The sequence below is a fragment of the Pseudomonas sp. 21LCFQ02 genome, from assembly GCF_024129895.2.
GTDB lineage: Bacteria > Pseudomonadota > Gammaproteobacteria > Pseudomonadales > Pseudomonadaceae > Aquipseudomonas.
Genome location: NZ_CM178749.1, coordinates 6003084 through 6059193 on the forward strand (window position 1 = coordinate 6003084; position 56110 = coordinate 6059193).

At 60.1% G+C, this 56110-nt stretch carries 55 protein-coding genes, 5 tRNA genes and 1 pseudogene (2 of these 61 only partly in view); 23 read left to right on the top strand and 38 right to left on the bottom strand.

Annotated elements, in window-relative coordinates; translation table 11 throughout:
- The 10 genes from NJC40_RS27145 to NJC40_RS27190 form a co-directional block, all read right to left on the bottom strand.
- Positions 1-298: the beginning of a glycosyl hydrolase family 28 protein gene (locus NJC40_RS27145; RefSeq protein WP_253140718.1), read on the bottom strand. It extends 1520 nt beyond the left edge of the window; only the first 298 of its 1818 coding nucleotides appear in the window; it begins with the start codon at positions 296-298; its stop codon lies off the left edge, out of view.
- A gap of 55 nt (positions 299-353) precedes the next feature.
- Complete coding sequence (locus tag NJC40_RS27150) at positions 354-722, bottom strand: 5-carboxymethyl-2-hydroxymuconate Delta-isomerase (protein ID WP_253140717.1); 369 nt, start codon at positions 720-722, stop codon at positions 354-356.
- Positions 723-751: 29 nt separating this feature from the next.
- Positions 752-2365, bottom strand: a complete 1614-nt coding sequence (locus NJC40_RS27155) for a methyl-accepting chemotaxis protein (RefSeq protein WP_253140716.1) — start codon at positions 2363-2365, stop codon at positions 752-754.
- A 120-nt stretch (positions 2366-2485) separates the two neighbouring features.
- The gene (locus NJC40_RS27160) at positions 2486-3262 is read right to left on the bottom strand and encodes an ABC transporter ATP-binding protein (RefSeq protein ID WP_045481854.1); all 777 of its coding nucleotides are present in this window, start codon (positions 3260-3262) and stop codon (positions 2486-2488) included.
- An 11-nt stretch (positions 3263-3273) separates the two neighbouring features.
- On the bottom strand, positions 3274-4113 hold the full coding sequence (locus NJC40_RS27165; RefSeq protein WP_045481856.1) for an ABC transporter ATP-binding protein: 840 nt from the start codon (positions 4111-4113) through the stop codon (positions 3274-3276).
- Positions 4114-4124: 11 nt separating this feature from the next.
- Positions 4125-5039 (bottom strand): ABC transporter permease, encoded by a 915-nt coding sequence (locus NJC40_RS27170; protein ID WP_045493676.1) that lies wholly within the window; start codon positions 5037-5039, stop codon positions 4125-4127.
- Positions 5040-5100: 61 nt separating this feature from the next.
- Positions 5101-6711, bottom strand: coding sequence for an ABC transporter substrate-binding protein (locus tag NJC40_RS27175; protein ID WP_045481858.1), 1611 nt, complete (start codon positions 6709-6711; stop codon positions 5101-5103).
- A gap of 53 nt (positions 6712-6764) precedes the next feature.
- Positions 6765-7802 carry an ABC transporter permease gene (locus NJC40_RS27180; protein ID WP_253115116.1) on the bottom strand — a complete coding sequence of 346 codons (1038 nt, stop codon included), beginning with the start codon at positions 7800-7802 and terminating at the stop codon, positions 6765-6767.
- A 65-nt stretch (positions 7803-7867) separates the two neighbouring features.
- Positions 7868-9478 carry an ABC transporter substrate-binding protein gene (locus NJC40_RS27185; protein ID WP_253115115.1) on the bottom strand — a complete coding sequence of 537 codons (1611 nt, stop codon included), beginning with the start codon at positions 9476-9478 and terminating at the stop codon, positions 7868-7870.
- Between the two features lie 81 nt (positions 9479-9559).
- Positions 9560-10714: a mandelate racemase family protein gene (locus NJC40_RS27190; RefSeq protein WP_045481867.1), complete on the bottom strand. Its 1155-nt coding sequence runs from the start codon at positions 10712-10714 to the stop codon at positions 9560-9562.
- 348 nt (positions 10715-11062) lie between these two features.
- Here NJC40_RS27190 and NJC40_RS27195 point away from each other — a divergent pair, with 348 nt between their 5' ends.
- Both NJC40_RS27195 and NJC40_RS27200 read left to right on the top strand, forming a co-directional pair.
- Positions 11063-11788 (top strand): oligogalacturonate-specific porin KdgM family protein, encoded by a 726-nt coding sequence (locus NJC40_RS27195; RefSeq protein WP_045481869.1) that lies wholly within the window; start codon positions 11063-11065, stop codon positions 11786-11788.
- Between the two features lie 102 nt (positions 11789-11890).
- Positions 11891-12718 carry an NAD-dependent epimerase/dehydratase family protein gene (locus NJC40_RS27200; protein ID WP_253140715.1) on the top strand — a complete coding sequence of 276 codons (828 nt, stop codon included), beginning with the start codon at positions 11891-11893 and terminating at the stop codon, positions 12716-12718.
- 9 nt (positions 12719-12727) lie between these two features.
- Here NJC40_RS27200 and NJC40_RS27205 read toward each other — a convergent pair whose 3' ends face one another.
- Both NJC40_RS27205 and NJC40_RS27210 read right to left on the bottom strand, forming a co-directional pair.
- Entirely contained in the window at positions 12728-13267 is a 540-nt protein-coding gene (locus NJC40_RS27205) for a thioesterase family protein (protein WP_253140714.1), read from the bottom strand.
- A gap of 128 nt (positions 13268-13395) precedes the next feature.
- Complete coding sequence (locus NJC40_RS27210; RefSeq protein ID WP_045481880.1) at positions 13396-13989, bottom strand: acyl-homoserine-lactone synthase; 594 nt, start codon at positions 13987-13989, stop codon at positions 13396-13398.
- Between the two features lie 131 nt (positions 13990-14120).
- On the opposite strand from NJC40_RS27210, the gene NJC40_RS27215 reads away from it, so the two are divergent.
- Positions 14121-14456 carry a hypothetical protein gene (locus NJC40_RS27215; protein ID WP_373568455.1) on the top strand — a complete coding sequence of 112 codons (336 nt, stop codon included), beginning with the start codon at positions 14121-14123 and terminating at the stop codon, positions 14454-14456.
- Here the strand turns inward: NJC40_RS27215 and NJC40_RS27220 are convergent.
- On the bottom strand, positions 14352-15062 hold the full coding sequence (locus NJC40_RS27220; RefSeq protein WP_253115111.1) for a LuxR family transcriptional regulator: 711 nt from the start codon (positions 15060-15062) through the stop codon (positions 14352-14354). The genes NJC40_RS27215 and NJC40_RS27220 overlap by 105 nt on opposite strands.
- A 417-nt stretch (positions 15063-15479) precedes the next feature.
- Here NJC40_RS27220 and NJC40_RS27225 point away from each other — a divergent pair, with 417 nt between their 5' ends.
- Complete coding sequence (locus NJC40_RS27225) at positions 15480-16928, top strand: class I adenylate-forming enzyme family protein (RefSeq protein ID WP_253140713.1); 1449 nt, start codon at positions 15480-15482, stop codon at positions 16926-16928.
- A 70-nt stretch (positions 16929-16998) separates the two neighbouring features.
- Here NJC40_RS27225 and NJC40_RS27230 read toward each other — a convergent pair whose 3' ends face one another.
- The 7 genes from NJC40_RS27230 to rutA are packed head-to-tail and all read right to left on the bottom strand — an operon-like array spanning position 16999 to position 22053.
- Positions 16999-17760, bottom strand: a complete 762-nt coding sequence (locus tag NJC40_RS27230; RefSeq protein WP_045481890.1) for an SDR family NAD(P)-dependent oxidoreductase — start codon at positions 17758-17760, stop codon at positions 16999-17001.
- A 23-nt stretch (positions 17761-17783) separates the two neighbouring features.
- Positions 17784-18320 carry an NADH-dependent FMN reductase RutF gene (gene rutF, locus NJC40_RS27235; protein WP_173426678.1) on the bottom strand — a complete coding sequence of 179 codons (537 nt, stop codon included), beginning with the start codon at positions 18318-18320 and terminating at the stop codon, positions 17784-17786.
- Positions 18321-18346: 26 nt separating this feature from the next.
- The gene (locus tag NJC40_RS27240; RefSeq protein ID WP_045481897.1) at positions 18347-18937 is read right to left on the bottom strand and encodes a malonic semialdehyde reductase; all 591 of its coding nucleotides are present in this window, start codon (positions 18935-18937) and stop codon (positions 18347-18349) included.
- On the bottom strand, positions 18934-19734 hold the full coding sequence (gene rutD / locus NJC40_RS27245) for a pyrimidine utilization protein D (RefSeq protein ID WP_045481900.1): 801 nt from the start codon (positions 19732-19734) through the stop codon (positions 18934-18936). Before rutD ends, NJC40_RS27240 begins: the two co-directional genes overlap by 4 nt.
- Positions 19731-20138, bottom strand: a complete 408-nt coding sequence (gene rutC / locus NJC40_RS27250; protein WP_045481903.1) for a pyrimidine utilization protein C — start codon at positions 20136-20138, stop codon at positions 19731-19733. Before rutC ends, rutD begins: the two co-directional genes overlap by 4 nt.
- Positions 20139-20182: 44 nt before the next feature.
- The gene (gene rutB / locus NJC40_RS27255; RefSeq protein ID WP_492180430.1) at positions 20183-20932 is read right to left on the bottom strand and encodes a pyrimidine utilization protein B; all 750 of its coding nucleotides are present in this window, start codon (positions 20930-20932) and stop codon (positions 20183-20185) included.
- The gene (rutA, locus tag NJC40_RS27260; RefSeq protein WP_253140712.1) at positions 20929-22053 is read right to left on the bottom strand and encodes a pyrimidine utilization protein A; all 1125 of its coding nucleotides are present in this window, start codon (positions 22051-22053) and stop codon (positions 20929-20931) included. The genes rutB and rutA overlap by 4 nt, the downstream gene beginning before the upstream one ends.
- Positions 22054-22507: 454 nt before the next feature.
- Between rutA and rutR the strand changes: the two genes are divergently transcribed.
- From rutR to NJC40_RS27295, 7 genes are all read left to right on the top strand, one after another.
- Entirely contained in the window at positions 22508-23152 is a 645-nt protein-coding gene (gene rutR / locus NJC40_RS27265; protein ID WP_084710191.1) for an HTH-type transcriptional regulator RutR, read from the top strand.
- Between the two features lie 344 nt (positions 23153-23496).
- Entirely contained in the window at positions 23497-24591 is a 1095-nt protein-coding gene (locus NJC40_RS27270) for a BMP family ABC transporter substrate-binding protein (RefSeq protein ID WP_045481909.1), read from the top strand.
- The gene (locus NJC40_RS27275; RefSeq protein ID WP_045481912.1) at positions 24588-26102 is read left to right on the top strand and encodes an ABC transporter ATP-binding protein; all 1515 of its coding nucleotides are present in this window, start codon (positions 24588-24590) and stop codon (positions 26100-26102) included. The genes NJC40_RS27270 and NJC40_RS27275 overlap by 4 nt, the downstream gene beginning before the upstream one ends.
- Positions 26095-27210, top strand: coding sequence for an ABC transporter permease (locus NJC40_RS27280; RefSeq protein ID WP_253140711.1), 1116 nt, complete (start codon positions 26095-26097; stop codon positions 27208-27210). Before NJC40_RS27275 ends, NJC40_RS27280 begins: the two co-directional genes overlap by 8 nt.
- Positions 27210-28136: an ABC transporter permease gene (locus tag NJC40_RS27285; RefSeq protein ID WP_253140710.1), complete on the top strand. Its 927-nt coding sequence runs from the start codon at positions 27210-27212 to the stop codon at positions 28134-28136. The genes NJC40_RS27280 and NJC40_RS27285 overlap by 1 nt, the downstream gene beginning before the upstream one ends.
- A gap of 6 nt (positions 28137-28142) precedes the next feature.
- On the top strand, positions 28143-28301 hold the full coding sequence (locus NJC40_RS27290) for a hypothetical protein (RefSeq protein ID WP_253115103.1): 159 nt from the start codon (positions 28143-28145) through the stop codon (positions 28299-28301).
- A gap of 24 nt (positions 28302-28325) precedes the next feature.
- On the top strand, positions 28326-29099 hold the full coding sequence (locus NJC40_RS27295; RefSeq protein ID WP_253140709.1) for an outer membrane protein OmpK: 774 nt from the start codon (positions 28326-28328) through the stop codon (positions 29097-29099).
- A gap of 336 nt (positions 29100-29435) precedes the next feature.
- Here the strand turns inward: NJC40_RS27295 and NJC40_RS27300 are convergent.
- The 5 genes from NJC40_RS27300 to NJC40_RS27320 all read right to left on the bottom strand — a co-directional run bounded on the left by NJC40_RS27300 (position 29436) and on the right by NJC40_RS27320 (position 30041).
- Positions 29436-29511: transfer RNA gene (locus NJC40_RS27300), tRNA-Gly, on the bottom strand.
- Positions 29512-29634: 123 nt separating this feature from the next.
- Positions 29635-29710, bottom strand: a tRNA-Gly gene (locus tag NJC40_RS27305).
- Positions 29711-29715: 5 nt separating this feature from the next.
- Positions 29716-29791: transfer RNA gene (locus tag NJC40_RS27310), tRNA-Glu, on the bottom strand.
- A 94-nt stretch (positions 29792-29885) separates the two neighbouring features.
- Positions 29886-29961 (bottom strand) — tRNA-Gly (locus NJC40_RS27315).
- Between the two features lie 4 nt (positions 29962-29965).
- A tRNA-Glu gene (locus NJC40_RS27320) sits at positions 29966-30041 on the bottom strand.
- A 271-nt stretch (positions 30042-30312) separates the two neighbouring features.
- Between NJC40_RS27320 and NJC40_RS27325 the strand changes: the two genes are divergently transcribed.
- The gene (locus NJC40_RS27325; protein WP_045481926.1) at positions 30313-31083 is read left to right on the top strand and encodes a hypothetical protein; all 771 of its coding nucleotides are present in this window, start codon (positions 30313-30315) and stop codon (positions 31081-31083) included.
- Positions 31084-31126: 43 nt separating this feature from the next.
- On the opposite strand, the gene NJC40_RS27330 is transcribed toward NJC40_RS27325, so the two are convergent.
- Together NJC40_RS27330 and NJC40_RS27335 are read right to left on the bottom strand one after the other, a co-directional pair.
- A complete protein-coding gene (locus NJC40_RS27330; protein ID WP_045481929.1) occupies positions 31127-31609 on the bottom strand; it encodes a free L-methionine (R)-S-oxide reductase MsrC in 483 nt (160 codons plus the stop codon).
- On the bottom strand, positions 31606-32496 hold the full coding sequence (locus NJC40_RS27335; protein ID WP_045481932.1) for an ATP-binding protein: 891 nt from the start codon (positions 32494-32496) through the stop codon (positions 31606-31608). The genes NJC40_RS27330 and NJC40_RS27335 overlap by 4 nt, the downstream gene beginning before the upstream one ends.
- A gap of 86 nt (positions 32497-32582) precedes the next feature.
- Here NJC40_RS27335 and NJC40_RS27340 point away from each other — a divergent pair, with 86 nt between their 5' ends.
- Positions 32583-34949 (top strand): hybrid sensor histidine kinase/response regulator, encoded by a 2367-nt coding sequence (locus tag NJC40_RS27340; RefSeq protein ID WP_253140708.1) that lies wholly within the window; start codon positions 32583-32585, stop codon positions 34947-34949.
- A gap of 3 nt (positions 34950-34952) precedes the next feature.
- Here NJC40_RS27340 and NJC40_RS27345 read toward each other — a convergent pair whose 3' ends face one another.
- Positions 34953-35438 carry a glutathione peroxidase gene (locus NJC40_RS27345; protein WP_045481939.1) on the bottom strand — a complete coding sequence of 162 codons (486 nt, stop codon included), beginning with the start codon at positions 35436-35438 and terminating at the stop codon, positions 34953-34955.
- A 42-nt stretch (positions 35439-35480) separates the two neighbouring features.
- Positions 35481-35876 carry a peptide-methionine (R)-S-oxide reductase MsrB gene (gene msrB, locus NJC40_RS27350; protein ID WP_045481942.1) on the bottom strand — a complete coding sequence of 132 codons (396 nt, stop codon included), beginning with the start codon at positions 35874-35876 and terminating at the stop codon, positions 35481-35483.
- A gap of 177 nt (positions 35877-36053) precedes the next feature.
- Between msrB and NJC40_RS27355 the strand changes: the two genes are divergently transcribed.
- Both NJC40_RS27355 and htpX read left to right on the top strand, forming a co-directional pair.
- The gene (locus tag NJC40_RS27355) at positions 36054-37265 is read left to right on the top strand and encodes a pyridoxal phosphate-dependent aminotransferase (protein ID WP_045481946.1); all 1212 of its coding nucleotides are present in this window, start codon (positions 36054-36056) and stop codon (positions 37263-37265) included.
- 222 nt (positions 37266-37487) lie between these two features.
- Positions 37488-38375: a protease HtpX gene (gene htpX / locus NJC40_RS27360; protein WP_045481949.1), complete on the top strand. Its 888-nt coding sequence runs from the start codon at positions 37488-37490 to the stop codon at positions 38373-38375.
- 51 nt (positions 38376-38426) lie between these two features.
- Here the strand turns inward: htpX and NJC40_RS27365 are convergent, their stop codons facing one another.
- The gene (locus tag NJC40_RS27365) at positions 38427-39080 is read right to left on the bottom strand and encodes a thiopurine S-methyltransferase (protein WP_253140707.1); all 654 of its coding nucleotides are present in this window, start codon (positions 39078-39080) and stop codon (positions 38427-38429) included.
- A gap of 101 nt (positions 39081-39181) precedes the next feature.
- Here NJC40_RS27365 and NJC40_RS27370 point away from each other — a divergent pair.
- A pseudogene (locus NJC40_RS27370) lies at positions 39182-39948 on the top strand (DODA-type extradiol aromatic ring-opening family dioxygenase).
- A gap of 188 nt (positions 39949-40136) precedes the next feature.
- Here the strand turns inward: NJC40_RS27370 and NJC40_RS27375 are convergent.
- Positions 40137-41807, bottom strand: coding sequence for a DEAD/DEAH box helicase (locus NJC40_RS27375; protein ID WP_045481958.1), 1671 nt, complete (start codon positions 41805-41807; stop codon positions 40137-40139).
- Positions 41808-42235: 428 nt separating this feature from the next.
- Positions 42236-42991, bottom strand: coding sequence for a spermidine synthase (locus NJC40_RS27380; protein ID WP_045481961.1), 756 nt, complete (start codon positions 42989-42991; stop codon positions 42236-42238).
- Positions 42992-43410: 419 nt separating this feature from the next.
- Here NJC40_RS27380 and NJC40_RS27385 point away from each other — a divergent pair, with 419 nt between their 5' ends.
- A complete protein-coding gene (locus NJC40_RS27385) occupies positions 43411-44757 on the top strand; it encodes a class II 3-deoxy-7-phosphoheptulonate synthase (RefSeq protein WP_045481964.1) in 1347 nt (448 codons plus the stop codon).
- Between the two features lie 12 nt (positions 44758-44769).
- Here NJC40_RS27385 and NJC40_RS27390 read toward each other — a convergent pair whose 3' ends face one another.
- Positions 44770-45516: a sulfite exporter TauE/SafE family protein gene (locus NJC40_RS27390; protein WP_045481967.1), complete on the bottom strand. Its 747-nt coding sequence runs from the start codon at positions 45514-45516 to the stop codon at positions 44770-44772.
- Between the two features lie 102 nt (positions 45517-45618).
- Here NJC40_RS27390 and NJC40_RS27395 point away from each other — a divergent pair, with 102 nt between their 5' ends.
- The 3 genes from NJC40_RS27395 to NJC40_RS27405 all read left to right on the top strand — a co-directional run bounded on the left by NJC40_RS27395 (position 45619) and on the right by NJC40_RS27405 (position 48966).
- Complete coding sequence (locus NJC40_RS27395) at positions 45619-46071, top strand: MarR family winged helix-turn-helix transcriptional regulator (RefSeq protein ID WP_045481970.1); 453 nt, start codon at positions 45619-45621, stop codon at positions 46069-46071.
- A gap of 180 nt (positions 46072-46251) precedes the next feature.
- Positions 46252-48336: a TonB-dependent receptor gene (locus NJC40_RS27400; RefSeq protein WP_253140706.1), complete on the top strand. Its 2085-nt coding sequence runs from the start codon at positions 46252-46254 to the stop codon at positions 48334-48336.
- A 210-nt stretch (positions 48337-48546) separates the two neighbouring features.
- Positions 48547-48966 (top strand): organic hydroperoxide resistance protein, encoded by a 420-nt coding sequence (locus NJC40_RS27405; protein WP_045481974.1) that lies wholly within the window; start codon positions 48547-48549, stop codon positions 48964-48966.
- A gap of 126 nt (positions 48967-49092) precedes the next feature.
- Here the strand turns inward: NJC40_RS27405 and NJC40_RS27410 are convergent, their stop codons facing one another.
- Positions 49093-49662 carry an elongation factor P gene (locus NJC40_RS27410; RefSeq protein WP_045481975.1) on the bottom strand — a complete coding sequence of 190 codons (570 nt, stop codon included), beginning with the start codon at positions 49660-49662 and terminating at the stop codon, positions 49093-49095.
- A 99-nt stretch (positions 49663-49761) separates the two neighbouring features.
- The gene (gene earP, locus NJC40_RS27415) at positions 49762-50895 is read right to left on the bottom strand and encodes an elongation factor P maturation arginine rhamnosyltransferase EarP (RefSeq protein ID WP_253140705.1); all 1134 of its coding nucleotides are present in this window, start codon (positions 50893-50895) and stop codon (positions 49762-49764) included.
- Between the two features lie 129 nt (positions 50896-51024).
- On the opposite strand from earP, the gene NJC40_RS27420 reads away from it, so the two are divergent.
- The 3 genes from NJC40_RS27420 to NJC40_RS27430 all read left to right on the top strand — a co-directional run bounded on the left by NJC40_RS27420 (position 51025) and on the right by NJC40_RS27430 (position 52223).
- Entirely contained in the window at positions 51025-51417 is a 393-nt protein-coding gene (locus NJC40_RS27420) for a hypothetical protein (RefSeq protein ID WP_045481978.1), read from the top strand.
- Positions 51418-51420: 3 nt separating this feature from the next.
- Positions 51421-51903 carry a GreA/GreB family elongation factor gene (locus tag NJC40_RS27425; protein WP_045481981.1) on the top strand — a complete coding sequence of 161 codons (483 nt, stop codon included), beginning with the start codon at positions 51421-51423 and terminating at the stop codon, positions 51901-51903.
- Between the two features lie 113 nt (positions 51904-52016).
- Complete coding sequence (locus NJC40_RS27430) at positions 52017-52223, top strand: hypothetical protein (RefSeq protein WP_045481983.1); 207 nt, start codon at positions 52017-52019, stop codon at positions 52221-52223.
- Between the two features lie 63 nt (positions 52224-52286).
- Here NJC40_RS27430 and NJC40_RS27435 read toward each other — a convergent pair whose 3' ends face one another.
- From NJC40_RS27435 to NJC40_RS27445, 3 genes are all read right to left on the bottom strand, one after another.
- Positions 52287-53564, bottom strand: a complete 1278-nt coding sequence (locus tag NJC40_RS27435; protein ID WP_045481985.1) for an aromatic amino acid transport family protein — start codon at positions 53562-53564, stop codon at positions 52287-52289.
- Positions 53565-53858: 294 nt separating this feature from the next.
- Complete coding sequence (locus NJC40_RS27440) at positions 53859-54179, bottom strand: ComEA family DNA-binding protein (protein ID WP_253140704.1); 321 nt, start codon at positions 54177-54179, stop codon at positions 53859-53861.
- 160 nt (positions 54180-54339) lie between these two features.
- Positions 54340-56110 carry the 3' portion of a polysaccharide biosynthesis protein gene (locus tag NJC40_RS27445; protein ID WP_253115083.1) on the bottom strand. It continues 224 nt past the right edge of the window, so only the last 1771 of its 1995 coding nucleotides appear in the window; its start codon lies off the right edge, out of view — the gene reads right to left on this strand; it ends in the stop codon at positions 54340-54342.

The following is a 56110-nucleotide window of genomic DNA, read 5'->3' on the forward strand; positions in this document are numbered from 1 at the left end:
GCTCATAGAACTTGTCGATGTAGGGCTTGGCCGGCGACACCTTGTCATTGTTGGCATTGGCGCCACCGAGCAGCTTGCCATTGGCATAGACCCGGTAGTCCTGGATTTCGCTGTGATTGGCCGGTTTTTCCCAGACCAGAATGATCTGCCGGTCGTCATAGGCCAAGGTCGGAACCTGCACCTTCAGCGGAGCATCCAGTGCCCAGGCCGGCAGGCTGCCGCCTAAAACCAGGGTAGCCAGCAGCGAGCGCGCCAGCGGGTTACGGGGCAAGTTCAAAACAGCGTGTTGAGCGGGCATCTTGTTTTCCTTTTTATTGTGTCCATCACATCCCGGCGGCATTGCTGCGCCGTATTTACGCCGGCGAGCCGGCTTCCTCAAGGTACTGTTGGCGGTTGACGAAGGTCTCTCTGGGCATTTCCCTCACATCCATGGATAACGCCTCGACCTCTGGCAGCAGGGCCACCAATGCCGCCAGGGTCGCCAGCGACAGGCTGCGACGTTGCTCGGCACTGCGCCCGGCGAACAACGCCAGGGTCACGTGGACAAAATCGTCCTGGGTGGTGCCACAGCGGTAATGCTCGTACAGCGCCAGGCGTACCTTGATGTCGCCGGGCTTGAACAACCCGCTGGCGTCGATGGCGTCGTGTACCGCCGCCAGTAGTGTCTGTTCACCCACGCGCCGGGCCAGGCTGGCGGGACAATCAATAGTGCAGTGCGGCATAGGTTCTTTCCTTCAGTAGTAAGGCGTGTCTAAAGACGAAAACGCGCAACCGACTCACGCAGCTCATCGGCCAGACGTTCCAGTGAATGCAGGTTACCGTGGGCGGCCCGTACCGAAGTGGCAGACTCTTCGACGCGGGTGGCGATGTTCTCGATGTTCTGTGCAACGCTGGCGCTGGCCAGGCTCTGTTCGGCGGTGGCAGCGGTCACTTCGCGCACCTGAACCAGGGTCAGCGAGGCGCCGCTGTTGATCTGCCGCAATGCGCCGGCGGCCTGTTCGGCCAGCGCCAGACCGGCAGCGACCTGTGGGGTCACGGCGGTCATGCCATCGACCACCGAGCCGGTGTCGACCTGAATCGAACTGATCATGCGGGTAATGTCTTGAGTGGCCAGGGCGGTGCGCTGAGCCAGATTGCGGACCTCATCGGCGACCACGGCAAAGCCGCGGCCCTGCTCGCCTGCCCGTGCTGCCTCAATGGCGGCGTTGAGCGCCAGCAGGTTGGTCTGGCTGGCGATGTTGCTGATCACGCTGGTGATGCCGTCGATTTCCTGAGTGCGCTTGACCAGCCCGGCAATGCGCTGCGAAGCATCTTCGACCTGGCTGGACACCTGGGCAATCGCGCCGGCCGCTTCACTGACCCGTTGCTCGCCTTCGGCAGCCAGTTGCGCCGAACGCGCCGAACTGGTTTCAGTCTCTTGGGCACTGGAGGATATCTGGCCGATGGTGATGGACATCTGCTCAATGGCCGCCGTCGTGGCCGTGGTCGCCTCCGAGGTCTGCCGGGAAGCGTGGTCGATCTGCTGCATCTGCCCGTTCAGGCCAATGGCGGCCTGGCCAAGCAATTGCGAACCGCTGTGGATGCCGTGGATCATCTCGCGCAGGCTCGCCTGCATGGTCGCCACCGCCGCCAACAGGCTGTCGGCAGCGTAGTGGCCGTGCACCGGGCGGCTGAGGTCGCCGCCGGCGATGGCCCGCGCCACCTCGCTGGCATAGGCCGGCTCACCGCCCAGGCTGCGGTAGATGCTGCGCGACATGCCGACCGCCAGTGCCGAGGTCACCAGCACCACCAGCAGCCCCACGCCGAAGAAGTAGCTGGCCAGGCGCCAGAACGCGGCATCGATGTCATCGACGAAAATACCGAAGCCCACCAGCCAGTCCCAGCCTTCGATACGTATGATGCCGTTGATTTTCGGCACCGGCTGCTCGGCACCCGGATACTTGGCCAGGTCATCGAAAAACGCATAGGGGCGGTCTTTCAAGCCGTCCAGATAGGACTGCCACTTGGTTCGGCCATCGGCCAGGGTCACGCCGACATCGACCTTGCCGATCACCGCCGCATTGGGATGGACCAGACCCAGCGCGCCGACAGTGCGCGCCCATACATAGGATTTTTTGCCGTCGCGCAGGCTCGACAGCGCTTCTACAGCCTTGGCCTGAGCGTCTGCGCGGCTCAGCACGCCGCGCTGCTCCAGCGACTGGAAATAAGCCACTTGATGAGCGGCCAGGTCCAGCACGGTAAAGATTTCGCTGCGTTTGTTTTCCAGCATGTTCGAGCGCAAGGCGCTCAATCCGAAGCCGGCAATCAGTAGCAGCCCGAGAACGCAACAAAAAATGATCAGAGTGAATCGATGACGCAGCTTCATACGCCTTCCTTTGCGTGATGCACGACTGATTACATCCAGCGCACAGCCGTCCTGCGCAGCATAAATGCGCAGGACGGGTATTGCGGGAGCTTGCAGGTAAAGCGCGGTGCGGGCAGTTAATCAGCCTGCCACGGCGCGTGGCGACTCGGCGCTGAAATCGCGGCTGGCCTGGACCAGCATGCGGGTGTAGTCGTGGGTGGCCAGGTCCTGGCTCAGCGCCTGGCTGTCGAGGCGCTCGACGATTCGGCCTTGCTGCATCACCGCCACCTTGTCACACAGGTGGCTGACCACCCCGAGGTCGTGGGTGACCATCAGGTAGGTGAGTTTTTCACGCTGGCGCAGGTCCGAGAGCAGGTTGAGAATCTCGGCCTGTACCGACACGTCGAGGGCCGAGGTCGGCTCATCGAGCAACAGCACGCGCGGTTCGAGAATCAGCGCCCGGGCAATCGCCACCCGCTGACGCTGACCGCCGGACAACTGGTGCGGGTAGCGATAGCGGAAGCTGTCGTTCAGACCCACCTTGATCAGGATGTCGTTGATCCGGTCGTCACGCTCGTTCATGCCGTGAATGGTCAGCGGCTCGCGCAGCGCGGTGTCGATGGTGTGGCGCGGGTGCAGCGAACCATAGGGGTCCTGGAAGACCATCTGCACCTTGCGAAAGTGCTCCTTGGGAATCTTGTGCTGCAGCGGCACGCCGGCAATGCTAAGCGCGCCGGTCCAGTGCCGGTACTGGCCGGCCAGGCAGCGCAGCACGGTGGTTTTGCCAGAGCCCGACTCACCCACCAGGCCGAACGACTCACCGTCTTCGACACTCAGGTTGACGTCGTGCAGGACCTGGTTGAGCGCCGGGCCGACACCGAAGCTCAGGTTCAGCGATTGTGCTTGGATCATGGACATGCTCAGTTACCTCAGGCGGTGAGCCATTGTGGGTCGCGTTGCAGCACCGGCAGGCGCGGACGACGGTTGTCCATGCTCGGCAGGGCAGCCAGCAGGCCACGGGTGTAAGGGTGTTCGGCGTATTGCAGGTCGCAGGCGGCCAGTGACTCGACCACACGCCCGGCATACATCACCAGCACCCGGTCGCAATAGTTACGCACCAGGTTGAGGTCGTGGCTGACGAAAATCAGCCCCATCTGCTGCTCGACCACCAGTTCTTCAAGCACGTTAAGCACCTGCTGGCGCACCGAGACGTCAAGCGCCGAGGTGGGTTCGTCGGCAATGATCACTTCCGGATTGGTGATCACCATCATGGCGATCATGATCCGCTGGCCCATCCCGCCGCTGACCTCATGCGGGTACAGATCGTAGACCCGCTTGGGGTCGCGGATGTGGACCTTCTCGAGCATCAACAGCACCCGGTCGCGGGCCTCGGCCCGGCTGGCCTTGTGGTGCGCCAGGTAGGCCTCGGCGATCTGGTCGCCAACCTTGACCACCGGGTTGAGCGAGTACTTGGGGTCTTGCATGATCATCGAGATGCGCTGGCCGCGAATCTTCTGCATGGCCTTTTCGCTGGCGCTGAGCAGATCGACATCGCCGAACTGCAGGGCCTTGGCGGTGATCTGGGTGCTGGCCGGGTGCAGCTTGAGCAAGCTGCGGCCTACGGTGGATTTGCCCGAGCCGGACTCACCGACAATGGCCAGCTTCTCGCGGCCCAGGGTGAACGACACATCACGAACCGCGTGCATTTCTTTCTTGCCGTTGACGAAACGCACATTGAGCGAATCGACATTGAGTTTGATCGTCGACATAAAGCCTCCAGTTACTCGCTACGCGGATCGAGAATGTCCCGCAGGCCATCGCCCAACAGGTTGAACGCCAGGCTGACCAGCATGATTGCCGCGCCCGGTACCGCGACCAGCCACCAGCATTCGAGCATGTAACGCCGGCCGGTGGAGATCATTGCGCCCCACTCCGGCAGCGGCGCCTGAGCGCCCAGACCGAGAAAGCCCAGTGCAGCGGCGGTCAGGATGATGCCGGCCATGTTCATGGTCAGGCGGATGATCACCGACGACATGCACATTGGCACGATGTGGCGCAGGATGATGCGCGTCGAAGAAGCGCCCTGCAGTTCGACCGCGACCACGAAATCTGCCTTGCGCAGCGACAGGGTCTCGGCGCGTGCCAGACGGGCAATCGGAGGCCAGGAGGTCAGCGCGATGGCGACCACCGCATGCTCAAGACCAGGGCCCAGGGCGGCGATGAAGGCCAGCGCCAGTACCAGGCTGGGGAAGGAGATGAAGATGTCGGTGATGCGCATGAACACCGTATCGACGATACCGCCGAAGTAGCCCGAGACGGTGCCGATGAACAGCCCGATCGGCCCGACGATGATGGTCACCAGGGCAATGATGTAAAGGGTAATGCGCGCGCCGTACACCAGCCGGCTGAAGATATCGCGGCCGTATTCATCGGTGCCGAACCAGTTGGCCGCACTGGGCGGCTGCAGGGCGGCAGCGAGGTTCTGCACCACTGGGTCATGGGTGGCGATCCAGGGGGCGAAGGCAGCGACCACCACCAGCAGCAGGGCCACCAGCAACCCGGCCAGGGTCATGGGGTTGCGCAGCAGGTGGTTAAACACCCGCAAGCTGCTTTTATACAGCGCTTCCATGCTGGAAGCGGGCGTGTTGTCGGCTTTGCGCTTGGCGGCTTCGGTAGAAGACATGTTGGCAATCATCGGCATGCTCTCGATGTGAAGTCATGGCCACTGCAAGCGCCCGCAGGCGCTGCAGCAGTGTTCAGCGTTGTTTGTAGACACCCAGGTAACGGGTCGCCTCGGCGTCATCGCCGGTAAAGCCCTTGACGTCCACCGCACTCACGGCGGTGTCGGTCATCTGCGAGATGACCATGATCGGGCCGACCTCCTGCTCGTAACGGTTCTGCGCCTGGTGATACATGGCCAGGCGTTTGTCGGCATCACGCTCTTCACCCAGGCGGTCGACCAGTTCATTGATCTGCTGATCGAAGAACGAGGCGCGCCAGCCCTGGAAGTTGGGCAAGCCGGCGTTGTCGCTGTTGTCGGGGTTATAGGCAAATACGCGCAGGCTGAAGTACGGGTGCGGATAGCGTTCGGCGCCGCGCGCCACGATCATGTCAAAGTTGCGCGCGCGCATCGCGCCGTACACCTGGTTGCCGGTGCCGGTGATGATGCTGGCCTTGATTCCGCCTTCGGCGAGGGTCGACTGCATGCGCGCCGCGATGTCGATGAACGGCGGTTCGGACAGGGTGCGAATGGTCGTGCTGAAGCCTTGCGGGTAGCCCGCTTCGGTGAGCAGCGCCTTGGCCTTGGCCACGTCCATCTTGTAACCCGGATCAGGCAGACGGGCTTCCAGGCCCAGTTGCATCGGCCGCTGGTTGAGCGTGCCGTAGTGCGGCATGACCTGCTCGTCCAGGCCTTTGTAGTCGATCAGGTTACGCACCGCTTCGCGAACTTTCTTGTTGGCGAATTCAGGCTGTTTCATGCTCATCGCCACGTAGTACATGGTGCCGCGGGTCAGCGCCTGGACTTGCAGCTTTTTATTGCTTTCGATGGCCTTGATATCCGGTGCCGCGATGCCGTAGGCCAGGTCGAGGTCGCCGCGCTCCAGCATCAGACGCAGCGATTGCGATTCGGTCATGTGCCGGACCAGCACCCGCTTCATCTTGGCAGGCCCGCCCCAGTAACCGTCGAAGCGGGTCATCACCAGCGAGTCGTTGGCGCTCCATTTGGTCAGGGTGAACGGGCCGCTGCCGGCGGCGTTGGTCACCAGCCAGGCAGCGCCCAGATCGCCATTCTTCTCGTGCTTCAAGGCTTCGACGCGATCGACGATCACCGCACTGGGCGACACGGCCAGCGAGTCGATCACCAGCAACGGGTTGGTCGGTTGCGGCAGGTCGACCACCAGCGTGTGCTTGTCCGTGGCGCGGATCAGGCTCTGGATGTTTTCAGTGCTGTAGCCATAGGCCTTCCAGGTGGTGGCCAGGCCGAAGTTGAGTTTCATCACCCGGTACAGCGACCAGGCCACATCTTCTGCGGTCAGCGGGTTGCCAGAGTGAAACTTGACGTCAGTGCGCAGGTTGAAGGTGATCTGCTTGCCGTCGTCACTCACCGTCCAGCGCTCGGCCAGTTGCGGCAAGTGCTTTTCCGGGCTGCCGTTGTCACGCTTGATCAGCGTGTCGTAGAGGTTGGCGTTGATTCCGGAAGCATCCAGGCCCGGTGCGTTGGCCGGATCGATGGAGAACAGGTTGACCATGCTCATGCCGACGATCAACTGGTCGGCAGGGGTCTTGGCCTGTACCGCAGCCATTGGCCCCAGCGCCAGCATGACGCCCAGCAGGCTCATACGCAGTGTCGGAAATACAGTCTTCATGTGGGCATCCTTCTTTTTATAGTTATTCAATGTGTTCGCGCCAGCCTCGCGGCTTAGCGGGTCCTTGGGTCGAACACTTTGTACAGGGCATCACTGATCAGGTTGAGGGCGACGAAGATCAGACCGATCACCAACACACAGCCCATCACCGCGTTCATGTCACCGAGCATCAGGCTGCTGGTCAGGTACTGACCGAAACCAGGCCAGGCGAAGACGGTTTCGATCAGTACCGCGCCTTCGAGCAATGAGCCATAGGCCAGGGCAACCACGGTGAGCAGTTGCACGAGAATGTTGCGAAACGCATGACCCCAGACCACCTGACGGCGCGACAGGCCCTTGACCCGGGCGGTGATGATGTATTCCTGCGACAGTTGCTCAAGCATGAAGCTGCGGGTCATGCGGCTGATGTAGGCCACCGAGTTCAGGCCGAGGATCAGGCCCGGCAGGACGATGTGGCGCAGGGCACTGGAGAACGCATCCCAGTCACCGGCAATGACGGTGTCGATCAGCAGCAGGCCGGTGACTTCCGGCACCATGCCGTCGTAGGCCAGGTCGATCCGCCCTGCACCGCCGGCCCAACCGAGCCAGGCGTAGAAAATCAGCAGGCCCATCATGCCGACCCAGAAAATCGGGGTGGAATAGCCGAACAGGGTAATCACTCGCGCCACGTGGTCACCGACCCGGCCCTGGTTGGCCGCCGCGACGACGCCCAGCGGCAAGCCGATGACGATACCGAACAGGATCGCCAGCGTGGCCAGCTCGATGGTCGCCGGGAACACCCGCTTGATGTCTTCCAGCACAGGGTGACCGGTGAGCAGGGCATTGCCGAAATCACCGCGCAACAGATCGCCAAGGTACAGGCCGAACTGGGCATAGATGGGTTTGTCCAGGCCCATCGAGCGATACACCTGGTCGTAGGTGGAGCTGTCGGCGTCTGGACCGACCACGGCCAGCACCGGGTCCAGCGGCATGACCCGACCAATGAAGAAAGTCAGCGCCAGCAGGCCCAGCAAGGTCACCAGAACGGTGCCTGCGCGGCGGGCAGTACCGGATACGCGAGTACCCAGAACAGAGGCAGTCGAAAGAAACATAACAGGCTCCTGAGAAAGCTTTACCAATCACCGAGGTGTGAGGGGCGCGCACGCCCCGCTACCCATCAACGCGACTTGTAGACGTCTTTATATCGGGTGGTGGCCGCAGTATGGCCCTGGTAGTTCTGCACATCGTGGTACAGCACCACGGTGTCAGTCATCTGCGAGATTGGCATGATGGCTCCCACCTGCTCGTCCAGAATATTCTGGATCTGCTGGTACTGCGCCAGTTGCTGCGCCTTGTCCGGCTCGACCTCGGCCTTCTCGATCAGGCTGTTCAACTCGGGGCTGTAGAACGAGGTGCGCCAGCCCTGGAAGTTGCTCAGCTTGGCCTCGTCGCGGTTATCCGGGTTGTACACCAGGGTGCGCAAGCTCGAATGCGGATGGCGCTCGGCACCACCGCCGCCACGGCCGACCATGATGTCGAAACTGCGCTCACGCATGGCGCCGTAGATCTGGTTGCCGGTGCCGGTGATGATGGTCGCCTGAATGCCTGCCTGGGCCAGGGTGGCTTGCAGGCTGGAAGCGATGTTGATGAACGGTGGCTCGGTGAGCACCCGGATGGTGGTTTTGAAACCGTCCGGGTAACCGGCTTCGGCCAGCAGTTTCTTCGCTTGCGCAACGTTCAGGGTATAGCCCGGATCGTCCAGCCGCGCCGGCAGACCCAGCGGCAGCGGACGCTGGTTGATCAGCCCGTAGTGCGGCATGACGGTCTGGTTGATGCCTTGATAGTCGATCAGCGAACGGACCGCCTTGCGCACCCGGGCGTCATCGTAGGGCTTGTTCTTGACGCTCAGCGCCACGTAATACAGGGTGCCGCGCTGAACGGTCTCGGCGCGGACCTTGTCGGACTTCTCCAGCGCAGCGATATCCGGGGCAGACATGCCCTTGGCCAGGTCCAGGTCACCACGCTCGACCATCAGGCGCAGCGACTGCGACTCGGTCATGTTGCGCATGACAATCCGTTTGAGCTTGGCCGGACCGCCCCAGTAGCCGTCGAAGCGGGTCATCAGAATCACATCGTTGGCGCGCCAGTCATTGAGAATGAACGGGCCACTGCCAGCGGCATGGGTGGTCAGCCAGGCACCGCCCATGTCATCGCCTTTCTGGTGCTTGAGCACCACTTTGCGGTCAAGGATGAATGCGCTGGGCGAGGTCGCCAGGGTATTGAGGACCAGCATCGGGTCGGTCGGGCGTGGCAGCTCGACCACAAAGGTGTGCTCGTCGGTGGCACGCATGTACTGCTCGACATTGCTGGCGGTGAACCCGTAAGCCTTCCAGGTCGAGGCCAGTGCCATGTTCAGTTTGAGGATGCGCTGCAGCGACCAGGCGACGTCTTCGGAGGTCAGTGCGTTACCGGACTGAAACTTGACGCCCTTGCGCAGATTGAAGGTCAGGGTCTTGCGGTCGTCGCTGATCTGCCAGCTCTCGGCCAGCGCCGGTTGCAGCACGTCTGGCTGCTTGACGTCCTGCACCAGCAGCATGTCGTACAGGTTGGCGTTGACTTCCGAGACATCCAGACCGGTGGCCGCAGCCGGGTCCAGCGACAGCAGGTTAATCATGCTCATGCCGACGATCAATTGATCGGCAGGCGTCTTGGCGAAAGCAGCGGGGACCGAGGTCATTGCCAGCGAGGCGGCAAACACCCCCGCCCAAAACTTGGGGAGAACGTTCATGTGAGTAGCCTTTCTTGTAGTTATTGGACTCTCGGGCGGCACGCAATGGTGCGTACCGCCAATCTCAGCGTGTTGCGCGAATCAGAAACTCTGTAGCGTATTGGTCTCGACGTAGTTGAAGTCGATGTCCTCGCCCAGACCTGGCAGGTCGGACAGGTGCACGAAACCATCCTGGTCCATCGGGTCGACCAGACGAGTGAGGTAGGCCGGCACTTCGTCGTAGTCCAGGAACGGGTGCAGCAGGCCGCGCTCGTACCAGGTGCAGTTCTTGATTGCACCGACCACGTTCAGGTTGGCAGCCCCATTACCGTGGATTTCGCAATCCATGCCGAACGACTCGGCCATGTGGGCGACCTTCAGGCACGGGGTGATACCACCGACACCGGCAACCCCGGCACGCAGGATGTCGCACACATCATTCTTCACCCAGCTGGCGCGGCTCAGGTGCTTGCCGCCCAGACTTTCCGGACCCAGGATCGGGATGTCCAGCTGACGCGCCAGCCAGGCGTAAGACTCGGCCGAGTCTTCCATCATCGGTTCTTCGAACCAGGCGAAATCGAGTTTTTCCAGCGCGCGGCCGATAGTCAGGGCATCGGTACGGCTGTACCAGTGATAACCGTCGATCATCAGCGCGATGTCCGGACCTACCGCTTCACGGACTGCGGCGCAGGCCTTGATGTCCATGCTCACGCTTGGCGCGAAAGACACCGGCGGCATCCAGGTGTGCAGTTTGATTGCCTTGTAGCCACGCTTGACCAGGGTCTCGGCGAAACGGCCGTACTCTTCCGGGGTCGACAGACCGCCTTCGAGCTCGTCACCGCACATGGTCGAGCCGTAGGCCGGGACCTTGTCGCGGAAGCCGCCAATCAGCTTGTGCACTGGCACGTTCAGCTTGCGGCCGGCCCAGTCCCACAGCGCCTGTTCGACCAGCGCCAGAGCACGGTCGGTCAGCTGGCTGGCGCTGCCGCGCTGCCAGTGCGCCAGGTCGTGCCAGATTTTTTCGCGATCGAATGCATTGGCGCCAACCAGCACCTTGCGCACGAAGTTATCCAGCACGTAAGGACGAATCAGCTCGGGCGCACCGAGTGCATAACCTTCGTTGCCGCATTCTGTCTTGATCCGCAGCAAGGCCATTTTGGCCTGGCTCACGTCGCCCGGATGGGCATGGCCGGCGCTGTCTACAGCGCGGCGCGTGGGGTAGGAAAAGATCTGGACGTTGACAGCGGTGATGATCATTGAGGTCGGGCCTTCTTCTTGGATTTGTGGCGGGTGTGTCACGCTCTGGGATCGATCCTACGTCATCATACAACGTTTGAAAAGCACCCCCTGAAAACTTTCTAAACCTGCCTATCCGGCGGTATTTCGCAAAAAAAACCCCTGTCAAAAGATGGTAATCAAGCCTGAAACCATTGATTTAGAGCCTTTAACACCCGTGATATGACAACATTCAAAGAATTTCTAGACAACCTAAAAGTTGTACGATAACTTATTTGGAAATTCACCACGGAGGCTCCACCCACACCCCACTCACACCCGCCGCACACCACTCATAACGACCTCTACAACAACAAAAAAGAAGATCGCATGAACACAACACTCCGCAACCTCATTGCTGTAGGTACGCTCGGCCTGTCTTTCTACGCTTGCGCCGACTCTGCGAGCATCAACTACCGTCACAGTTTTACTGAAGACGACAGCATCCACTCCGACCGGATCAAACTCAGCTACCGCATGGACAGCGGTCTGGGCTTCGCTGCCGAGGTCAAATACAAGACTGCCGGTGATCGCGAAGACGTTGCCTACGACAACGTCGTAAACAACGGCCATGAGTTCACGGTGGACTACAACTACAAGCTCAGTGCCAAATCGACACTGCAGCCCTTGTTCATCATGGACAGCGTCAAAGACGCCACCACGTACAAGTTCGGCTTGAAGTACACCTACAAGATCGACGATGCCTGGTATGTCGCAACCCGCATTCGCCATGACGCCAGACGCCTGGACCGCGACGTGATCGATCGCAGCAAGGATGACCGCGCCAAAGACAACCAGAACACCACGCGTTTTGAAGGCTGGCTTGGCTGGACCCCGACAGGCCCTTGGGCCTTCGAGTACCAGTACATCTACTTCGATACCGATTACATCCGCTACGACAACAAGAAGAGCGACTACGAGCAAAACATGGTCGTGAAGTACAAGATCAACAAACAGTGGCAGCCGTTCATGGAAGTGGGTGACATCAAAGTCAACTCCACCACCGATGACCGTCAGGCCCGCTGGCGTGTAGGCATCCAGTACAACTTCTTGTAATACCCCCGCCGCCGGGCAGCCACCAGGGTTGCCCGGCATTGCTGCAAGACGCGAAATCCCCCACTTGCTCAACCCTCGTTTTCTCAACAGAAGGCGCTCGTCATGACCACCTCATCCGTGCCTGCCGACTCAGGCAAACCCTTCAATCGTCTGCTGCTGACCGGCGCTGCCGGCGGTCTGGGGCAGATCATGCGTGAAGCACTGCAGGCCCATGCCAACATCGTGCGCGCATCGGACATCAGCCCGATGGCGCCTGCCGCCGGCGATCATGAAGAAGTGATAAGTTGCAACCTGGCCGACAAGCCAGGCGTACTGACACTCGCTCAGGATGTCGATGCCATTGTGCATCTGGGCGGGATCTCTACCGAACGAGCGTTCGAAGAGATTCTTGATGCCAATATCCGTGGCACCTTTCATATTTATGAGGCTGCGCGCATCCACGGCATCAAACGGGTGATCTTCGCCAGCTCCAATCATGTGACCGGCTTTTACCCACAGGATGAACAGCTCGACGCTCATTCTCTGCGCCGGCCAGACTGTTACTACGCACTGTCGAAGTCTTACGGCGAAGACTTGGCAACGTTCTATTTTCATCGCTACGGCATCGAAACCGTAAGCCTGCGAATCGGTTCGGCATTCCCGGAACCGCGCAACCTGCGCATGCTCTCGACCTGGCTGAGCTACAGCGACCTGGCCCATCTGGTCGAGCGCTCATTGCTTACCGAGAACGTCGGGCACACCGTGGTATATGGCGTATCGGCCAACCGCGATCTGTGGTGGAACAACCGCTACGCGGCGCACCTGGGTTTCAACCCGCAAGACAGCTCCGAGCGCTTTCGCGCCAGGATGGAGCAGTTGCCAAAACCGGCAGCCGACGACCGCAGCGCCACCTTACAGGGCGGCGCCTTTACCATTGCCGGGCCGTTCTGAACCCTGTTCTTATAAAGCTTCATCACGCAGGTCCTGACTCATCTGGTCGCAACTGCTCGACCAGGCCGCCAGCCACTGGGGAATGGCCGCAGACTGCTCCGCCAGCCCCAGCGCGCTGACCAGCTCAGCCGGTGCGACCAGCCCTCTGGCCGAGCGAAACAGCCCACGGATGATGACCACGCCCACCACTCGCCCACGACTGACGAAGCGGTGTTCAAGAAACACCCACTTTTCGTCCCAGCCCAACAGGCGGGTTTGAAGCTCGAAGGCTTCGAACAGCTTCAACTCCCGACGAAACTTGCCCCAGGCGTCACCGACGATGGGCACGGCTTTATGTCGCAGTGCAACTTTATAGGCACCGGTACGCAGTACAAAATCCATGCGCCCGACATCCGCCAGGGTAAAGTAACGACCATTAGTGACATGCCGATTCAAATCAAGATCAAGCGGCCACACCCGCAGATGCAGCGAAGTAACAGCGGTCCCCTCAACCAGGTGCCGCCACGGCCGGCGTAATAACATGCACAACAATCGAAACCAGAGATTCATGACCCACCCGCGCCTGAGATATCAAGAACAGACTTTAGGCCAGCCCCGCTATTGAAGGGTAGGTCTGTAACTTACAGTTTTGCCAAAGACTGTGCATGTTGATCATTGACCGTCATCAAACGCTGCACTCAATGGCGCATGCCACTGAGTGCCTTTTCCAGCGCTGCGGTGGTTTTATCGTTCAACTGGATGCGCAGCGCGACCGCACGCTCGACGCCGATCTGCAGCGCCGGGCCAAAACGGCTGATATCCAGCCCCAGCCGGATCAGCATTTTTTCAACACCGACCGTCGTCACGGTAACGAACTGCTCGACGCCGCAATCAATGGCGAAGTTGACGATCGCGTGAATGGCCTGGGTGGTGCCCATCGAGAAACCGAAACGGTTGCCGTCCGGCAACTCGATGGCAAAGCGGCTCAGCTCCCAGATCGATTCGGAACAGGGCGCCGGCTGGCCGTGCAACAGTTCCGGGAAGGTATGCGCCAACATGTTCGGGCCTGTCGTCGGCAGAATCCGCCAACAACCGCAAACATACGCCTGATCAGAACTTTCGTTAATAATCATGTAGTAAGGATCAAGCGCATCATAGCCATCGATTTCCATGTCATTGATCAGCGGAATATCCCACATCTTCTTATGTTTGAAGATCCGCGCACGCAGCTTGTGCATGGCGTTCAACGCTTGTGGATGGGTATTAGTGCGGCGCTCAATAGAAATAAACATGGTGACTACCGTTGGCTGGATATTGCCGAGAACGGTATATTCAAAATGAATAAATTAGAGCCTCCCAGATTAAGGAGGTGGTTCACGCCTGGCGGGTTTGTTAGTTTGGGGCTTTGCGAGGATCTATCCAGATGAAGCTTCTCAACACCTCGGCAGTCCGCGAGGTCGCCCATCAAGCCATTAGTCGGCGCCTGAACCTCAAGCAGAGCCAGACCGAATTCTGGTCAAGGTTCGGCATCAGCCAGGCCTGCGCCAGCCGCATCGAGTGCACCAGCCAGGTCCCCGCGCCGGTTTACATTCTGCTTCGCCTTTACCTCAGCGGGCGCCTGCAAGAAAGCGACCTGGCGCAAACCCCACGCCAGTCAGGGCGTGATCAATTTCTGCTGAATGGCTCGCAGCACCGCCATCTGCCGAGAACTGACCTGGAACTTGCGGCGGATGTTCTTGAAATGAAAGTCGATCGCTGAGGTGGTACAGGACAGGATCATCGAGATTTCCCAGGTCGTCTTGCCGGCAGCGCTCCATTGCAGCACCTCTTTTTCCCGCGCCGTCAGATGCACCGGCGCATTGTGTTCGGCCTGAGCCCTGAGCACCCATTCAATGGCGTAATCACGCAACATGGTTGCCATCGGCAACGACTGCAGCATGGTCACGCCAGCCTGGGCACCCTTCTCATCAGGCTTGAGGCAAAGCATGCCAGCCTCGCCTCTGGGGCCGTGCAGGGGCAACGCCAGCCCCTGTTCGAGCCCGTACATCGTCGCCTCCTCAAAGAACGCTGACTCCGACGGCAGCCGATAATTTTCACGCTTCCAGATCAGCGGCCGGTTCGAACCCAGACAGTGATGAACAATCGGGTCGACAGCCATATAGGACTGAGCATCGTACTGGGTCCGCCAAGCGACCGGGTAGTCAGTGTGAATCAGCACTTGCTGGCCAGCGGCGGCGACGCCTGGCTTGAGGCCTACCAGAAAATTCGAGTAACCCAGCTTGAGCGTCAACGTCTTGAGACTCGCCAGCCAGTTCTCATAACGCTCTGTCTCACAGAGCTGTATCAGTTCATCAATTGCCAGCATGGCCACTCTCCCACCCTGGTGCCACCTTTTACCCGGTGCACCATCCCGAGATGGTACGCGAGCGGATCAATCCATTCACTGAAACCATAGACAAAATAGTGATATGGCTTTTTGAAATCAATCCACGGCATGTACAAGTTGCCAAGACATTCAGAAACCAAAACACACTACAACCCCCCTCATCCGGGAGCTAGCCGTTTGCGCAACGCCCCTGTTAACTAAGCCGGTTTGAACAAGCTGGCCTGGTTACGACCGCGAGCCGGCGCTGCCTTGCCAAGACTCGCCATTGATCTGCCGAACCTGCAATGCCACCACACCTCGACGCTGCACACCGACCCAACTTGTGGCCGACGAACCAACTGATCCGGCGCCAATACCCGACGCTGTCTTTCAGCTGATCCTCAAGGAGACCCACGAGTGCTTCAGCAGCAGTTCTTGAACGTGGCGACCCGCCACCCAGACCACCCGGCAGTTGTCGATCGCCACGGCAACATCCGTACCTATGCTGATCTGCTTCAGGACATAGAAGCCTTGCGCGCCCGCCTGCACGCGGTCGGCTTGCGTAACGGCGATGTGGTGGTAACGCAGCTGGGCAACAGCACCGGCTATGTCGCGCTACTGTTCGCCATGGCCAGCCTGGAGCTGGTGCACTGCCCGATAAGCCTGGCCTGCAGCACGGCGTACCGGGCCAAACGCCTGAAACAGGTGCATGCCGCCGTGCTGGTCACAGAATACGGCACCATGCCCGCTGGCACCCAGGTTCCCAGTTTCGCCCTGCGCAGCCAGCCACCTGCCACCCTGCAAGCGCCTGCCCACCAGCAACAGACCGGCTTGATGCGCATGCAGGAGACCCCTGGCGCACTCCGGCTCGCGTTATGGCGCCAGGAGCATCTGCATCGGGAGATCCTGCACTGGGTCGAATCCGCAGAGCTCGACGCCAGCGCACGCTATCTGAACATCCATAGCCTTGATAGCCGCCATGCCACGGACCTGCATGTGTTCCCGGCGCTTTTGACCGGCGCGACATTATATTTAGGCGAGGCCGCGAACGTCGAAGAGACCCTGCGCACTCTCGACCAACAGCGCATCACCGTGATGAGTGCATTGCCGTCACACTATCTGGCCCTGGCACAGGCCGCCGAACAGACTGGTATCCGCTTGCCAGCACTGGCCATGCCATTGTGTGAAGACCCTTATCTGGATGAGCAGATCCTGCTGCAAGCCGAGCGCTGCCTGGGCATTCATATCAAGCGGATTTACGGCTGCGCTGAATTCGGCATGATCCTCGCCGACTTCAGCCCCGGTCTGCAGCTCGAAAGTGGCATGCGCCCGCTGGGCAACGTTGAAGTGACACTGACCGCCATCGACCCAGCGTACCCCGACATCGGCGAGATCAGCGCCCGCTGCGCCCATCATGGATCAGGCTACTACCCGCTTGCGAGCGATGCGAGAGAGGATGATGTTCACGCCTGTGGCGACATCGCCCGTCGACTTGATGACGGCAGCCTGATCTTGATGGGCCGGGCCACTGATGCCCTGCTCAGCACACAAGGCATCCAGTTCACGCCCGCCATCGAGCGACATATTGCGCAGACACTGATGCCGGAGTGCGTCGTGGTCATGGTAGACGAGCACGACCGTCGCCGCGCCTGTGTCGCTGTCCAGGCCAGTGCCACTGCGGCTGACCAGCAGCAGAAGGCACTGCGCGGCCTGCTCGACAGACTGGGCATCAGCGCAACCATCACGGTGCTCGACAAAATGCCGCTGACAACCTCCGGCAAGCCAGATCGTACACGCCTGCGCCGGCAACTCGGCACCCAAAGTACGGGTAATGACAGAATTCCGCTTTTGAAATCAATGACTTGAAACCGTGCCTGTCATTGACTTCAGATAGCCCCCCCCCGTCACAGGCCAGCCAAGACGCCTTTCCCATCCGTTAATTGTCGCGATCGATGGCATAGGCTGCCCACGCCTGGCGTGCCGGGACTACTTCGAGACGATTGATGTTGATATGCGACGGCAGGCTGCACACATAAAAAATCTGCTCGGCAATGTCCTCAGCAGTCAATGGCGTAGTACTGCCATACAGCGCATCGCTGGCAGCCTGATTGCCGTTGGTTCGCACCAGGGTAAACTCGGTTTCGGCAATTCCTGGCGCAATGTCGGTGACCCGCACACCAGTGGCGATCAGGTCGCAGCGCAGGTTATAGCTGAACTGTTTGACGAACGCCTTACTGGCACCATACACATGCCCGCCCGGGTAAGGCCATTCGCCCGCCACCGAGCCGATATTGATGATGCTCGCGCCCTGGCCGGTTTCCAGCAGTTTGGGCAGCACGGCATGGGTGACATTGACCAGCCCGGTGATGTTGGTGTCGATCATGGTGTGCCAATCTTGCAGCGCCACCGTCTGCGCGGGCTGCGGCGCCAGTGCCAGACCTGCGTTGTTGACCAGTGCGTCGATGCGCGCAAAAGCGGGCGGTAACTGCGCGACGGCATGCGCTACAGCCTCGGCGTCGCTCACATCGAGTTGCGCGATATGCACCGGCACGCTTGCGCCCAGTTCGTCCTGCAGCGCCAGCAGCCGCTCAACGCGTCGCCCGGTCAGGATCAGCGACCACCCGGCAGCGGCGAAACGCCGCGCAGTCGCGCGACCGAAGCCGGACGTAGCGCCGGTAATAAAAACGACTTTGCTCATGACATTCTCAGTCTGGTTAAGGGTCAGCAACTGGCTTGCAGTTCGTGATACTGCCGATTGAAATAGATCAGGCTGTGCGCCTGCGCGGTACTGTGGATCGCCAGCACTTCACAGATGAGCACATCGTGGGTGCCGACCGCGGTGATCTGCTGCAGCCGGCAATCGAAAGAGACACTGGCCTGTTGCATCACCGGCGAGCCAGAAACGCCGCTCTGCCATGTCGCTGCCGCGAAACGCTCCTCCATCGAGGTCTTGCCACCGAACAGGTTGGAAATATCCTGCTGCCCGGCGCCCAACACGTTCACGCACAGCACCGCGTTGCGTTTGAAGGTTTCGTACACTGAGGCGCTGCGGTTGAGGCACACCAGCAGGCTCGGCGGCTCATCGCTGACGCTGCACACCGCAGATGCGGTAAAGCCGGCCCGGCCGCCAGGACCATCGGTGGTGATGATGTTAACGGCAGCACCGAGGCGCGCCATGGCGCTGCGGAACTCGGCTTTACCGGGCGCCGAGTGCTCAATGGCGTGCGACGCACTGAAGGTTGCAAGGCTGCTAGACATGATGGGTTACCAGATTGAAGTTGATTTCAGAGCAACTGACAGGCGTCGTCGAAGGCCAGCCGTGGCAGGCGGTCGTACAGTTTTTCCGGGTTGCCGTGGCCGAGGTTGACGATGAAGTTGGCCGTCCAGGTGCTACCGGCAAAGAACTCGGCATCGACCTTTTGGGCATCGAAGCCTGACAAAGCGCCAACATCCAGCCCCAACGAGCGAGCCGCCATGATCAAGTAGGCCCCCTGCAGCGAGCCGTTACGAAATGCGGTCTCATGCGCGGCTTCAGGGCTGTGGGTAAACCAGCTCTTGGCGTCGGCGTGCGCAAACAGTGTCGGCAGGTGCTCGTAGAAGGCACGGTCCCAGGCAACGATCACGCTGACCGGAGCGGTCATGGTTTTCTCCAGATTGCCCTTGGACAAAGCAGGTGCCAGACGCTCCTTGGCGGCCGCGCTACGCAGAAACACGAAGCGACCGGGCGAACAGTTGGCCGAAGTGGGCGCCATTTTCAGCAGGTCATAGAGTTGACGCAGGACATCGTCATCAATGCGCTGATCGCTCCAGCCATTGTGGGTACGGGCTGCGCTGAACAGGGTAGCCAGCGCGGCATCATTCAAAGCTTGGCTCATGTACGCTCCCCGGATTGGGCCTCAAGAAACGCCAACAACTGTTCGTTGAACACGCTGGCGGCAGTGATGTTGTGGGCGTGCGCGCCCTGCTCGACGATATGCAGGCGTGCATTGGGCAAGCCTTGGGCAAGCTGTTGCGAACAGGTCCAGGGCACCAGTACATCGTCTCTGGCCGCCGACACCAGCGTGGCAACGTTGATCCCGGCCAACCGCTCACTGATATCGAACCGGCGAAGCGCCGCAATGCGCGCCTTCATGGTGGCGACCTCAGGAAAGCCGGCAAAGGCATGCTCCACTTCGGCTTGCACTGTCTCGGCGTTGGCCGCACACCAACTGGCCGGGTACAGGAAGATCGGCTGCGCCTCGACGTAAGCGCGCGGGCCAACCGCATCCAGCAACGCCAGACGCGCCTCGAAGCAGCGCGCCGAATGCGGGTTGGGCGCCGCCCAGGCATTGATCAGGGTCAGGCTGCGCAGCCGCTCAGGGAAATCCAGCGCCAGTTGCAGCCCGGCCAGCCCGCCCAGTGCATGGCCGATCAAGTGGCATTCGCCGGTCTGCGTGATGTCAAGCAGGTCGCGAATATCCAGGGCCATATCGGCAATACGGTAATCCTGCGCCAACGTCTGACGACTGCGCCCGGTGCCGCGCTGGTCGTAGGCGATGACCTTATAGCCGGCGGCTACCAGCCGTGGAACCAGCGCCGACCAGTAGCCCGCTGCGCCACCCAGTCCGGATGACAGCAGCACCGCAGGCCCATCGGCAGGTCCGTGCACATCAAAGTGCAGGGCCGTACTCACTGGGCGTTACCTGCAGGCGCTTTGCCAATATGAGCGATGCTGGCGATCTCGATCAGGGCATCGGCTTTGACCAGGCCGGTCTGCACGCAATAGCGCGCCGGTTTTTCACCGGGAAAGAATTCGGCATACACGCTGTTGATAGCCGCATAGTCTTCCCAGTTTTTCAGGAAAACGTGGTTGAACGTGATGTCATCCATGGTGCCGCCCGCTGTTTCGACAACACCCTTGATGATGTTCAGGACATGCCGGGTCTGCGCCGCAGCATCACCGACGTGCACCACGTTGTTCTCGCTGTCGAATGGCAGGGTGCCCGATACATAAAGAATGCCGTCGGCCAGTGTGCCGGGGACGAAAGGGGCGAGCGGTTTGCCGGTGCCTGGCGGAGTGATGACTTGTTTGGGCATGGGAGTAACCTCATAAGTTAAAAACGAGAAGAGCGACCTGACGATCAGTGCGCCGCGATGCTGGTGATGAAGTCATCTACGGTGGAAACCCAGCCGAAGAAGCTTTCGATGTTGTAAACCGTGCTGGCCTGTATGGGCGCGCCGCCCAGCTCATGGGTGGCGTCGTGGAGCATTACGCCGAAGTACTCAAGGTGAAAGGCATCGCGCAGGGTGCTTTCAACGCAGACATTGGTAGCGATCCCGGTGAAGACCAGATTGCGGATGCCCCGGGCACGCAAGGTGCTGTCCAGGCTGCTGTTGAAGAAACCGCTGTAGCGCGGCTTTGGCACCACGATGTCGCCCGGTTGCGGCGCGAGCGCGTCGACGATCTGATAGTCCCAACCGCCCTTGGCGAGAAAGCGCCCCTGCAGGTGCGGATTTTTACGCATGGTTTTCAGGGCGTTGGACTTGTACCAGTTCGGCGAACCGGGGCCGCCGGCCTCCAAGTAGTCGCTGTCCCAACCGTTCTGCAGATAGATCACGCAGATCCCGGCCGCCCGCGCCGCAGCGATGGCCTCGCCGGTCTTGGCAATGACGCTTTGGGCACCGGAAATATCGAAGCCGGCCGAGTCAACATAACCACCGACACTGGCGTAGGCGTTTTGCATGTCAACCACGATCAACGCCGTATTGGTTTGATGCAGGTACAGAGGCTCCGGGCGCGCCGGCAGCACGATCGGCGCACCGGCGCCCGGCACCTCGGCGATACCCGCCGGGATGGTCGACGTGATGGTCAGGTTCTTGGCAGTGCTCATGATGCAACCCCGACAGCTGCGGGTTGGGAGTCGGCCTGGCTGGGCACCGGCGTGGCCACCTCGATACGGCTTTTCATCAGCGGCTGGATGCGCTGCCCAAAGGCTTCAACGCCTGCGATAAAGTCGTCGAAGGTCAGCAACACGCCTTCGGTGCCCTCCACTTCGGCCACTTCGTCGAGCATGCGCGCAACGTTGGCGTAAGAGCCCACCAGGGTGCCCATATTGATATTGACGGCATTGGTCCGATCGGCCATTTGACGCACATTGGTGTCAGCTCCGGAGGTTTTGTCGACCGCACCTTGCGCGCCCAACCAGGCGACCGCCTCTTCATCGACGCCAGCCTTGTAGTGCTCCCACTTGGCGCGGGCGGCCTCGTCGGTCTCATCGGCGATGACCATCATCAGCACGAAGGTAGTGACGTCACGACCGGTTTCACGGCTCGCCTCAATCAGCTTCTGCGCGGCGGGGGCAAAGGCCTTGGGCGTGTTGATGCCCTTGCCGAAACAGAAGTTGTGGTCGGCATGCTGCGCCGAAAAGGCCATGCCAGCGTCGCTTTGCCCGGCACAGATCACTTTCATGTTGGCCTGCGGCTGGGGGCTGACGCGGCAGTCGTCCATCTGGAAGTGCGCGCCCTTGAAATCGGATTTACCGGTGCCCCACAGGTCACGCAGTACCTGGGTATATTCAGAGAGGTATTCGTAGCGATTGGAAAAGAACTCATCCCCAGGCCACATGCCCATCTGCGAGTACTCGGGGCGCTGCCAGCCGGTGACCAGGTTAACGCCGAAGCGGCCGTTGGAAATCGAGTCGATGGTCGCCGCCATGCGCGCGATGATCGCCGGCGGCATGACCAGCGAAGGGGCGGTGGCGAAAAGTTGGATACGGCTGGTGACCGCCGCCAGGCCCGCCATCAGGGTGAACGACTCCAGGTTGTGATCCCAGAACTCGGTTTTGCCACCGAAACCGCGCAGCTTGATCATCGACAAGGCGAAGTCGAAACCATAGTGCTCGGCCGCCAACGTGATCTGTTTGTTCAGTTCGAACGTTGGTTTGTACTGAGGAGCGTTTTCGGAAATCAGCCAGCCGTTGTTGCCGATCGGGATAAAGATACCCACCTTCATAAGCTTCTCCACTCGCCGTGCACATCCCCATTGGATGCGGGTCGAAAGAAGCTTTGCATGCGTCATGCCATTTATTTTTTGTTGTTTTTTATCAATTACTTAGATAAAAAAATGATTCATTAGCAGACCAAATGGTCTGTTTTGAACCGTTTGAATTTTAAAAGCTGCCCGATATTGATGCGCAGCGAGCCAGCATGGGGCACCGAAGGCTTGGCACCTGACATCCGTCAATAACACAGGCATTAGCGCCACAGGCTGGCGATGCCAGATCTGCCCTCACGAGCAAGCCTGATACAATCGCCGCTCGATTCGCTGGGTGGTTGAGATCGTGAAAAGCAAATCCGTCGAAAACGTGGCTGCCGCTGGCAAGACACTGAAAAAGGCTGCCGCCAAAAAGGTCACCGGCAAAACCAAAAAGCCTGCTGCCGGGGTAAAGACCACCGTGGCGCGCAGCATGAGTGCGAAATCGGAACAGCGCCGCCAGGCGCAGATAAAGAACAAGCGCGAGTCGATCATTCACGCAGCGCTGGAGCTGTTTTCCCGGTTCGGCATGCACGGCACCAGCCTTGACCAGGTCGCCGCAGCAGCGGACGTGTCCAAGACCAATTTGCTCTACTACTTTTCCAGTAAGGAAGAGCTGTACACCAATGTGCTGCAGCATCTGCTGGAGATCTGGCTGTTGCCGCTCAAGGGCTTCGATGTCCAACAGCAGCCGATGGACGCCATCGGGGACTACATCCGCGCCAAGCTTGAGCTGTCTCGCGACCACCCCGCCGAGTCGAAACTGTTCTGCATGGAGATCATGCAAGGCGCCCCGCTGATAAAGGCGCAGCTCGAACAACAGCTACGGCAGATGGTCGAGAACAAGGCCGCAGTGATTCAGAGCTGGATCGAAGCAGGCAAACTGGCGCCGCTGGACCCTTATCACCTGATCTTCTCGATCTGGAGCACGACTCAGCACTACGCCGACTTCAGCACTCAGATACAAGCCATTACGGGCAAAACACTGGCGGACCCGGTGTTCTTTGAAGAGGTTTTGCATAACCTGCAGAACTTGCTCTGCCACGGCATTCGCCCCCGCCCTGACACTGAGCGCTGATCCAAACAACTGGAGCAGCCCGAAAGACTGCTCCTTAAGCCTCAGCACTTCGCCGCTTCACCGCCCGCCCCCGCCTCAACGCCTTATTACGTCCCTGCGGCTCACGCCCGGCGGTCCTGCCTGGCGATTGTGTCGCCCGCTTCTCGTGCGCCGCGCACAAACTAAGTGCTCTAAATCAGACCATATGATCCGTTTTCATCGCATTCGATTTGTAACCTACTGTTAATAAAAGACTTATTTTTAATGGCACGGAAGCTGCTGTTGGCCATACCGCGCTGAGCCAGAGGGCCCGCCGGCTCAGCCTTGTGCTGTTAATCATTCGCCTATCAGCAGGAAAACGACTTATGTTCAGGAATGTTTTGCAGAGTACTGTGTGTGCGGCCGTTCTGTTTGCCAGCGCCATCGGGCTGGCACAGGCCGAGGGGCTAACGCTCAAGGCACCGGCGAAGATCGCCATGGTGTATATCAGCCCGCGTAACGACGGCGGCTGGACGCAAGCCTTCGATGAGGCCCGGCAAAAACTGGAAAAAGAACTCGACCAGAAGATTCAGTTCGTAGAGAGCGTGCCTGAAAATGCTGCGGCCATCACTCCGGTCGTTGACCGGCTGATCGCCCGGGGCGCCAACATCATTGTCGGCACAGCCTTCGGCTACTCCGATACCTTTCTGGAACTGGCCCGCAAATACCCTGACGTCGCCTTCCTCAATGGCTCAGGCACGACCAACGCAGCCAACCTTGAATCGTTCTATGGGCGCACCTATGAAAGCCAATACCTGTGCGGTATGGCTGCCGCAGCAGCGTCCAAGTCCGGCAAGCTGGGCTTTGTCGCCGCCAACCCCTTCGGCCAGGTGAACTGGACGGTCAACGCCTTCGAGTTGGGTGCCCAGCAGATCAACCCGCAAGCTACCGTCAATGTGGTCTATACCGGCGCCTGGAACGACCCGGTCAAGGAGCGCGCCGCGACCATGGCGCTGATCGACAACGGTGCAGACGTCATCGGGCAACACGTCGACAGCCCGACGCCGCAGTTGGTCGCCCAGGAGCGTGGTGTGCACGGCACCGGCTATCACCGTGACCTCAGTGAGTTTGCGCCAAAGGCAACTGTCTGCTCGTCGATGTGGGTCTGGGAGCGCTTCCTGGCGCCGGAACTGAAAAAAGTCATGGCCGGTAACTGGCAGCCCTCGGCCAACGGTGCACTGCTGTCGATGCAGCAAGGTGGCACTGATATCAGTCTGACCGACGCCCCGATCATTTCTGCTACTGATCGGGCGAAGATCGAGGCCGCCCGCGCCGAGTTGCTCGCCGGGACCAAAGTCCTCTACAGCGGCCCGCTGAGTGATCGTGACGGCAAAGAGCGCATCGCCGCCGGCAAAGTCATGCCTGACGCCGAGCTGTGGAAAATGGACTGGTTCGTCAACGGCGTGAAGACTCAGCAATGAGACAGGTCAACGCGCTACAACTGACCGGCATCAACAAGTCTTTCGACGGTTTCCAGGCCTTGAGTGACGCGCACTTCAGCGCCGCATGGGGCGAGGTCCACGCATTGCTGGGGGAGAATGGCGCTGGCAAATCATCATTGATGAACATTGCCGCCGGCCTGTATGCACCGGAAACCGGCAGCCTGCTGGTGGATGACAACCTGGTGCGGCTCAGCGGTCCAAAGGATGCCAGCCGCTACCGGATCGGCATGGTCCATCAGCACTTCAAGCTGGTGAAGCCATTCACGGTGGCGCAGAACATCCTGCTCGGCCTGCCCGCCGAGCCGCAACAGGGCCACTATGGCAAGCGCCTGAAACGGCTGGAAGAGCAGATCAGCGCCAAGGCAGCCGATCTGGGCTTTGTGCTCGACCCACGCCAGCCGGTGGAACAACTGTCGGTGGCCGAACAGCAGCGCGTGGAAATTCTCAAGGTGCTGCTCGCCGGCGCGCGCATTCTGATTCTCGATGAACCCACCGCCGTGCTCACTGATGTGGAAGCCGAACGACTGCTCACGACCGTGCAAGCGTTCGCCCGACAAGGCGCCGCCGTGGTGCTGGTGACCCACAAGATGACCGATGTGAAGCGCTTTGCTGATCGGGTGACGGTGATGCGCGGCGGCAAAACCATTCAGACCCTCGATCCCCGGAGCGTCAGCATCGAAGAGCTGGTGCGCCTGACCGTGGGTGAGGCTAGCCAGGCCGGTTATCAGGCAGGTCCACCAGCCGGACCGGTGCGGGTGCATGTGCGTGACCTGCGCAGCCCGCCCGGTAGCGGGCCGCTGGCGGGGGTGAACATGAGCCTGCGCGCCGGGCAGATCTACGGCATTGCCGGGGTGGGTGGCAACGGTCAGAGCGAGCTGGCAAATGCCCTGATGGGCCTGCCCCAGCCGACCGAAGGCGAGATTCACCTGGAGGGTTTCGGTGATCTGCGCGGCGCCAGCGCCGAGCAGCGCCGCACCCTGCGCATCGCCTGTATTCCGGCTGACCGCTACGGCGCCGCCTTGGCGGGTTCATTGAGCGTGGTCGAGAACTTTGCCATCGGTCAGGTTCATGCTGGGCGCTACGGCTCGTTCCTGCGCCTGCTCGGCAAGCGTATGCGCAGCGATGCGCAAGCAGCGGTGAGCGGGTTCGATGTGCAAGGCGTGCGCAGCCTGGACCAGGGTGCTGCCCTGCTCTCCGGCGGCAACGCGCAGAAGCTGGTGATTGCCCGCGAGTTCAGCCGCGACCCGCAACTGGTGGTGGTGCACAGCCCCAGCCGTGGCCTGGATGTGCGTGCCACCCAAGCCGTGCATGGCCGCTTGCGTGCCGCCCGTGATGCTGGCGCCGCCGTACTGGTAATAAGTGAAGACCTCGATGAAGTCCTGACGCTGGCCGACCGAATTGGCGTGATGAACGGCGGGCGCATTGTCGCCGAGTTCGCACACCCCGCCGACCGCCAGGCCATCGGTAAAGCAATGGTGAGCCATGACTGATACCACGCTGCCTCAATCCACAGCACGCCCACGTCAGCCGCTGTTCTGCCGACGCTATGCTCTGGAAACCCGCCAGCAGATGACCTGGCACCAGCAAGCGCTGGTGATCGGCCTGGCGCTGCTACTGGGTCTGACCATCTGCGCGTTGATCCTGATCAGTGCCGGTGTTCCAGCGGGGGAACTGCTCAACGAGTTTGTTGTGCAGACCCTGCTCGATGCCCAGAACCTGCGTGCCGTGTTGTTCCAGGCGGCGCCGATGATCATGGTCGGCCTGGCCGGCTGCATGGCCTTTCGCGCACGGTTCTGGAACCTTGGCCTGGAAGGCCAGATGATCTGGGGCGCGATTGGCGCCACGGCGATTTCACTGTTCGACATCGGCCCGCAGGTCCTGCGTCTGCCGCTGATGATGCTCGCAGCCATGCTGTGCGCGATGCTCTGGACCCTGGGCCCGGTGCTGCTGAAGCTGCACCTGAAGGTCAATGAGATCATCTCGACACTGATGCTCAACTACATCGCGGCCAACTTCCTGCTGCATCTGGTGTACGGCAGTTGGAAAGACCCGCGTGACAACTTTCCCTACTCACCGCCCCTGCAGAGTTTCGAGCGCCTCCCCGACTTTATCGCCGGCTATAACGTGGCCATTCTCATGGCACTGGTCATCACCGCCTTCACCCTGTGGTTCATCGGCATCTCCCGCGCTGGTCTGTACCTGCGCTTCGTCGATGCCAATCCGCGGGTGGCCGCAGCGGTTGGTGTACCGGTGCGCAAGATGATCATCGCCACCGTGCTGCTGTCTGGCGCCCTGGCCGGCATCGCCGGATGGGTGGTCACGGCAGGCCAGGAAGGTCGGCTGACCCAGTCGTTCTATCAGGGCTACGGCTTCTCGGGTGTGCTAATCGCCTTTCTGGCACGTAACAACCCCGTGGCGGCAACCGTGGTGGCGCTGTTGATTGCCCTGCTGTTCGTCGCCGGGCGCAACTTGCAGGTGTTCTACCAGATCCCCTTTTCGATGGTGCAGTTGATTCAGGCGATTCTGGTGATCTGCGTGGCGTGCTCGGACTTTTTCATTCGCCATCGCTTGCGGCGTATTCAGGCTGGAGACTGCTGATGGAACTGTTGACTCACTGGCTCGGCAACGCGCCGGATTTCGCGGTGCCTTTCGCCCTGGCGGCGCTGGGTTTGATCCTCACCGAACGCGCCGGCGTACTGGCATTAGGCGCCGAAGGGTTAATGCTGGTCGGCGCCCTGGCCGGAATCGGCATGCAACTGGGCCTGGGCCTGGCCGGCCTGTCACTGCTGGTCGCGATGCTGGCCGCCAGTGTCGTCTCGTTACTGTTCGCCGTAATGGTGCTGGTGCTGCGGATCAATCAGGTCATCGCCGGGCTGGCGCTGGTGTTCTTCTGCCAAGGCCTGACCGGGCTGACAGGCACCGTACTGGGCTGGACCAACCGACCGGTCAGCGGCCTGCACAGCATTGAACTGTGGCCACTTTCCGAGTTGCCGGTGATGGGCAAGGTCTTCGTGCAAAACCCGCTGGTGTATCTGACTGTGCTGATTTTCATCGCCGTGGTGTGGTTTCTGCAGCGTACTCAGACCGGCCTGCGTCTGCGCGCTGTTGGCGAAAACCCACAGGCTGCCGATGCGGCCGGCATTCCAGTGCTGACCTATCGGCTGGCGGCGATTGTCGCGGGGGCGGCACTGATCGGCCTGGCCGGTGCTTATATCGCGGTGTTGAGCACCAAGATGTGGATTGCCGACATGACCGGCGGGCGTGGCTGGATTGCCGTGTCACTGGTGATTTTTGCGCGCTGGTCGCCTTGGCGTGCCCTGGCCGGCGCGTTGCTGTTCGGTGCCATCGAAGCCCTGATTCCACAACTGGCCGCTGCCGGCGTGCAGTTGCCGCAGTACTTTCTGCTGATGACCCCTTATGCAGTCACCCTGCTGGTGATGATCTGGGTCGCCATCAGCAGCGGTGAACAGGCCAGCCAGCCTGGCGCACTGGGCGAGCCCTATATACGCGAACAACGACGCTGAGGCGTCATGCCTTGGTACTTATTAACGTTTAAAAATTTCACTGCAGCCCATAACAAAAAACTTGCATACACGGTCACGACCGTCGGCGCACTGCGCGCCGCGGTGCGTGCCGCGATGATTGCATTGGAACTGCCGCGCGACACACACAACAACTTAGAACCCTGATCCCGAAGTTCCGGAGCACACTTAATGAACTACAGCGCTACTTCCCTGATGTTGGCAGGCGGTCTCCTTGTGGCCGGTCAAAGCATGGCCGGTGATCTTTTACAGTGGCAGGACAATAGCCTGACTTATCTGAACGGTATCGATTTCAAAGTCGACCCGACCAAGCAGCAGACCCTGACCTTTGAGCATGCCAGCGGTTGGAGTTTCGGCGACCTGTTCCTGTTTGTCGACGTCACCAAGTACAACGGCAAAGCCACTAACGCGGCCAGTGACGGTCACACCTTTTACGGTGAAATCAGCCCGCGCCTGTCGCTGGGCAAGATCACCGGAACCCACCTGTCGTTCGGGCCGATCAAGGATGTGCTGCTGGCGGCCACCTATGAGTTTGGCGAAGATGGCGCTAAAAACTATTTGCTCGGCCCTGCGGTGGACCTGAACATTCCCGGCTTCGATTACTTCCAGTTAAACACCTACTACCGCGAACGCGACGGCAAGCGTGACGGCAGCGGCGTCTGGCAGATCACGCCGGTGTGGAGCTATACCGTCCCGGTGGGTAACTCCGAGCTGGTCCTCGACGGTTTCATGGACTGGGTGGTCGACAACGACAAGAGCTACCACGCCAACCTGCACTTCAACCCGCAGGTCAAATACGACTTGGCCAAGGGACTCGGGTTCGGCAAGAAGTTCTATGTGGGTGTCGAATACGACTACTGGAGCGACAAGTACGGAATCAAAGACAGCCAGGTGTTTGCGACTGACCAGAGCGCGATCAGCTTGCTGCTAAAGGCGCACTTCTAAAGAGTCGGTAAATCAAGATCAATCACACCATGCTGCACAAACCACACCGCGTCACAATCCTGCACATAGACGCGAGAGATAGGCGCGTACCTGACCCACGCGCAGGTCAAGAATGTTTCCTACAGCCCGCTGGGCGCCGGCCTGGGCTGGCTGTGGGATTGGTGCCCACCGGATCTGAGCGTGCTGCCATTGGCCGCCATACTCAAGACCTGGACCTGGGGTAATTTGAATAAAAAAGAGGGTTCGTCAGAAGTCGCGATTATTTTTTGCAAAAAAAAAGCCTCGATTCAATCGAGGCTTTTATGCATTGAAGCTCAAGGCTTCGGATGCCAAAACTGGAGCGGGAAACGAGACTCGAACTCGCGACCCCGACCTTGGCAAGGTCGTGCTCTACCAACTGAGCTATTCCCGCATATTGGAAATCGTCAGTATCAACGATTTACCGAACACTCATGAGCCAAAACCGACTCATAAAAAAGCCTCGACTGCCGCGAGGCTTCTCGCATTGAAGTCACAAGACTTCGAACGCCAAAACTGGAGCGGGAAACGAGACTCGAACTCGCGACCCCGACCTTGGCAAGGTCGTGCTCTACCAACTGAGCTATTCCCGCAAATTTGGCGTCCCCTAGGGGACTCGAACCCCTGTTACCGCCGTGAAAGGGCGGTGTCCTAGGCCACTAGACGAAGGGGACACTACCTGAAACATATTGCTACATTTCAGTACCCAGACTGACAAATGGTCATTCTGGTTTCCACCAACTTTGCCAAAGCAAAGCTGCTTGAAACTGGAGCGGGAAACGAGACTCGAACTCGCGACCCCGACCTTGGCAAGGTCGTGCTCTACCAACTGAGCTATTCCCGCAAATTGGCGTCCCCTAGGGGACTCGAACCCCTGTTACCGCCGTGAAAGGGCGGTGTCCTAGGCCACTAGACGAAGGGGACACGCTACTACTTCACTGCTTACCGCGCTACGCTGTATGCTTTACGCTGTAAGTGGCGCGCATTCTATTGATGGATTGCGAGGTCGTCAACCCCCGTATGAAAATTTATTGAAATCAATTACTTCGGTATAAACCTGGGCTTTTGCCGGAGGTCGGATTGTCATGGCTGGCGATCAAGATTTGCTTGCCGCGGCAGATAAGAACATCTATGCGCAGTAGTGCTTAGCCACTACACTCGCATCATCACACCTGGACTAATAGAGGTTTGCACAGTGACACCACTCATGATCACGGTGCTCATACTGGTCGGTATCGCACTGCTTATAGCAATCGGCTACCTGAACCACGTGGCTGAGAACAAAAAGCTTGATAGTGCCCGCACCAAGGTCGAACTCAGCGACCGACTGCGGCGTTGCACTGAAATCAGCGAAACCTTTCCCGGGCAACTCATGTCGCCTGCCCTCAAGTTGCTGCTGACGCGCCTTGAACTCAATGTAGTGCAGCGCATGCTGAGCATGGAAAAGAACAATGCCCAGCTCAAGTACCGCGTAGAAGAGCTAAAAGAGCTGGTCGGCAAGGGTGAGTCGATCCCGGTCACCAACCCGGCGACGCCGATCCAGACCGAGGCCAAGGCCAAGGACGTGCGTTTTCTGCTGGAAGCCCTGCACGGCCAGGTCACCCGTGCCGCTCATGACGGGTTTCTGCACACCAGCGAAGCCAAGCACTGGATTCGCGAGATCCGTACCATCCTGGTCCTGTTGCACATCGAGTTTTTCAACACCCTGGGGCAGGAAGCAATGAACCAGGAACAACCAGGCCAGGCGCGTCTGGCGTTCGAGCGCGGCGTACAATACCTGCGCAACCAGCCAGACCCGGTGACGTATCAGGCGCAACTGGCGGCCATGGAAAAGAACCTGGCGCGCGTCAACTCCATCGTACTGACCAATACCGCACCGACCGAGAACGACGAAAACGCCCTGACCGAAGGCTTGAAGGCCGACGCAGAACAGACCGAATGGAAGAAGAAGGTTATCTACGATTGATCACTGGCCGGTGCGCAGTTGCGCTGCGCACCGGCCCGACGGTTCAACAGTCACTGGCCTGCAAAAATATCTCCGCCAGCCGCTCGATCCCCGCCTGATCCACCTCGCCAAACCGCTTGAGCTTCGGACTGTCCAGGTCCAGCACGCCAATCAATCGCCCGTCCTTGATCAACGGCACGACCAGTTCGCTATTCGAGGCGCTGTCGCAAGCGATATGACCGGGAAACGCATGCACGTCTTCGACCCGTTGGGTCTGTCGGCTTTGTGCCGCAGCACCACAGACCCCACGGCCAAAGGCGATACGCACACAGGCCACCTGGCCCTGGAATGGCCCCAGCACCAGCTCGTCATCTTTATTAAGGTAAAAACCCGCCCAGTTCAGGTCTTCGAGCTGGCTATACAAGAAGGCAGAAAACTGCGCCGCATTGGCAATGAAGTCTCGCTCCCCGGACAACAGCGCCTGCAGTTGCGCTGCCAGTAGCTCATAGCCTTGCAGGCCGCTGCCAGCATCACTCAGATCGATCATGGTTGTTGCTCCAGCAATTGCAGACCCACCCAGTAGCGGGCGAACTGATAGGCGCACCGGCCGTTACGGTTGCCACGACCGGTGGCCCAGCGGACCGCGAGAATATCCAGCGCCTCGTCGCGCTGCCACTGCAAACCGGCCTGCCCGGCCAACTGGCCGATCCAGTGCTCGACCACATTCAGATAATGCGGCTGGGTGAAAGGATAGAACGACAGCCATAGACCAAAGCGGTCTGACAACGCGATTTTGTCCTCCACCGCCTCACTGGGGTGCAGTTCGCCATCGACATGCTTCCAGTTGACGTTGTCGCTTTCCTTTTCCGGCACCAGATGGCGGCGGTTGGAGGTTGCATACAGCAGAACATTATCCGGCGCCTGCTCCAGCGAACCATCCAGCACGCTCTTGAGCACCCGGTAGTCGCCCTCCCCCGACTCGAAGGACAGGTCGTCGCAAAACAGCACGAAGCGCTGGGGCAGCTTCTGCAATTGTTCAACCACCCGCGGCAGGTCAGCCAGATGATCGCGCTCCAGTTCGATCAGCCGCAATCCGGCGTCAGCGTATTCGGCCAGCAACGCCCGCACCAGCGACGACTTGCCGGTGCCACGCGAACCCCAGAGCAATGCGTGGTTGGCCGGCAGACCATCAATGAACTGGCGGGTGTTGCGGCCCAACTGGTCACGTTGTTGATCGACCCCGATCAGGTCAGAGAGGCGCATGTCGAGACTGACCTGCAGCGGCATCAAATACCCGCTGCGGCCTTCACGCACCCAGCGCGCGGCCAGTGAGCAAGACCAGTCGAGCGGCTCGCGGACAGCCGGTAACAGGGGCTCGAGCCGCGTGAGCACGGCTTCGGCGCGTTCAAGAAAAGCATTCAGCCGGGAATCCACTCTATCTCCTTGGGTTTATCCGATTAATCCACCGCACCAATCAGCTATGCTAGCTGCGCACGTCAGAACGGAAGTGGCAGTAGGTAATGGATATAGCGTTTACCAACAGGTTGTCGTTCAAGCAGGCCCGCCTGGCCGTGGTGGTCGGGTTCGTGCTGGGGACGCTGCTGAGCCTGTTACAAATCGGTCTCGATTATGCCAGCGAAGATGCGGCTATCGATCATGAAATTCATGCCCTGCTGGAAATCAGCCACAATCCGGCGTCACGCATTGCCTACAACATTGATTCCGAGCTGGCCCAGGAACTTACACTCGGGCTGTTGCAATCATCGGCAGTGGTCAGCGCACGCCTGACCGATAACAACAATATGGTATTGGCCAGTGTCGAGCGCAATCTCAGCAATGGCCGCTACCGGTTGATCAGCGACTTCCTGTTTGGCGAAACCCGCCAGTTCGAGCGCAACCTGAGCCTCGATAACATGCCGAATGAACCTATCGGCACCCTGAGCCTGACCGTGGACACCTTTGCGTTCGGCAGCCCGTTCCTGCACCGTACTGAAATCACCCTGCTCAACAGCTTCGCCCGCAGCCTGCTCCTGGCCGCCATTCTCTGCGCCTTTTCTTACCTGGCCCTGACCAAGCCGCTGGTCGCCCTGATTCGCGATCTGACCCACCATGACCCTCGCCGCCGTGAGCAGCAGAAGCTGGTCTGCCCGCCCGGCCATGAACGCGATGAAATCGGCATCCTGGTCGAAACCGTCAACCGCCAGATCGAGACCGTCGCCAGTGAGTTCGCCCAGCGCCGCGAAGCAGAAAATCGCCTTACCACGCATTTGGACGAACTGGAAAACATCGTTGCGGCGCGCACCACAGAATTGAAGTCGAGCAACCTGCGCCTGAGCCAGTCCAACGAAGAACTGCAACAGGCACGCAGTACCGCGCTGGACATGGCCCAGGCCCGCTCGGCGTTCCTGGCGCATATGAGCCATGAAATCCGCACCCCGCTAAATGGCCTGCTGGGCATGCTGGCGCTATCGCTCGACGGCCCGCTGAGCGCCGAACAGCGCCAACAACTGATGGTTGCCCACGACTCGGGCAAAGTATTGGTCGAACTGCTCAACGATATTCTGGACATGTCCAAATTCAATTCGGGTCATCTGGAGTTCGAGCGCATTCCGTTCGACCTGTGCAACCTGATCGAGGACACCGCCACCCTGCTCTCGCAGAACAGCGCGCCCAGCGTTGAACTGACCTGCCTGATCGCGCCGGACTTTCCCTCACTGATCATCGGCGACCCGACCCGGGTCCGGCAAATTGTCAGTAACCTGCTGTCCAACGCCCTGAAGTTCACCCGCTTTGGCCGGGTTGACGTGCGCCTGACTCATTACCAGCAGCCGCAGAGCCTTGATTACCGGGTGCGTATCGAGGTACGTGACACCGGTATCGGTATCGCCCGGGAAGCCCAGGCGCGAATCATTCAGCCCTTTACCCAGGCCGAAGCCGCCATTACCCGCCAGTTTGGCGGCACCGGGCTGGGCCTGGCGCTGACTCACAATCTGTGTGAAGCCATGGGCGGCGAACTGAGCATCGAATCGCAACCCGGGTTTGGCAGTCGTTTCTGCGCAGACCTGCCGCTGCCGGTGCACCTGTCTGCGATCATGCAGAACCGGCTCAGCGGTCATGTCACCGTCATCAGCATGGCCGGCAGCGGCCTGGTGGAATTACTCGGCAGCCTGCTGCCCGCCTGGGGCGTCACCCTGGAGCGCCGCAGCATCGACGAGGCCAGCACCTTGCTGGAGGCACCTCGGCAACCGGACCTGCTGGTCACCGACTGCCCGGAATGCCTGTTCGATATCCGCCGCATTACATCGATCCCGATTCTGCTGGTGACGGCCTACGGCAACTTCATGCCTGGCGAGCAGGTCACCGCGTTGGCGCCGCTGCAGCAACAGGCCCGCCCGCTGGCTCGCAACGCCTTGTACCAGACCTTGCGCCGCACCCTGCGCCAAGAGTCCAGTGACAGCGCCGAGCACACCGAAAAAAAACCCAGCCTGCCGCACAAGGCACGCATCCTGTTGGTCGAGGACAACCCGGTCAACCAGATGGTGGCCAAGGGCATGCTCAATAAGCTGGGCTGCGAAGTGATCATCAGCAGCCACGGTGGCGAGGCGCTGGAACAGCTGGAGTCCGGCAGCTTTGATCTGGTGTTGATGGACTGCAATATGCCAGTCATGGACGGCTACGAAGCCAGCCAGCAGATTCGCCGCAGCGGACGCTGGCCGGACCTGCCCATCGTCGCGCTGACCGCCAACGCGATGCCCGAAGAGCGTGAACGCTGCCGGGCAGCCGGAATGAACGATTACCTGGCCAAGCCGTTTCGCCGCGCCGACCTGCTCAGTGTGCTGGATCAATGGCTACCCGCCACTCAGGGCCTGCCGCCCATCGCCCTGTGAGGCTCAGCGCAGCAGCGCTTCGATCTCGTCGTGCAGTGCCTCGGGCTTGGTCAGCGGCGAGAAACGCTTGACCTGCTGGCCATTGCCACTGATCAGGAACTTGGTGAAATTCCATTTGATCTGCTTGCTGCCCAGCAAGCCAGGTGCGCGCTGCTTGAGCTGGACGAACAATGGATGGGCATTGTGGCCATTGACGTCGATTTTGCTGAACAGCGGGAAACTGACCCCATAGTTCAACTCGCAGAAGCCGGCGATCTCCTGATCGCTGCCCGGCTCCTGCTTGCCGAACTGATTACACGGAAAACCAAGCACCACCAGGCCGCGCTCGCGGTAGCTCTGCCAGAGTTGCTCCAGCCCCTTGTACTGCGGCGTGAAGCCACACTGACTGGCGGTATTGACCACCAGCAAGGCTTTGCCGGCATAGTCGCCCAAGGTCTTGCGCTCGCCACTGAGTGTGGTGCAGGCAATGTTCAGCAGGTCCTGGCTCATGCTTATGTCCCTTTGTATTCAATGGCAGATTGGTTGACGCCGTCAGGCGCTCGGCACCAGGTCAAGGCACACCGAGTTGATGCAATAGCGCAGCCCGGTGGGCGGCGGGCCATCCGGAAACACGTGGCCCAGATGCGCATCACATTGAGCGCAGACCACCTCGGTACGAATCATGCCGTGGCTGACATCGCGCACTTCAAGTACCGCACTGTCGTCCAGGGTCTGATAAAAGCTGGGCCAGCCGCAGCCGGAGTCGAACTTGGTAGCCGAATCGAACAGCGCCAGCCCGCAGCACACACAATGATAGATGCCCGCCGTTTTAGTGCTGTTGTATTTGCCGGTAAACGGCCGCTCGGTAGCCTTGAGCCGGCACACCTGATACTGCAGCGGATCGAGCATCTCTTCCCACTCTTTGAGGGTCTTTTGCAACTTGTCCACTGATACACCTCCGGTTCGGAAAAACCCCGATCTGTGTCTTTTCCACGGGTCGGGTGGCACGTATGATTGCGCCTCATCAGTCATCAGTCTGTCACCCGCTTCAAGGCCAGACAAACCCATTTTCACGGCCATTGCGCCGCACATCGTTGCCGCACGTCCATCTTCGGGATCATCAACATGCAGTTCAGCAAATCGAACAAGCTCGCCAACGTCTGCTATGACATTCGCGGGCCGGTGCTCAAGCACGCCAAGCGTCTGGAAGAGGAAGGCCATCGCATCCTCAAGCTGAACATCGGCAACCCGGCGCCATTCGGTTTCGAAGCCCCGGACGAAATTCTTCAGGACGTGATCCGCAACCTGCCGACTGCCCAGGGCTACAGTGACTCCAAGGGCCTGTTCAGCGCCCGTAAAGCAGTCATGCAGTACTACCAGCAGAAGCAGGTCGAAGGTGTCGGTATCGAAGACATCTACCTGGGCAACGGCGTGTCCGAGCTGATCGTGATGTCGATGCAGGCGCTGCTCAACAATGGCGACGAAGTGCTGATCCCGGCGCCGGACTACCCGCTATGGACCGCCGCCGTGAGCCTGGCCGGTGGCAACCCGGTGCACTATCTGTGCGACGAGCAGGCCAACTGGTGGCCGGACCTGGCCGACATCAAAGCCAAGATCACCCCGAACACCAAAGCCATGGTGATCATCAACCCTAACAACCCGACCGGTGCGGTCTACCCCAAAGAAGTGCTGTCAGGCATGCTTGAGCTGGCCCGCCAGCACAATCTGGTGGTGTTTTCCGACGAGATCTACGACAAGATCCTCTATGACGAGGCCGTGCACATCAGCACCGCCTCGCTGGCCCCGGACGTGCTGTGCCTGACCTTCAACGGCCTGTCCAAGTCGTATCGCGTGGCAGGTTTCCGCTCCGGCTGGCTGGCCATCTCCGGCCCGAAACATGCCGCCCAGAGTTACATCGAAGGCATCGACATCCTGGCCAACATGCGCCTGTGTGCCAACGTACCGAGCCAGCATGCAATCCAGACCGCGCTGGGCGGCTACCAGAGCATCAACGACCTGGTGCTGCCACCTGGCCGGCTGCTGGAGCAGCGTAACCGTACCTGGGAACTGCTCAACGACATCCCGGGCGTCAGCTGCGTCAAACCGATGGGTGCGCTCTACGCGTTCCCGCGCATCGACCCGAAGGTCTGCCCGATTCTCAACGATGAAAAGTTCGCCCTTGACCTGCTGCTCTCGGAAAAGCTGCTGATCGTTCAGGGCACCGCGTTCAACTGGCCATGGCCGGACCACTTCCGCGTGGTGACCCTGCCGCGGGTCGATGACCTGGAACAGGCGATCGGTCGGATCGGCAACTTCCTCAAGAATTATCGCCAGTAAATGGCTGCCGCCGATCCTGCCGCCCTGGCAGGGTCGGGAATTTCCCCCGCTGACCCGATGTCCACTATCGGGTCACGCTCAGCCACTGTTCAGCCCGAAGGTTTTATTCTCAGGCAGGACGAGGCGACACAGTTTGAAATAGTCCCCCTGTTGAATAGCGACTGGCATCGCCTTATATACCCGGCATTACGCTGCAATTTATCCGAGGAGAACCTTTCGACCATGATGCGCATTCTGCTGTTCCTGGCCACCAACCTGGCGGTGGTGCTGATTGCCAGCATCACCTTGAGCCTGTTTGGCTTCAACGGGATCATGGCGGCCAACGGGGTTGATCTGAACCTCAATCAGCTCTTGCTGTTCTGCGCCGTGTTCGGTTTTGCCGGCTCGTTGTTCTCTTTGCTGATTTCCAAATGGTCAGCAAAGATGAGTACCGGCACCCAGATCATTACCCAGCCGCGCACTCGCCATGAACAATGGCTGCTGCAAACCGTCGAGCAACTGGCCCGCGAGGCCGGGATCAAGACTCCGGAAGTCGGGATTTTCCCGGCCTACGAGGCCAACGCTTTCGCCACCGGCTGGAACCGTAACGACGCGCTGGTCGCCGTCAGCCAGGGGTTGCTTGAGCGCTTTTCGCCCGACGAAGTGAAAGCCGTGCTGGCCCATGAAATCGGCCACGTGGCCAACGGTGACATGGTCACCCTGGCGCTGGTGCAGGGTGTGGTGAACACCTTCGTGATGTTCTTCGCACGGATCATCGGCAACTTCGTCGACAAAGTGATCTTCAAGAACGAGAGCGGCCAGGGCATTGCGTTCTACGTGACGACCATCTTTGCCGAGCTGGTACTGGGTTTTCTGGCCAGCGCCATCGTCATGTGGTTCTCGCGCAAGCGTGAATACCGCGCCGACGAAGCCGGCGCGCAACTGGCCGGCACCCAGGCCATGATCGGCGCCCTGCAACGCCTCCAGGCCGAGCAGGGTGTGCCAGTCCAGATGCCGGCCACCCTCAGCGCCTTTGGCATCAATGGCGGCCTCAAGCACGGCCTGGCAGGCCTGTTCATGAGCCACCCGCCGCTGGAAGTACGGATCGAGGCACTGCGCCGTCGCGGCTGATGACAGGCCGCTACGCAAAGGGCGACCCTGGGGTCGCCCTTTTTTATGAGCTCAACGTTCCAGCCGATAGACCTGTTCTTGGAGTCGTGTCGCACCGGCCTTGCGCGCCTTGATGCTGTTGGGCAGCTCATCGACTTGTTCAAGCAGGGTGGCTTGCCAGCGCCATTGCGACAACAACCCGACCTCCTCGGGTGACACCGCAAAAGGCGGGCCCGGCAGTTGCTCCTGCTCGTAGTCGAGCGTGACCAGCAGCCCAGCGCAGGACGCTGGCAGCAAGCGATCCAGCAGCTCGACATAGCGCTTGCGCATCGGTACCGGCAAGGCAATCATCGCGGCGCGGTCATAAAGCCCCTGCACCGGCCCGAGCAGCTCAGGGTCGAGCTCGAAGATATCCCCGCACCACAGCTCACAGCCCTCTGCACTGTAGACCTCAAACGCACCGCGCCGGGTAATCTGCGGTTTCACCTGACGCTCGCTGAAGTAGTCCTGCACCGCTTTGGCCGACAGTTCGACGCCCACCACGTAATGGCCCTGCTCGACCAGCCAGGCCATGTCCAGGCTCTTGCCACACAGCGGCACCAGCACCCGTGCGCCGGGCGCCAGCGGCAAGCCGGGCCAATAGCGCGCCAGGTAGGGGCTGGGCGCGTCCTGATGGAAGCCAATCTGGCTGTTGGCCCAGCGCTCGTGCCAGAAGTCCGGCTCCATTGATCCTCCCGAAAATTCGATTAAAAGCCCGAAAACTTATATTGGAACTGGATAGGTATTGTGCCTGAAGATGAAGGCTCACTCCCATCCGGTAACCGTCCATGTTTCCCAGCCTGTTCATTTCTCACGGTTCTCCCATGCTTGCCCTGGAACCGGGTGCCAGCGGCCCGGCTCTGGCGCGCATAGCTGCCAACCTGCCGCGCCCAAGAGCGATCGTGATTGTCTCGGCGCACTGGGAAAGTCCGCAACTGGAGGTCAACATCAATCCACAGCCTGACACCTGGCACGACTTCGGTGGCTTTCCCGCCGAACTGTTCGCGGTGCAGTATCCAGCCTCTGGCGCTCCTGAGGTTTCGGCCCAGGTTGCGGCGCTACTCAGTGCCGACGGCCTGCCGGTCAAGCTGAACCAAAGCCGCCCGTTTGACCATGGGGTATGGGTGCCACTGAGCCTGATGTATCCGCAGGCAGACATTGCGGTGGTCCAGGTGTCGCTGCCCAGCCAGCACGGCCCGCAATTGCAGACCCGGGTTGGCCGGGCACTGGCACCGCTGCGTGACCAGGGCATCCTGCTCATCGGCTCCGGCAGCATTACCCACAACCTGCGCGAGCTGGACTGGCAGGCCGGTCCCGAGCGGGCCACTGATTGGGCATTGGCGTTTCGTGACTGGATGATCGACAGGCTGGGCAGCGACGACGAAGCCGCGTTGCATGATTACCGTCGCTGGCACCCCATGCGGTGCGTAATCATCCGAGTGATGAGCACCTGTTGCCGCTGTATTTCGCCCGTGGCGCGGGAGGTGCGTTCAGCATCGCCCATCAGGGGTTTACCCTGGGGGCGCTGGGGATGGATATCTATAGGTTTGGATGAGGCGTTACACCTGAGTTTTCGCCGCCACAGACCTCTGTGGGAGCGACCTTGGTCGCGAAGGTTTTTCGGTCGGTGCAAGATTGTTTACCGCGGTTGCCTGTACCGCCAAGCCAAGCCAAAAAATGCCTGGCTGTCGTGCAGGCAAAAAAAATCCCCGAACCAGTCGGGGATTTTTTTATTCGCTCAGATCAATCTTCGCGATAGCGGCGCAGTTTGAGCTGCTTGCCGGCTACGCGGGTGTCCTTGAGCTTGGCCAGCAGACGCTCCAGACCTTCTTCTGGCAGTTCAACCAGGCTGAAGCTGTCACGGATCTGGATACGGCCGATGGCGTCACGCGCCAGACCACCTTCGTTGAGGATCGCACCCAGCAGGTTCTTGGCAGCGATGCCGTCACGGGCACCCAGAGCAGTACGGCAACGCGCACGGCCTTCACCCAGTGGCAGCGGTGCACGACGTTCGCGCTCTGGACGGTCACCACGCTCGGCGCGCTCACCGCGATCAGCACGTGGGGCGTTGTTTGGAACCAGCGGACGCTCACGCTCGATATCGGCCAGGGTCAGTGCCTGACCCAGGGTGGCCTTGCGCAGCAGCGCAGCAGCCAGAGCACGCGGGGTGCAACCGATATCGGCAGTCAGGCGGTCCAGCAGCTCGCCATGGCTGGCTTCAGCATCAGCCACCAGCGGCGTCAGGCTGTTGGTCAGTTTCTTGATGCGGGCGCTGAGGATAGTCTGGGCGTCCGGCAGGCGGACTTCCGCAACCTTCTGGCCTGTTACACGCTCGATGACCTGCAGCATACGGCGCTCGCGCGGGGTGACCAGCAGCAATGCACGGCCTTCGCGACCGGCACGGCCGGTACGGCCAATACGGTGCACGTAAGACTCAGGGTCGTACGGCATGTCGACGTTGAATACGTGAGTGATGCGCGGTACGTCCAGACCACGGGCGGCGACGTCGGTCGCGACCACGATGTCCAGACGGCCATCCTTGAGCGAGTCGATGACGCGCTCACGCTGGTTCTGGGCGATGTCACCGTTCAGTGCAGCAGCCTTGTAGCCTTTGGCTTCCAGGGCGCCAGCCAGGTCCAGAGTGGCCTGCTTGGTGCGCACGAACATGATCAGGGCGTCGAAGTCTTCGACTTCCAGCAGGCTCAGGACCGCGTTGGTCTTCTGGTCAGCGTGAACCAGCAGGTGAGCCTGCTCGATCTTGGTGACGGTCTGGGTCTTGGTCTGGATCTTGACGTGCTGCGGGTTACGCAGGTGACGCTCGGCGATCGCACGGATCGACGGCGGCAGGGTCGCCGAGAACAGTACGGTCTGACGGGTTTCCGGCATGGCATCGAAGATCACTTCGAGGTCATCCATGAAGCCCAGCTTGAGCATTTCGTCAGCTTCGTCCAGAACCAGGTGGTTCACGGTGGTCAGGACTTTCTCGTCACGACGCAGGTGGTCACACAGACGGCCCGGGGTGGCGACGATGATTTGCGCGCCGTTGCGGATAGCCTTGAGCTGCGGGCCCATCGGTGCACCGCCGTAGACAGCGACGACGTTCACGGCCGGCATCTGTTTGGCGTAGGTTTCGAACGCAGTGGCCACTTGCAGGGCCAGCTCGCGGGTGGGCGCCAGGATCAGGGCCTGGGGCTCACGCTTGCTCGGATCGATACGATTGAGGATCGGCAGGGCGAACGCGGCGGTCTTGCCGGTACCGGTCTGCGCCTGGCCAATCATGTCGTGACCGGCAAGAATGATAGGGATCGATTGTTGCTGAATGGCCGAAGGCTCTTCGTAGCCTGTAGCGATAACAGCAGCAACAATATTCGGATGAAGATCGAGAGCGGCGAAGCCGCCGTTTTCCTGGGTCATGGGTCTGCCTCTGGTGCATCCGCAAAGACCCATGCTGCAAAGCTGCGCGTGCCGTGTACGACTCAAGAGTCACCCTGGCTGCTTTGTGGCGGGGATTTGCGAAAACAATTGATGAATGGATCGTTCAGGATAGTCCGGCTTGCGAACCAGCCACCGAAGCAGGCTCCGGCTAATGCATCCCTCTGAACGACGGCCCGGTGAAAGGCCGGCGCGCACTATACCGGAATTGCCAGGTTAAGTGAGGGTTTTTTTATGAAAAATTGGCCATTTGACACACGTTTCATGCAGCGCGGCGCCGCCGTTTTCGCGGGTGATGCAGGCGCCGAGCAGCGTATATCGGTACATCCCGGCTAAATCGATTCATGTTCGCTGACAATGGCCCTGCCCGCGCCGTCTGTCTACTGCGACAATCTGCCCGCCGCCGCGTGTCATGAAGCCGGGCGAATGTCCTTGATCAGCGTCTGTAACGAGTAGCCCAAGCGTGGCGCCAGAGCCTCTGCACGGGCCATCAGGGCATCGACTTCAAGCACCTGTTCAAGGTCCGCCGGCACAATCAGAATGACATTGCCTTCCTTGACCGGCAGTTCCCAGTAATGCCGATGATAAAGCCCGCGCAACAGCGCCGCGCCCAGCGGCCTGCCGTCATCGTTCGCCCACTGGTTGATGACCAGCCAGCCGCCGGGGGTCAGACGTTTCTGGCAGTTCTCCAGAAAACTCCAGGCCAGATGCCCGGCACCCGGGCCGACATCGGTGTACAGGTCGACGAAGATCAGGTCGGCAGGCTCAGCGGTTTCCAGCAACTGCAAGGCATCGCCGACCCGGATATAGAGCCGCGGATCATCTTCAAGCCCCATGTACTCCATGGCCAGACGCGGCACTTCAGGGCGCAACTCGATGGCCTCGACGTCTTCCAGCGGCAGGAATTTCAGGCACGCCTGGGTCAGGGTGCCGGCACCGAGGCCCAGGAACAACGCGCTTTCCGGCGCCTCATGGCACAGCGCACCGATCAGCATGGCACGGGTGTAATCGTACTCCAGCCAGGCCGGATCGGCGGTGAAGGTGCAACTCTGTTCGATCGCATCGCCAAATTCGAGAAACCGATAATCTTCGACTTCCAGTACACGGATCATGCCGAAGTCATCGTGGACCTCGGCCAGGATTCGTTCTTCACGCTCGTCGGTCATGACCTCTCCTGGCGGCTGGCTCATGCAGTGCTGAGCGCAAAATGCGAATTGTCGACCAAATGCCGGGCCTTGTCACAACATTGATCTGCTGGCTGTCGTCGCCCGGCATTCGGTAGACCCCATCAAGCTGCCAGGGTCTGTTGCCGTTTCAGCACAGACCGCGTTTCAGCGCCAAATCGTGTCAGGCGAGGCGAAGGACGCAGGAAATGGTCGCTGCCTTTTCAAGCCTTTCGAAGAGCGGAGCGCCGCCCGAGCTGGCGCGATTTGGGGCGCAAACCGTACGGCCGTGGCTGTGTTGTCACACGCATTCCAACAGAGTGAAGCCTATGCCGGCCGACAAACAGACCTCGACGCGGTTGTGATGAAACGGCAACAGCCCCTAACATGCGGCTCCCGACTTGCCCTGACATGAGCCGACAATGAACCAACCGTGGAGCCCGGACAGCTGGCGGGCCTTGCCGATCCAGCAACAACCCCTGTACCCCGATGCCGCTCATGTGCAGCGCGTCGAGCAGACCCTGGCCGGTTTTCCGCCACTGGTGTTCGCCGGTGAGGCACGCGAGTTGCGCCGCCAGTTTGCCGAAGTGACCGAGGGGCGCGCCTTCCTGCTGCAGGGCGGTGATTGCGCCGAGAGCTTCGCAGAATTCTCCGCTGCGAAGATTCGCGATACCTTCAAGGTCTTGCTGCAGATGGCAATTGTCATGACCTTTGCCTCGGGCTGCCCGGTGGTCAAGGTCGGGCGCATGGCTGGCCAGTTCGCCAAGCCGCGCTCGGCCAATGATGAAACCATCGATGGCGTGACCCTGCCGGCCTACCGCGGCGACATCGTCAACGGCATCGGCTTCGACAGCCGGAGCCGTGTGCCGGACCCGGACCGCCTGTTGCAGGCCTACCATCAGTCCACCGCCACCCTGAACCTGCTGCGCGCCTTCGCCCAAGGCGGCTTTGCCGACCTGCATCAGGTCCATCAATGGAACCTGGATTTCATCGCCAACTCGGCACTGGCTGAAAAATACAGCCAACTGGCCAACCGTATCGACGAGACCCTGGCCTTTATGCGCGCCTGCGGCCTGGACAGCGCCCCGCAACTGCGCGAAACCAGTTTTTTCACCGCACATGAAGCGCTGCTGCTCAACTATGAAGCGGCCTTCGTGCGCCGTGACAGCCTGACCCAGGACTTTTACGACTGCTCGGCACACATGCTCTGGATCGGCGACCGTACCCGACAGCTCGACGGCGCCCATGTCGAGTTCTTGCGCGGCGTGCATAACCCGATCGGGGTCAAGGTCGGTCCGAGTATGAACACCGAGGATCTGATTCGTTTGATCGATATCCTCAACCCGGACAATGACCCAGGGCGCCTGAACCTGATTGCGCGGATGGGCGCTGACAAGGTCGGTGATCACCTGCCGGGGCTGATCCGCGCCGTCGAGCGCGAAGGCCGCAAAGTGCTGTGGAGTTCCGACCCGATGCATGGCAATACCATCAAGGCCAGCAGCGGCTACAAGACCCGCGACTTTGCGCAGATCCTCAGTGAGGTGAAGCAGTTTTTCCAGGTTCATCAGGCCGAAGGCACACATGCCGGCGGCATTCATATCGAGATGACCGGGCAGAACGTCACCGAATGCATTGGCGGTGCACGGCCGATCACCGAGGATGGCTTGTCAGACCGCTATCACACCCATTGCGACCCGCGGATGAACGCCGACCAGTCGCTGGAGCTGGCGTTCCTGATTGCCGATACGCTGAAACAGGTCAAGCGTTGAACCACCGCGCGCTCAGACCTTGAGCGCGAGGATCACCGCGCAAACCATCAGGAACACGCAGAACAGCTTGCGCAACTGCCGCTCCGGCAGCGAATGCGCAAGCTTGACGCCCCAACTGATGCTGGCCAGGCCGCCCACCGCCAGTGGCACGCCCATGTGCCAATCAACATGCTGGTGCCAGGCGTAGGTCAGCAACGTGATGCCGGTACTTGGCGCGGCCAGCGCCAGTGCCAAGCCTTGGGCCACCACCTGACTGGCACCGAACAGGCTGGTCAGAATCGGCGTCGCCACCACGCCGCCACCGACACCGAACAGCCCGCCGGTAATCCCTGAACCAACCCCCAGCAACCAGAGCCAGCGCTCGCGCTGAAGGCCAGCCCCGAGCCGGGTCGTGCTGCGGATCATCTGCATCAGATTGAAAACGATCAGTATCAGCAGAAAGCCGACAAACCCCAGGCGCATGCTCTGCGGGTCCAGGCTGACTGCCCACAGCGACATCAGCCAGGCAAAAATAAAACTGGGCACAATCAGCATCAGCGCGTGGCGCAGTTGAATCCTGTTGCGCTGGTTATAGCGCCATAGCGCCAGCAACACGTTGGGCAACACCATCAACAGCGCCGTGCCCTGAGCCAGTTGCTGATCCAGGCCGAACAACACGCCCAGCGCCGGGATCGCCACCAACCCGCCACCAATCCCGAACAAGCCACCCAGCGTGCCCATCGCCGCACCGAGCAACACAAACATCACCACATCAATCACGCCACTTCCCCGGTTCAGACTGTGCGCCGGCCTGAATTATCTGGCGCATTAAAGATCACAACACTAAATTACGCCCCTGCTTCGAATGCACCAGGAGTTTTCATGACTGACACACCTTCGACCTGCGACGCGCTGAAACTGGATAACCAGTTGTGCTTTGCGCTGTATTCCACCTCATTGATGATGACCAAGGTCTACAAACCGCTGCTCCAGGCGTTGGGCCTGACCTATCCGCAGTACTTGGCCATGCTGGTGCTCTGGGAACGTGACGGTCTGACGGTGGGAGAAATCAGCACCCGTCTACTCACCGACCCCGGCTCCCTGACCCCCTTGCTCAAGCGCCTGGAAGGCGAAGGCCTGCTCAGCCGTACCCGCAGCAAGGACGATGAGCGCGTGGTCCTGCTGCACCTGACCGAGCAGGGCCGTGCCCTGCAACTCAAGGCACAAGCCGTCCCCAATTGCATTCTCTCGGCCAGCGGCCTGGACCTGGAACGACTGGTCAAGCTGCAAGAGCAATTGCTGGACCTGCGCGACAACCTGAGCACGCATCGCTGATGCCGATTCAGCGATGTCAGGCTGGCAAGTGTCTAGGATAACCCTTTGATGTCAATTTGAAATATAAAGATACAATCGCAGCAGACGGCGACGCTGGAATGCCTTCTTGATAGCAAATGCAAAGCATTAACATTCGCATCCTAAATAATAACGCTTACACACACTCAGGATGCATCACCCATGTCTGCCCCATCACGCCTTTCGCCCTTGGCTATCGGCATCTCAGCCCTGCTTGGCGCAGGTTTTGTCAGCGCCGCCTCGACCACCCTGCCAGAACTGTCGATCAACGCCAACGCTGAACAGGAAGAAACCAGCCCACGGGTCAAAGAGGTCAGCACCGCGACACGCACCTCAACCCCGGTCCGCTATGTGCCGCAGGCCATCGACACGGTCAAGACCGCCAACGTGCTGGACTATGGTGTCAAGGACCTGGGCACGGCGCTGAGCGGCCTGCCGAACATCAGCGACAGTTCCGATACCCGCTTTGACGGCCTGCGTATTCGCGGCTTCGATGCCAGCAACGACTTCTATCTGGACGGCATCCGCGACGACAGCCAGTACGTCCGCGACCTGCACAACACCGAGCGGCTGGAAGTTCTCAAAGGCCCGGCGGCGGTGCTTTACGGACGTGGCAGCCAGGGCGGTATCGTCAACCGGGTCAGCAAGGCACCGCAGGCCGGACGCCGCTCGACCCTCGAAGCCCAAGGCGGCACCAATGACCTGCGCAGCCTGTACGCCGACCTGAGCACCGACCCCAGCGAGAACATCAGCCTGCGCCTGAACCTGGGCAACATGGACAGCAACAGCTTCCGTGATGACATCTCCAGCCATCGCCAGTTATTCGCCCCGTCGATGAGCTGGCAACTGACCCCGGAGCTGAACTGGCTGGTGCAGTACGAGTACAGCCGCTTCGACCGCACCCCGGATCGTGGCATTCCGGGTATCGGTGGCCGCCCGGCGGACGTCAGCCGCGACACCACTTACGGCGACAGCCGCGACTACATCGACGACAAGGCCCAGTCGCTGCGCTCAAAGCTCAGTTATGAGCTCAACGAACGCTGGCAACTGCGCCAGACCCTGGGGATCTTCAAACTCGACAGCGATTTTGATAACACCTACCTGACCGGCTATACCGCCGCGACCAACCGGGTCACCCGCGCGCGCTTCCAGCAAGACCTGCATACCCGCAATGTCTTCAACAACATCGAGCTTGAAGGCAGCTTCGACACCTTTGGCCTGGAACACCGGGTGCTGACCGGCATCGAAGTGGGCAACCAGCGCCGCGATCCCAGGCTCTACAGCGCCGCCAACGGTTCGGTGCCCTCGCTCGATCCCTATAACCCGGACCGCAACCAGCGGCACACCGGGCTGATGAGCCCGTCGAGCCACAACTACACCGAGGTCGAGAGCCGCGCACTGTATGTACAGGATCAACTGCGCCTGAACGACCAATGGCAACTGCTCGGCGGTTGGCGCTACGACCGCTTCGAGGTCGACACCACCAACCGCCTGCGCGATATCAGCGAAGCCCGTGACAGCCATAGCACCAGCCCGCGTGTCGGCCTGGTCTGGACGCCACTGCCGGAACATTCGTTCTATGCCTCCTGGACCAAGACCTTCTCGCCGGTCGGCGGTGGCCTGATCGGTATCACCCCCGGAGCCACCGGCAATACCAATGATGTCAGCCCAGAGTTGACCAAGCAGAAGGAAATCGGCGTCAAGAGCGACTGGCTCAATGATCGTCTGAGCACCACCCTGGCCATTTATGAGCTGGAGCTTTACAACCGCCGCACAACCGATCCGAACGACCCGAGCCTGACCATTCTCACCGGCATGCAGCGCTCACGCGGCGTGGAACTGACGGCCACCGGGCAATTGGCTGGCAACTGGTACGTGCGCGGCGGCATCGGCATTCAGAACGCAACCATCGTCGAGGACAACAATGGCCTGGCGGGCAACCGGGTCAGTAACGTCGCCAAGCGCAACGGCAGTGTATTCCTGACCTGGAAGCCGGAAAGCGGCTGGTACGCCGAAACCGGCCTGACCCTGGTCGGCCAGCGCTATGCAGATAACCAGAACACCACGGTACTGCCTGGCTACGGCCGCTGGGATGCCCTGGCCGGCTACCGGCAGAAGGACTGGGACCTGCGTGCGGCACTGAATAACCTGACCGACCAGAACTACTACAGTTCGGCCACCAGCGCCGGGCAGATCCGTCTCGGTGATCCGCGCAGCCTGGTGGTGACCGGGACCTATAGCTTCTGATCCGGATCGTTCAACGACTGTCTGCACGCCGCAGGACCGGTTTGGCCCTGCGGCGTGCAGGTTCTGACACCTTCTTCTACCCTTGCTAAGCGCCAGCCCGAGAAATTCCCAACAATTAACTTGCGCGCAAGATAATTGCAGGATACATTTCACCTCACATTAGTTAGCGCGCTAAATTTTAGCGCAAAACACAACCGACGAGGAAATCTCATGAAAGCGCTCTACACCGCAGTAGCAACCTCCACCGGTGGCCGTGACGGCCGTGCGATCTCCAGTGACAACATTCTCGATGTGAAGCTGGCCACCCCAAAAGAACTCGGCGGCGCGGGCGGTCAAGCCACCAACCCTGAGCAACTGTTCGCCGCCGGCTACTCGGCCTGCTTCATCGGCGCCCTGAAGTTCGTGGCGGGCCAGAGCAAGCGTAGTATCCCGGCAGACGCTTCGATCACCGCTCACGTGGGCATTGGTCAGATTGAGGGTGGCTTCGGTCTGGACATCGACCTGCATATCAGCCTGCCGGGCCTGGAACAGGCTGACGCCCAGCAACTGGTCGATGCAGCGCATAAGGTCTGCCCGTACTCCAACGCCACCCGTGGCAACGTTGATGTACGCCTGCACGTGACCGTCTGATTGCTGCAAACGGTTTGGCTTGCACTAACGGGAGATCCCTTGCGGATCTCCCGTTTTTTCATCCGCAACGAAAAAGCCCGCAACACTGTGCGGGCTTTTTCGTGAAGCGTGGCTACAAAGCAGTGCTTATTTGGCACGGCCTTTGTAGGAACCGCCTTCACGGGTATCGATCTCGATCATGTCGCCGATTTCGATGAAATCAGCAACGCTCAGCTCGGTGCCGTTTTTCAGTTTGGCAGGCTTCATCACTTTGCCAGAGGTGTCGCCACGAGCGGAACCTTCGGTGTAGTCAACCTGACGCACGATGGTGGTCGGCAGCTCTACCGAAACCAGACGCTCTTCGAAGAACACGGCTTCGCAAACGTCGGTCATGCCTTCTTCGACGAATGGCAGAACGGCGTCGATGTCTTCGGCGTTCAGCTCGTACATGGTGTAGTCGGTGGTGTCCATGAACGTGTAGGTGTCACCGCTGATGAACGACAGGGTGGCTTCCTTGCGGTCCAGGATCACATCGTCCAGCTTGTCGTCTGCACCGTAGACAGTTTCAGTCTTGTAGCCGGTCAGCAGGTTTTTCAGCTTGGTCTTCATGATCGCGCTGTTACGGCCGGACTTGGTGAACTCAGCCTTTTGAACCAGCCAAGGATCGTTGTCGATACGAATCACGGTGCCGGGTTTCAGCTCTTTACCAGTTTTCATTGCAGATATCCGAATTTGGATGGAGTTAGCGAAGGCTCTGTACGAGAAGCAGCCTGTGCAGGCGGTTTTTCGTACAGAGCCTGATATCAAGGCCGCGTATCATAGCGAATTTCGGTAAAACTGTACCAGCGCTGAGGCGAGGTCGCTGCGCGCTGCCTGCTGTTGGCACCAATGTTCTGCATGCTCACGCATTTGCGGCCAATATCGATTCAGTTGCTGCCAGCCCTCCTGCACCTCCTCCCCGGCGCTCCAGGCGCGCCACAGCTCGGCAGTCGCCTGCGCAGCTTCTGCGGGCAACGTCGCGAGGTAGAGCGCCAGAAACGCCTCCAGCTTGGGCCGGTGGGCATCGTCCTGCTGCTGATAAATGTGCCAGAGCATCGGCCGCGCAGCCCATTGCGCCCGGACGAACGAGTCTTCGCCGCGCACCACATTGAAATCGCAGCACCACAACAAGCGGTCGTATTGTTCCTGAGCTACGAACGGCAGCACTTGAATGGTCAAAGCCCCGCGCCGACGAATGGCACCGGCTTGCAGGCCGCCCTCCCCCAGCCAGCCCTGCAAGTCGCCGACAATGCGCCCTTGCGGCACCAGCAAGTGGGTGACAACGCCTTCGCCGAGCAACTGGTCCAGCCAACTGCCTAATGCCGGATTTTCATAAGCGAACAGCGAAATCAACCGCGCACCGGACTCAGGCTGTACCCCAAGCCCGCGCAGGAAATCCTGCTGGGCAGCGGGGTCGGCCTGAAACGCCTGGCGTTGGGCAATCAGCGACTGCTCACGGAGCAAGCCGCCAGTCTGCTCGGTAAAGCCTGGAAAGAAGAAGAACTTCTTCAAACCATTGGCTTGCGGCGATGGCAGACCATGACAGCCACTGACCCAGTCCTCGGCACTCAGATAATCGAGGTTCAGCCATACCGGTCGCGGGCTGCGTTGCAACATGGCCTGGGTGTAGGCCTCGGGCACGCGACAGGCAAAGGCTTCGAGCACAACATCGGGAATTGAGGCAGGCTGCCAATCCTCAGGCCAGTGGCAGACCTCAACGCCGGCCTGGCACTGCCGGGCCGCCAGTGGATCGGCGTGCGGGCACAGGCGCACGAAGGCCGACAGATCGTTGATCCACAAGCGTACGGCAAAGCCATGCTCGGCCACCAATTGGCGGGCCAGACGCCAGGTGACGCCTACATCGCCGTAGTTATCCACGACATCGCAAAAGATGTCCCATGAAACTTGCATTACGCTTCCCGAAGCCGACCTCAAAGCGGCGATTGTCGCCCGTAACAAGCGCTTTGCACCAGCGCCGGGCGTGGCACAATGAATCATCTGCGCCCTCCACCGCCTACGCCGTCAAAGGAAGTGATCGCCATGTCCAGCCAAAGCCGTCGTCACGAACTCTACGTGTCACTCAAGTTGATTGTGTGCATTGCCCTGGGCATCTGGCTCGGCGCCGTTGCCGTGATCCTGACCGGCCCGCTGCTGCTCAAGGCCTTGCCTGAAACCCAGACCCGCGCCCTGGCCGAAGCGGTCACTCGGGTCGCCCCAGCGCCAGCGCCAGAACCGGCCCTTCAACAACCTGATGCGATGTTCAAGAAGTTCGAGCAAAGCCTGCGCGAAAGTGAAGCACGCCAGGCGCGTGAATACGCTGAGGCGCAGCAGAACAAACACTTCAATCGCGCCAAGTGCGACTTCTGGATGCAACAGGATCGCACCGCGCCCAGCGAAAAAAGCCGGGCCAGCATCAATGAATTCTGCGGATAACCCATGGACAAAAATCACCTGCTGCACCTGATCGTCGAACGCTTGCAGCATGACCTCGACATTGCCGTGCGTGCCGCACAAACAGCCTATGAGGCCGCGACCCACGAAGAGAACATTGCCGAAAACAAGTACGACACGCTGGGCCTGGAGGCCTCCTATCTGGCCGCCGGCCAGGCACGCCGGGTCGAAGAGATTCGTCAGGCGCTGAGCGTTTATCAGCAGACAGCGTGCAAACCCTTCGACGAACAACGCGGGATTCAGGTCGGCGATCTGGTGATGCTCGAAACCGAGCACGGTGACTCGCGCCAGCTATTTCTGGGACCCGATGCCGCAGGCCTGAAGATTCAGGCCGATGACCAGTTGATCACGGTGATCACCTCACGCGCACCGCTGGGCCACAGCCTGCTGGGCAAGGCTGAAGGCGATAGCGTGGAAATCGTCGTCAGCGGTCAGCGTCAGGTCTTCGAGGTCACGCAAGCACTGTGATGTCCTACCCATTAGTGGGCTTGCGGGTGCGGAGAGTTTGTGGGTAAGGTTCGTTGTCGCTGTAGGAAAGTGACGGGGCAGTTTGAAGGACTAATTACCCAAGGAGATTTTTCATGACGAACGTCATCGCATTTCCTGACGCCCATGAACGTAATCGCCTGAAGTCCAATGAGCATCCGGCGCTGAAGTACCTGAGCAAGAAGGAACTGCAACTGATCGAGCAGTTGCGCCTGACCAGCCATGCCGGCCGGCAGTACATCTACGACTATGCCCATCTCATGAGCCTGACCCGGCCACTGCATCCTGCGCCGCAGGATTGACCAGCGCCGCCGTCCCATCCAGCAAGGCGACGAGCACGCCCGCCGCCTGTCGCTGCAGGTCGTTTAGTGGGTCAACGACCAGACCAGCGCAGAAATCGCTACCACGCCGGACATCACCACAAACACGTTGGACAGCTTGCCCGAGTATTTGCGCATGGCCGGCACCTTACGGATCGCGTACATCGGCATCAGAAACAGCAACACCGAGATCACCGGCCCGCCCAGGGTTTCGATCATGCCCAGGATACTTGGGTTGATGGTCGCAACGATCCAGCACACCACCAGCATGCACAGCGCTGTCAGACGATCCAGAGCCTTGCTGCCCGGACGCGCGCCGGACTTCAGCACCAGCCCCTTGAAGCCCTCACTGGCGCCGATGTAATGCCCCAGGAACGACTTGGAGATCGCCACCAGCGCGATCAGCGGCGCGGCAAACGCGATGGTCGGGTTCTGGAAGTGGTTAGCCAGGTAGGACAACACTGAAAGGTTCTGGGCTTTGGCTTCAGCCAGTTGAGCCGGCGACAGGGTCAACACGCAACTGAACACAAAGAACAGCACCATCAATACCATTAGCAAATGGGCGCGGGACAGAATTTTGGAACTGCGTGCATCGGCCTGCTCACCGTACAGGCGCTTCTGATCCACCGCGAACGCCGAGATGATTGGCGTGTGGTTGAAGGAGAACACCATTACCGGGATCGCCAGCCACAGGGCTGGCAGGAAGGTCGCAGGCTCAGGCAGCGTGGAGGCCGTGCTGAGGATACCGCCATTCCAGTGCGGAATCAGGAACACCGCCAGAAACAGCAGCGAGACGATGAACGGATAGACCATCATGCTCATCACTTTAACGATGACCCGCTCGCCGCAACGCACCACCGCCAGCAGGCCGAGGATCAGCGCGAACGCCAGCAATGCACGTGGCGGCGGCGCGATGTGCAACTGGTTGACCAGAAAGCTGCTGACGGTGTTGGTCAGGCCAACGCTGTAGATCAGCAGGATCGGGAAGATCGCAAAAAAATACAGCAGGGTAATCATTGCCCCGGCGCCTTTACCAAAGTGTTCTTCGACCACCTCGGTGATATCGCCGCCGCTGCGACCCGAAAGTACGAAACGGGTCAGGCCGCGGTGGGCAAAGAAGGTCATCGGGAAAGCCAGGATCGCCAGCGCCATCAAAGGCCAGAAGCCGCCGATACCGGCACTGATGGGCAGGAACAAGGTACCTGCGCCGATGGCGGTGCCGAACAGGCCCAGCATCCAGGTGGTATCGTTGCGATTCCAAGCAGCATTCTCTGCGGGGACTGTATCCAGGCGTTCTACGACGCTATTGGCCTGATCGTTCATCCGGTCGTGTCTCCGTTTCCGGTAATTGCACAAGCAAGGACGCCACGGATGGAATTGGCAGCGCGGCGCCCGCCCTGAAAAGCAGGGGCGCGATTTTCCGTGATCAGAACCGGAAAGCAAGGAATATCAGATCAACCGTGCGAAAAACACCGTAACAAATGGCAAAACGAGCACATTCATCTGGTTGACAGCACAAAGCGTGCATTGCGAGGTACACCCAGGCAGGCAGCAAACGTCTGTGGGGCTGAAAAACAAAGGCCGATCAGGATCGGCCTCGTTCATGCTGCGCTGACGTTACTCGATGGCCAGCTTGTCACGATTCCTGTCGAGCAGGGTCTTGCCGATGCCACTGACCTCGATGAGCTCGTCGACCGAGGTGAAGTTACCATTGCTTTCACGGTACGCCACGATGGCATTGGCCTTGTTCAGGCCAACGCCGGACAGCGCTTTCTGCAGGGTCAAGGCATCTGCGGTATTAATGTTGATTTTGTCAGCGACCTGGGCCTGGCCGGCGACAGGCGGCATGGCTTCAGCCCCCATGGGGTTGGCTACAGCCGTCAGGGAGGCAGTTGCCAGCAGGACGGACAAAACAGAAGAAAGCAACACATTACGCATGACAGGCACTCCTTGGGTTTATAGGTTCAAGCAGCATTCCAATGCTGCCCCTGAAAGCTAATCCAGTAAGCGAACCTGTAAAAGTGCCTGAGCGTGTCAGGGAGTTACCTCACAAACAGTCACGAAACAGCCAGTTCTTACCCCGTTTCGCCCTGCTTTTTCAGGTTTCCCGGCGCCGCTCCTGATGAATCCAGTCAACGATATCTTCATCCGGTGCATAGCCGCTGACGGTCTCGCGCAGCAGCTGCCGAACCGTGTGGTAATCGTCCTTGTCGACCGCTGTCAGCAAGCGGGTCAGTAACACTTTGAGCATATCCCAGGACAAGTAGTCCTCATTGGCACTCATGATCATCGGGTGCTCGGTGGCCACCACGTTGTCGCCGATCAACAACTCTTCATAGAGCTTCTCTCCCGGCCGTAAACCGGTGAACTCGATGGAAATATCGCCGTGCGGGTTTTTCTCCGAGCGAATGCTCAGGCCCGAGAGATGGATCATCTTTTCCGCCAGCTCGATGATTCTTACCGGCTCCCCCATGTCCAGCACAAACACGTCGCCGCCCTGCCCCATGGAACCGGCCTGGATCACCAGTTGGGCGGCCTCGGGGATGGTCATGAAATAACGCGTGATCTTCGGGTGGGTAACCGTTAAGGGCCCGCCAGTCTGGATCTGCTTGTGAAACAACGGAATCACCGAGCCTGAAGAGCCCAGCACATTACCAAAGCGCACCATGATGAAGCGGGTCTTGTTGACCTGATACACATTGGACTGATCACCAAACATCACCGGTGCCGCTTCGCGGCTGAGCGCTTGCAGGATCATCTCCGACAGGCGCTTGGTGCTGCCCATGACATTGGTGGGGCGCACCGCCTTGTCGGTGGAGATCAGGACAAAGTTGGAAACTCCGGCCTGCAACGCCGCCTGTGCGGTATTGAGGGTGCCAACCACGTTATTGACCACGCCCTCGGCAATATTGTGCTCGACCATCGGCACGTGCTTGTAGGCCGCCGCATGGTAGACGGTGTCGACCTTCCAGGTTTTCATCACATCGAGCAGTCGGGGATGGTTGCGCACCGAGCCCAGGATGGGCAACAACTTGACCGAAAGCGCTTCACGGGCCAGACGTTGCTCCAGCTCACTGACAATGGTGTAAAGGTTGAATTCGCTGTGATCCAGCAACAGCAGCGTGGCCGGCTTGAGCAGCAGGATCTGGCGGCACAGCTCCGAACCGATCGAGCCGCCGGCACCGGTGACCAGTACGGTCTGGGCCTTGATACAGTGTTCCAGCAGGTTATCCTGGGCCGGCACTGAATCACGCCCCAGCAAGTCCGCGATATCAACTTCCTGCAAGTCATCGACCTTGACCCGCCCTGCTGCCAGGTCCATGAAACCAGGCACACTGCGCACATGCAGCGGGAAGCCCTCCAGGTAGCCGAGAATCTCACGGCGCCGGCCACGGGTGCATGAAGGCACCGCCAGCAGGATCTCCTGGGCGCCGGTCACCTCGATCATGCGCTGGATATGCTTGGGCTTGTAGACCTGCAACCCGGAAATGACCCGGTTGGAAATCGACTCATCGTCGTCGATGAACGCCACGGGGCGCATCAACCGCCCCATGCGCAGTGCAGCTACCAATTGATTACCGGCGGCTCCGGCACCGTAGATAGCCACCTTGCGCAGGCCATCGTCGCGGCTGGCGAAGGGCACATGCTGCACGGCAGCAAACCAGTCACCGAGAAAATACTGGCGCATGGCAAGGCGCAGACCACCGATCATGACCATGCTCAACCACCAGTAGTTGAACATGATCGAACGCGGCACGATCTGCTGATGATTGCTGTAGACGTACACCACGCAACCGAGAATCAACGCCGAAAGAGTCACCGCCTTGATGATTGCGATCAGCGCATCGTTGCCGAAATAGCGCATCACC

Excerpts from the sequence above, each read along its gene's own strand:
- NJC40_RS27270 (WP_045481909.1), top strand. The coding sequence starts at position 23,497 with ATGTTCAGGAATGTTTTGCAGAGTACTGTGTGTGCGGCCGTTCTGTTT.
- NJC40_RS27155 (WP_253140716.1), bottom strand. The coding sequence starts at position 2,365 with ATGAAGCTGCGTCATCGATTCACTCTGATCATTTTTTGTTGCGTTCTC.
- NJC40_RS27395 (WP_045481970.1), top strand. The coding sequence starts at position 45,619 with ATGACTGACACACCTTCGACCTGCGACGCGCTGAAACTGGATAACCAG.
- NJC40_RS27150 (WP_253140717.1), bottom strand. The coding sequence starts at position 722 with ATGCCGCACTGCACTATTGATTGTCCCGCCAGCCTGGCCCGGCGCGTG.
- NJC40_RS27220 (WP_253115111.1), bottom strand. The coding sequence starts at position 15,062 with ATGCTGGCAATTGATGAACTGATACAGCTCTGTGAGACAGAGCGTTAT.
- NJC40_RS27170 (WP_045493676.1), bottom strand. The coding sequence starts at position 5,039 with ATGATTGCCAACATGTCTTCTACCGAAGCCGCCAAGCGCAAAGCCGAC.
- NJC40_RS27435 (WP_045481985.1), bottom strand. The coding sequence starts at position 53,564 with ATGAACGATCAGGCCAATAGCGTCGTAGAACGCCTGGATACAGTCCCC.
- NJC40_RS27330 (WP_045481929.1), bottom strand. The coding sequence starts at position 31,609 with ATGATCGATCTGAGTGATGCTGGCAGCGGCCTGCAAGGCTATGAGCTA.
- NJC40_RS27365 (WP_253140707.1), bottom strand. The coding sequence starts at position 39,080 with ATGGAGCCGGACTTCTGGCACGAGCGCTGGGCCAACAGCCAGATTGGC.
- NJC40_RS27380 (WP_045481961.1), bottom strand. The coding sequence starts at position 42,991 with ATGACCGACGAGCGTGAAGAACGAATCCTGGCCGAGGTCCACGATGAC.
- rutR (WP_084710191.1), top strand. The coding sequence starts at position 22,508 with ATGAGTGCGAAATCGGAACAGCGCCGCCAGGCGCAGATAAAGAACAAG.
- NJC40_RS27280 (WP_253140711.1), top strand. The coding sequence starts at position 26,095 with ATGACTGATACCACGCTGCCTCAATCCACAGCACGCCCACGTCAGCCG.
- NJC40_RS27355 (WP_045481946.1), top strand. The coding sequence starts at position 36,054 with ATGCAGTTCAGCAAATCGAACAAGCTCGCCAACGTCTGCTATGACATT.
- rutB (WP_492180430.1), bottom strand. The coding sequence starts at position 20,932 with ATGAGCACTGCCAAGAACCTGACCATCACGTCGACCATCCCGGCGGGT.
- NJC40_RS27430 (WP_045481983.1), top strand. The coding sequence starts at position 52,017 with ATGACGAACGTCATCGCATTTCCTGACGCCCATGAACGTAATCGCCTG.
- NJC40_RS27385 (WP_045481964.1), top strand. The coding sequence starts at position 43,411 with ATGAACCAACCGTGGAGCCCGGACAGCTGGCGGGCCTTGCCGATCCAG.
- NJC40_RS27205 (WP_253140714.1), bottom strand. The coding sequence starts at position 13,267 with ATGAATCTCTGGTTTCGATTGTTGTGCATGTTATTACGCCGGCCGTGG.
- NJC40_RS27160 (WP_045481854.1), bottom strand. The coding sequence starts at position 3,262 with ATGTCCATGATCCAAGCACAATCGCTGAACCTGAGCTTCGGTGTCGGC.
- NJC40_RS27405 (WP_045481974.1), top strand. The coding sequence starts at position 48,547 with ATGAAAGCGCTCTACACCGCAGTAGCAACCTCCACCGGTGGCCGTGAC.
- NJC40_RS27230 (WP_045481890.1), bottom strand. The coding sequence starts at position 17,760 with ATGAGCAAAGTCGTTTTTATTACCGGCGCTACGTCCGGCTTCGGTCGC.
- NJC40_RS27375 (WP_045481958.1), bottom strand. The coding sequence starts at position 41,807 with ATGACCCAGGAAAACGGCGGCTTCGCCGCTCTCGATCTTCATCCGAAT.
- rutA (WP_253140712.1), bottom strand. The coding sequence starts at position 22,053 with ATGAAGGTGGGTATCTTTATCCCGATCGGCAACAACGGCTGGCTGATT.
- NJC40_RS27210 (WP_045481880.1), bottom strand. The coding sequence starts at position 13,989 with ATGTTTATTTCTATTGAGCGCCGCACTAATACCCATCCACAAGCGTTG.
- htpX (WP_045481949.1), top strand. The coding sequence starts at position 37,488 with ATGATGCGCATTCTGCTGTTCCTGGCCACCAACCTGGCGGTGGTGCTG.
- NJC40_RS27425 (WP_045481981.1), top strand. The coding sequence starts at position 51,421 with ATGGACAAAAATCACCTGCTGCACCTGATCGTCGAACGCTTGCAGCAT.
- NJC40_RS27285 (WP_253140710.1), top strand. The coding sequence starts at position 27,210 with ATGGAACTGTTGACTCACTGGCTCGGCAACGCGCCGGATTTCGCGGTG.
- NJC40_RS27345 (WP_045481939.1), bottom strand. The coding sequence starts at position 35,438 with ATGAGCCAGGACCTGCTGAACATTGCCTGCACCACACTCAGTGGCGAG.
- NJC40_RS27175 (WP_045481858.1), bottom strand. The coding sequence starts at position 6,711 with ATGAAGACTGTATTTCCGACACTGCGTATGAGCCTGCTGGGCGTCATG.
- rutC (WP_045481903.1), bottom strand. The coding sequence starts at position 20,138 with ATGCCCAAACAAGTCATCACTCCGCCAGGCACCGGCAAACCGCTCGCC.
- NJC40_RS27165 (WP_045481856.1), bottom strand. The coding sequence starts at position 4,113 with ATGTCGACGATCAAACTCAATGTCGATTCGCTCAATGTGCGTTTCGTC.
- NJC40_RS27340 (WP_253140708.1), top strand. The coding sequence starts at position 32,583 with ATGGATATAGCGTTTACCAACAGGTTGTCGTTCAAGCAGGCCCGCCTG.
- NJC40_RS27185 (WP_253115115.1), bottom strand. The coding sequence starts at position 9,478 with ATGAACGTTCTCCCCAAGTTTTGGGCGGGGGTGTTTGCCGCCTCGCTG.
- earP (WP_253140705.1), bottom strand. The coding sequence starts at position 50,895 with ATGCAAGTTTCATGGGACATCTTTTGCGATGTCGTGGATAACTACGGC.
- NJC40_RS27290 (WP_253115103.1), top strand. The coding sequence starts at position 28,143 with ATGCCTTGGTACTTATTAACGTTTAAAAATTTCACTGCAGCCCATAAC.
- NJC40_RS27420 (WP_045481978.1), top strand. The coding sequence starts at position 51,025 with ATGTCCAGCCAAAGCCGTCGTCACGAACTCTACGTGTCACTCAAGTTG.
- NJC40_RS27240 (WP_045481897.1), bottom strand. The coding sequence starts at position 18,937 with ATGAGCCAAGCTTTGAATGATGCCGCGCTGGCTACCCTGTTCAGCGCA.
- NJC40_RS27215 (WP_373568455.1), top strand. The coding sequence starts at position 14,121 with ATGAAGCTTCTCAACACCTCGGCAGTCCGCGAGGTCGCCCATCAAGCC.
- NJC40_RS27295 (WP_253140709.1), top strand. The coding sequence starts at position 28,326 with ATGAACTACAGCGCTACTTCCCTGATGTTGGCAGGCGGTCTCCTTGTG.
- rutF (WP_173426678.1), bottom strand. The coding sequence starts at position 18,320 with ATGTCTAGCAGCCTTGCAACCTTCAGTGCGTCGCACGCCATTGAGCAC.
- NJC40_RS27180 (WP_253115116.1), bottom strand. The coding sequence starts at position 7,802 with ATGTTTCTTTCGACTGCCTCTGTTCTGGGTACTCGCGTATCCGGTACT.
- NJC40_RS27410 (WP_045481975.1), bottom strand. The coding sequence starts at position 49,662 with ATGAAAACTGGTAAAGAGCTGAAACCCGGCACCGTGATTCGTATCGAC.
- NJC40_RS27200 (WP_253140715.1), top strand. The coding sequence starts at position 11,891 with ATGACCACCTCATCCGTGCCTGCCGACTCAGGCAAACCCTTCAATCGT.
- NJC40_RS27400 (WP_253140706.1), top strand. The coding sequence starts at position 46,252 with ATGTCTGCCCCATCACGCCTTTCGCCCTTGGCTATCGGCATCTCAGCC.
- NJC40_RS27275 (WP_045481912.1), top strand. The coding sequence starts at position 24,588 with ATGAGACAGGTCAACGCGCTACAACTGACCGGCATCAACAAGTCTTTC.
- NJC40_RS27440 (WP_253140704.1), bottom strand. The coding sequence starts at position 54,179 with ATGCGTAATGTGTTGCTTTCTTCTGTTTTGTCCGTCCTGCTGGCAACT.
- NJC40_RS27195 (WP_045481869.1), top strand. The coding sequence starts at position 11,063 with ATGAACACAACACTCCGCAACCTCATTGCTGTAGGTACGCTCGGCCTG.
- NJC40_RS27190 (WP_045481867.1), bottom strand. The coding sequence starts at position 10,714 with ATGATCATCACCGCTGTCAACGTCCAGATCTTTTCCTACCCCACGCGC.